57 protein-coding genes (2 of these 57 running past the window's edge) are annotated in these 54,328 nt (G+C 67.6%); 33 read left to right on the forward strand and 24 right to left on the reverse strand.

Features of this window, described 5'->3' with window-relative positions:
• The 8 genes from DFR39_RS09655 to DFR39_RS09690 form a co-directional block, all read right to left on the reverse strand.
• On the reverse strand, positions 1–104 hold the start of the coding sequence (locus DFR39_RS09655; RefSeq protein WP_133603340.1) for a PIN domain-containing protein. The gene continues 352 nt to the left of window position 1, outside the view; only the first 104 of its 456 coding nucleotides appear in the window; the start codon lies at positions 102–104; its stop codon lies off the left edge, out of view.
• Entirely contained in the window at positions 101–325 is a 225-nt protein-coding gene (locus DFR39_RS09660) for a CopG family transcriptional regulator (protein ID WP_133603341.1), read from the reverse strand. The genes DFR39_RS09655 and DFR39_RS09660 overlap by 4 nt, the downstream gene beginning before the upstream one ends.
• Positions 326–379: 54 nt before the next feature.
• Positions 380–1,447, reverse strand: coding sequence for a dipeptidase (locus DFR39_RS09665; RefSeq protein WP_133603342.1), 1,068 nt, complete (start codon positions 1,445–1,447; stop codon positions 380–382).
• A gap of 54 nt (positions 1,448–1,501) precedes the next feature.
• Complete coding sequence (gene hisD / locus DFR39_RS09670; RefSeq protein WP_133603343.1) at positions 1,502–2,821, reverse strand: histidinol dehydrogenase; 1,320 nt, start codon at positions 2,819–2,821, stop codon at positions 1,502–1,504.
• 7 nt (positions 2,822–2,828) lie between these two features.
• On the reverse strand, positions 2,829–3,467 hold the full coding sequence (gene hisG, locus DFR39_RS09675; RefSeq protein ID WP_133603344.1) for an ATP phosphoribosyltransferase: 639 nt from the start codon (positions 3,465–3,467) through the stop codon (positions 2,829–2,831).
• A gap of 96 nt (positions 3,468–3,563) precedes the next feature.
• Complete coding sequence (locus DFR39_RS09680) at positions 3,564–3,860, reverse strand: BolA family protein (RefSeq protein ID WP_133603345.1); 297 nt, start codon at positions 3,858–3,860, stop codon at positions 3,564–3,566.
• A gap of 27 nt (positions 3,861–3,887) precedes the next feature.
• Positions 3,888–4,658 (reverse strand): ABC transporter permease, encoded by a 771-nt coding sequence (locus DFR39_RS09685; protein WP_133603346.1) that lies wholly within the window; start codon positions 4,656–4,658, stop codon positions 3,888–3,890.
• Positions 4,655–5,569 carry an ABC transporter ATP-binding protein gene (locus DFR39_RS09690; protein ID WP_133603440.1) on the reverse strand — a complete coding sequence of 305 codons (915 nt, stop codon included), beginning with the start codon at positions 5,567–5,569 and terminating at the stop codon, positions 4,655–4,657. The genes DFR39_RS09685 and DFR39_RS09690 overlap by 4 nt, the downstream gene beginning before the upstream one ends.
• A gap of 223 nt (positions 5,570–5,792) precedes the next feature.
• On the opposite strand from DFR39_RS09690, the gene DFR39_RS09695 reads away from it, so the two are divergent.
• Together DFR39_RS09695 and DFR39_RS09700 are read left to right on the forward strand one after the other, a co-directional pair.
• A complete protein-coding gene (locus DFR39_RS09695; protein ID WP_133603347.1) occupies positions 5,793–6,446 on the forward strand; it encodes a TetR/AcrR family transcriptional regulator in 654 nt (217 codons plus the stop codon).
• 44 nt (positions 6,447–6,490) lie between these two features.
• Positions 6,491–7,264, forward strand: a complete 774-nt coding sequence (locus DFR39_RS09700) for a tetratricopeptide repeat protein (protein WP_133603348.1) — start codon at positions 6,491–6,493, stop codon at positions 7,262–7,264.
• Positions 7,265–7,378: 114 nt separating this feature from the next.
• Here the strand turns inward: DFR39_RS09700 and DFR39_RS09705 are convergent, their stop codons facing one another.
• Complete coding sequence (locus tag DFR39_RS09705; protein ID WP_246030767.1) at positions 7,379–8,821, reverse strand: wax ester/triacylglycerol synthase family O-acyltransferase; 1,443 nt, start codon at positions 8,819–8,821, stop codon at positions 7,379–7,381.
• 97 nt (positions 8,822–8,918) lie between these two features.
• Between DFR39_RS09705 and DFR39_RS09710 the strand changes: the two genes are divergently transcribed.
• A complete protein-coding gene (locus DFR39_RS09710) occupies positions 8,919–9,170 on the forward strand; it encodes an acyl-CoA-binding protein (RefSeq protein ID WP_133603349.1) in 252 nt (83 codons plus the stop codon).
• A 24-nt stretch (positions 9,171–9,194) separates the two neighbouring features.
• Here the strand turns inward: DFR39_RS09710 and DFR39_RS09715 are convergent, their stop codons facing one another.
• The 3 genes from DFR39_RS09715 to DFR39_RS09725 are packed head-to-tail and all read right to left on the reverse strand — an operon-like array spanning position 9,195 to position 12,645.
• The gene (locus DFR39_RS09715) at positions 9,195–9,530 is read right to left on the reverse strand and encodes a polyhydroxyalkanoic acid system family protein (RefSeq protein ID WP_133603350.1); all 336 of its coding nucleotides are present in this window, start codon (positions 9,528–9,530) and stop codon (positions 9,195–9,197) included.
• Entirely contained in the window at positions 9,530–10,591 is a 1,062-nt protein-coding gene (locus DFR39_RS09720) for an aminopeptidase (protein WP_133603351.1), read from the reverse strand. Before DFR39_RS09720 ends, DFR39_RS09715 begins: the two co-directional genes overlap by 1 nt.
• Positions 10,588–12,645, reverse strand: coding sequence for a molybdopterin-containing oxidoreductase family protein (locus DFR39_RS09725; protein ID WP_133603352.1), 2,058 nt, complete (start codon positions 12,643–12,645; stop codon positions 10,588–10,590). Before DFR39_RS09725 ends, DFR39_RS09720 begins: the two co-directional genes overlap by 4 nt.
• Before the next feature lie 119 nt (positions 12,646–12,764).
• Here DFR39_RS09725 and DFR39_RS09730 point away from each other — a divergent pair, with 119 nt between their 5' ends.
• The 3 genes from DFR39_RS09730 to DFR39_RS09740 all read left to right on the forward strand — a co-directional run bounded on the left by DFR39_RS09730 (position 12,765) and on the right by DFR39_RS09740 (position 16,292).
• Positions 12,765–13,886 carry an ABC transporter substrate-binding protein gene (locus DFR39_RS09730; protein ID WP_133603353.1) on the forward strand — a complete coding sequence of 374 codons (1,122 nt, stop codon included), beginning with the start codon at positions 12,765–12,767 and terminating at the stop codon, positions 13,884–13,886.
• Positions 13,887–13,996: 110 nt separating this feature from the next.
• Positions 13,997–15,193, forward strand: a complete 1,197-nt coding sequence (locus tag DFR39_RS09735) for a M20 aminoacylase family protein (protein WP_133603354.1) — start codon at positions 13,997–13,999, stop codon at positions 15,191–15,193.
• A 1-nt stretch (position 15,194) separates the two neighbouring features.
• Positions 15,195–16,292 (forward strand): M14 family metallopeptidase, encoded by a 1,098-nt coding sequence (locus tag DFR39_RS09740; protein ID WP_133603355.1) that lies wholly within the window; start codon positions 15,195–15,197, stop codon positions 16,290–16,292.
• Here DFR39_RS09740 and DFR39_RS19830 read toward each other — a convergent pair.
• A complete protein-coding gene (locus DFR39_RS19830; RefSeq protein WP_162849478.1) occupies positions 16,282–16,446 on the reverse strand; it encodes a hypothetical protein in 165 nt (54 codons plus the stop codon). The two genes, DFR39_RS09740 and DFR39_RS19830, sit on opposite strands and share 11 nt — an antisense overlap.
• 148 nt (positions 16,447–16,594) lie before the next feature.
• On the opposite strand from DFR39_RS19830, the gene DFR39_RS09745 reads away from it, so the two are divergent.
• From DFR39_RS09745 to DFR39_RS09775, 7 genes are all read left to right on the forward strand, one after another.
• Positions 16,595–17,167 (forward strand): DUF1415 domain-containing protein, encoded by a 573-nt coding sequence (locus tag DFR39_RS09745; protein WP_133603356.1) that lies wholly within the window; start codon positions 16,595–16,597, stop codon positions 17,165–17,167.
• 22 nt (positions 17,168–17,189) lie between these two features.
• Complete coding sequence (locus DFR39_RS09750; RefSeq protein WP_133603357.1) at positions 17,190–18,086, forward strand: LysR family transcriptional regulator; 897 nt, start codon at positions 17,190–17,192, stop codon at positions 18,084–18,086.
• A gap of 47 nt (positions 18,087–18,133) precedes the next feature.
• A complete protein-coding gene (locus DFR39_RS09755) occupies positions 18,134–19,039 on the forward strand; it encodes a J domain-containing protein (protein WP_133603358.1) in 906 nt (301 codons plus the stop codon).
• Positions 19,040–19,215: 176 nt separating this feature from the next.
• Positions 19,216–19,506, forward strand: coding sequence for a co-chaperone GroES (gene groES / locus DFR39_RS09760; RefSeq protein WP_133603442.1), 291 nt, complete (start codon positions 19,216–19,218; stop codon positions 19,504–19,506).
• Positions 19,507–19,560: 54 nt separating this feature from the next.
• Positions 19,561–21,198: a chaperonin GroEL gene (gene groL, locus DFR39_RS09765; protein WP_133603359.1), complete on the forward strand. Its 1,638-nt coding sequence runs from the start codon at positions 19,561–19,563 to the stop codon at positions 21,196–21,198.
• 115 nt (positions 21,199–21,313) lie between these two features.
• Complete coding sequence (locus tag DFR39_RS09770; RefSeq protein ID WP_133603360.1) at positions 21,314–23,320, forward strand: DUF1631 family protein; 2,007 nt, start codon at positions 21,314–21,316, stop codon at positions 23,318–23,320.
• Complete coding sequence (locus DFR39_RS09775) at positions 23,320–25,602, forward strand: patatin-like phospholipase family protein (RefSeq protein WP_133603361.1); 2,283 nt, start codon at positions 23,320–23,322, stop codon at positions 25,600–25,602. The genes DFR39_RS09770 and DFR39_RS09775 overlap by 1 nt, the downstream gene beginning before the upstream one ends.
• A gap of 64 nt (positions 25,603–25,666) precedes the next feature.
• On the opposite strand, the gene DFR39_RS09780 is transcribed toward DFR39_RS09775, so the two are convergent.
• Both DFR39_RS09780 and yihA read right to left on the reverse strand, forming a co-directional pair.
• Positions 25,667–26,569 carry an alpha/beta fold hydrolase gene (locus DFR39_RS09780; protein ID WP_133603362.1) on the reverse strand — a complete coding sequence of 301 codons (903 nt, stop codon included), beginning with the start codon at positions 26,567–26,569 and terminating at the stop codon, positions 25,667–25,669.
• Between the two features lie 54 nt (positions 26,570–26,623).
• A complete protein-coding gene (gene yihA / locus DFR39_RS09785) occupies positions 26,624–27,382 on the reverse strand; it encodes a ribosome biogenesis GTP-binding protein YihA/YsxC (RefSeq protein ID WP_133603363.1) in 759 nt (252 codons plus the stop codon).
• 66 nt (positions 27,383–27,448) lie between these two features.
• On the opposite strand from yihA, the gene DFR39_RS09790 reads away from it, so the two are divergent.
• From DFR39_RS09790 to DFR39_RS09845, 12 genes are all read left to right on the forward strand, one after another.
• Positions 27,449–28,066, forward strand: a complete 618-nt coding sequence (locus tag DFR39_RS09790; protein ID WP_133603364.1) for a c-type cytochrome — start codon at positions 27,449–27,451, stop codon at positions 28,064–28,066.
• Between the two features lie 96 nt (positions 28,067–28,162).
• Entirely contained in the window at positions 28,163–30,325 is a 2,163-nt protein-coding gene (locus DFR39_RS09795) for a cytochrome c biogenesis protein ResB (protein ID WP_409846365.1), read from the forward strand.
• On the forward strand, positions 30,322–31,680 hold the full coding sequence (ccsB, locus tag DFR39_RS09800) for a c-type cytochrome biogenesis protein CcsB (protein ID WP_133603365.1): 1,359 nt from the start codon (positions 30,322–30,324) through the stop codon (positions 31,678–31,680). The genes DFR39_RS09795 and ccsB overlap by 4 nt, the downstream gene beginning before the upstream one ends.
• Before the next feature lie 17 nt (positions 31,681–31,697).
• The gene (locus DFR39_RS09805; RefSeq protein ID WP_133603366.1) at positions 31,698–32,516 is read left to right on the forward strand and encodes a substrate-binding periplasmic protein; all 819 of its coding nucleotides are present in this window, start codon (positions 31,698–31,700) and stop codon (positions 32,514–32,516) included.
• A 61-nt stretch (positions 32,517–32,577) separates the two neighbouring features.
• The gene (gene msrP / locus DFR39_RS09810; protein ID WP_133603367.1) at positions 32,578–33,543 is read left to right on the forward strand and encodes a protein-methionine-sulfoxide reductase catalytic subunit MsrP; all 966 of its coding nucleotides are present in this window, start codon (positions 32,578–32,580) and stop codon (positions 33,541–33,543) included.
• Positions 33,544–33,550: 7 nt separating this feature from the next.
• Positions 33,551–34,147: a protein-methionine-sulfoxide reductase heme-binding subunit MsrQ gene (locus DFR39_RS09815; protein WP_133603368.1), complete on the forward strand. Its 597-nt coding sequence runs from the start codon at positions 33,551–33,553 to the stop codon at positions 34,145–34,147.
• A 172-nt stretch (positions 34,148–34,319) separates the two neighbouring features.
• Complete coding sequence (locus DFR39_RS09820) at positions 34,320–35,096, forward strand: SDR family oxidoreductase (RefSeq protein ID WP_133603369.1); 777 nt, start codon at positions 34,320–34,322, stop codon at positions 35,094–35,096.
• Positions 35,097–35,134: 38 nt separating this feature from the next.
• Positions 35,135–35,530, forward strand: coding sequence for a dihydroneopterin aldolase (locus DFR39_RS09825; RefSeq protein ID WP_133603370.1), 396 nt, complete (start codon positions 35,135–35,137; stop codon positions 35,528–35,530).
• A gap of 34 nt (positions 35,531–35,564) precedes the next feature.
• Positions 35,565–36,503: a tRNA 2-thiocytidine(32) synthetase TtcA gene (ttcA, locus tag DFR39_RS09830; protein ID WP_133603371.1), complete on the forward strand. Its 939-nt coding sequence runs from the start codon at positions 35,565–35,567 to the stop codon at positions 36,501–36,503.
• Between the two features lie 111 nt (positions 36,504–36,614).
• Positions 36,615–37,256, forward strand: coding sequence for a DUF4136 domain-containing protein (locus DFR39_RS09835; RefSeq protein ID WP_133603372.1), 642 nt, complete (start codon positions 36,615–36,617; stop codon positions 37,254–37,256).
• 62 nt (positions 37,257–37,318) lie between these two features.
• Complete coding sequence (gene glmU, locus DFR39_RS09840; protein WP_133603444.1) at positions 37,319–38,698, forward strand: bifunctional UDP-N-acetylglucosamine diphosphorylase/glucosamine-1-phosphate N-acetyltransferase GlmU; 1,380 nt, start codon at positions 37,319–37,321, stop codon at positions 38,696–38,698.
• Positions 38,699–38,871: 173 nt separating this feature from the next.
• On the forward strand, positions 38,872–39,288 hold the full coding sequence (locus DFR39_RS09845; RefSeq protein WP_133603373.1) for a hypothetical protein: 417 nt from the start codon (positions 38,872–38,874) through the stop codon (positions 39,286–39,288).
• An 18-nt stretch (positions 39,289–39,306) separates the two neighbouring features.
• On the opposite strand, the gene DFR39_RS09850 is transcribed toward DFR39_RS09845, so the two are convergent.
• Positions 39,307–40,188, reverse strand: a complete 882-nt coding sequence (locus DFR39_RS09850) for an N-formylglutamate amidohydrolase (protein WP_133603374.1) — start codon at positions 40,186–40,188, stop codon at positions 39,307–39,309.
• Positions 40,189–40,205: 17 nt separating this feature from the next.
• Positions 40,206–41,171: a tripartite tricarboxylate transporter substrate binding protein BugE gene (locus DFR39_RS09855; protein WP_133603375.1), complete on the reverse strand. Its 966-nt coding sequence runs from the start codon at positions 41,169–41,171 to the stop codon at positions 40,206–40,208.
• Positions 41,172–41,285: 114 nt separating this feature from the next.
• Here DFR39_RS09855 and DFR39_RS09860 point away from each other — a divergent pair, with 114 nt between their 5' ends.
• The 3 genes from DFR39_RS09860 to DFR39_RS09870 all read left to right on the forward strand — a co-directional run bounded on the left by DFR39_RS09860 (position 41,286) and on the right by DFR39_RS09870 (position 44,723).
• A complete protein-coding gene (locus DFR39_RS09860) occupies positions 41,286–42,173 on the forward strand; it encodes a LysR substrate-binding domain-containing protein (protein ID WP_133603376.1) in 888 nt (295 codons plus the stop codon).
• Positions 42,174–42,336: 163 nt separating this feature from the next.
• The gene (locus tag DFR39_RS09865; protein WP_133603377.1) at positions 42,337–43,131 is read left to right on the forward strand and encodes a DUF3047 domain-containing protein; all 795 of its coding nucleotides are present in this window, start codon (positions 42,337–42,339) and stop codon (positions 43,129–43,131) included.
• 68 nt (positions 43,132–43,199) lie between these two features.
• Complete coding sequence (locus DFR39_RS09870) at positions 43,200–44,723, forward strand: phospholipase D family protein (protein ID WP_133603378.1); 1,524 nt, start codon at positions 43,200–43,202, stop codon at positions 44,721–44,723.
• Here the strand turns inward: DFR39_RS09870 and DFR39_RS09875 are convergent.
• The 5 genes from DFR39_RS09875 to DFR39_RS09900 all read right to left on the reverse strand — a co-directional run bounded on the left by DFR39_RS09875 (position 44,698) and on the right by DFR39_RS09900 (position 48,323).
• Positions 44,698–45,939 carry an alpha/beta fold hydrolase gene (locus DFR39_RS09875; RefSeq protein WP_133603379.1) on the reverse strand — a complete coding sequence of 414 codons (1,242 nt, stop codon included), beginning with the start codon at positions 45,937–45,939 and terminating at the stop codon, positions 44,698–44,700. The genes DFR39_RS09870 and DFR39_RS09875 overlap by 26 nt on opposite strands.
• A 68-nt stretch (positions 45,940–46,007) precedes the next feature.
• The gene (locus DFR39_RS09885; RefSeq protein ID WP_211343836.1) at positions 46,008–46,244 is read right to left on the reverse strand and encodes a hypothetical protein; all 237 of its coding nucleotides are present in this window, start codon (positions 46,242–46,244) and stop codon (positions 46,008–46,010) included.
• Positions 46,241–46,432: a hypothetical protein gene (locus DFR39_RS09890; protein ID WP_133603380.1), complete on the reverse strand. Its 192-nt coding sequence runs from the start codon at positions 46,430–46,432 to the stop codon at positions 46,241–46,243. The genes DFR39_RS09885 and DFR39_RS09890 overlap by 4 nt, the downstream gene beginning before the upstream one ends.
• Positions 46,433–46,557: 125 nt before the next feature.
• Positions 46,558–47,451: an amidohydrolase family protein gene (locus DFR39_RS09895; RefSeq protein WP_133603447.1), complete on the reverse strand. Its 894-nt coding sequence runs from the start codon at positions 47,449–47,451 to the stop codon at positions 46,558–46,560.
• Positions 47,451–48,323, reverse strand: coding sequence for a transposase (locus tag DFR39_RS09900; protein WP_133603381.1), 873 nt, complete (start codon positions 48,321–48,323; stop codon positions 47,451–47,453). The genes DFR39_RS09895 and DFR39_RS09900 overlap by 1 nt, the downstream gene beginning before the upstream one ends.
• A 120-nt stretch (positions 48,324–48,443) precedes the next feature.
• Between DFR39_RS09900 and DFR39_RS09905 the strand changes: the two genes are divergently transcribed.
• Entirely contained in the window at positions 48,444–49,361 is a 918-nt protein-coding gene (locus tag DFR39_RS09905; RefSeq protein ID WP_133603382.1) for a DUF808 domain-containing protein, read from the forward strand.
• Here DFR39_RS09905 and DFR39_RS09910 read toward each other — a convergent pair.
• A complete protein-coding gene (locus DFR39_RS09910; protein ID WP_133603383.1) occupies positions 49,349–50,236 on the reverse strand; it encodes an ion transporter in 888 nt (295 codons plus the stop codon). The two genes, DFR39_RS09905 and DFR39_RS09910, sit on opposite strands and share 13 nt — an antisense overlap.
• Positions 50,237–50,283: 47 nt before the next feature.
• Between DFR39_RS09910 and DFR39_RS09915 the strand changes: the two genes are divergently transcribed.
• The 4 genes from DFR39_RS09915 (at position 50,284) to DFR39_RS09930 (ending at position 53,081) form a co-directional block, all read left to right on the forward strand.
• The gene (locus DFR39_RS09915; protein ID WP_133603384.1) at positions 50,284–50,523 is read left to right on the forward strand and encodes a hypothetical protein; all 240 of its coding nucleotides are present in this window, start codon (positions 50,284–50,286) and stop codon (positions 50,521–50,523) included.
• A gap of 23 nt (positions 50,524–50,546) precedes the next feature.
• Positions 50,547–51,185 carry a UPF0149 family protein gene (locus DFR39_RS09920; RefSeq protein ID WP_133603385.1) on the forward strand — a complete coding sequence of 213 codons (639 nt, stop codon included), beginning with the start codon at positions 50,547–50,549 and terminating at the stop codon, positions 51,183–51,185.
• Between the two features lie 19 nt (positions 51,186–51,204).
• Positions 51,205–52,731, forward strand: coding sequence for a M48 family metalloprotease (locus tag DFR39_RS09925; protein ID WP_133603386.1), 1,527 nt, complete (start codon positions 51,205–51,207; stop codon positions 52,729–52,731).
• A 62-nt stretch (positions 52,732–52,793) separates the two neighbouring features.
• Complete coding sequence (locus DFR39_RS09930) at positions 52,794–53,081, forward strand: hypothetical protein (protein WP_133603387.1); 288 nt, start codon at positions 52,794–52,796, stop codon at positions 53,079–53,081.
• A 6-nt stretch (positions 53,082–53,087) separates the two neighbouring features.
• Here the strand turns inward: DFR39_RS09930 and uvrA are convergent, their stop codons facing one another.
• Positions 53,088–54,328: the 3' portion of an excinuclease ABC subunit UvrA gene (gene uvrA, locus DFR39_RS09935; RefSeq protein WP_133603388.1), read on the reverse strand. It continues 4,510 nt past the right edge of the window; only the last 1,241 of its 5,751 coding nucleotides appear in the window; its start codon lies off the right edge, out of view — the gene reads right to left on this strand; it ends in the stop codon at positions 53,088–53,090.

A 54,328-nucleotide genomic window follows, 5' to 3' on the forward strand; every position in this document is an offset into this window, starting at 1 on the left:
CTCATCAGCCAGCCCAGGGCGCGGGCACGCTCGGCCGGGCGGGCACCATCCTCGCTGAGGATGAGCACCGAGGTGTCCACGAAGACGAGGCCGCTGCCGCTCACCGGGGCGCCTCGCTGCGGCTCGGGTAGGGCTGGCCGTCCGAAGCCCAGGTGCGCTCGCGGTGCAACCAGTCCTGCAGCGCCCGCTCGTAAGCGTCATCCGAGCGCATCTTCTCGGCCAGCATCTCGCCCACCAGGCGCGAGACGCTGGTATTGCGCCGCGCCGCTTCCAGCCGGGCCCATTCGGCCACGCTGTCTTCCATGGTCACGGTCACGTTCTTCATGATGGACCGCAATTTAACACGAAGTTCGTGTTGCACGAATTTCGTGTGACTTCATCAACTTGGCCAGACCTCGCCCAGCAGGCGCGCCCAGTTGCCACCCAGCACCTTGTCCACCGTGGCGGCGGCGTGACCGCGCTGGCGCAAGCGCTCCGCCAGGCGCTCGAATTGACTCGGGCCTGTGAGATCGGGCAGGAACAGGGCCACACCGGGTTCCTCACCGGGCGCGGCAATCCCCGCCGCCCGGCGCTGCTCGATGGCCTCGTTCACATAGTGCAGGTAGGTGGCCAGGTCGTCGACGGGCGTAATCGTTCCATCGGTGCCAATGCCGACATGGTCGGTGCCGGCCACATTCAAGGCGTGTTCGATGTGCCGCAGCCAGTCATCCGCATCCGGCTGACCGCCGGCACGGAGAAAGGGCATGGCATAGATACCAACCACGCCGCCACGGTCGGCCAGTCGACGCAGGTCCTCGTCCCACACATTGCGCGGGTTGTCGACCAGAGAACGACAGGCGCTGTGCGAGATGGCCAGCGGCTTGGCGCTGACCTCGAGCGCCGAGCGCAATGTGATCGCGCCGGCATGGCTCAGGTCAACCAGCACGCCACACTCGCTCATCACCCGTAGCGCCTCCCGACCAAAGGAGCTGAGCCCCACATCGTCCGCGCTGAGGCAGCCATGGCCCACGGCATTGGCGCCGTTGTAGGTCAGCTGCATGACACGCACGCCCAGCTGGGCGTAGCCCGAGATGGACGACAGATCGCCGGCCAGCATGTCCGTGTTCTGGAAGCCCAGAATCACACCCGGCCTACCATGGCTGCAGGCGGCCGTCAGATCGCTCGCCGACGCGAGCAGCTGGACGTCTTCGCTGTGCGCGGCCAGGAAAGCGGCCCAGTCCTGCAGCTCCAAGTGCGTCTTTGCCACCGGGTCGCCAGGCCCCGCGACATGTCCCACCGTGACGCAGACGGCCGACAGGCCCGAGCGAGCCAGATCCCCCAGCGCCCGCGTGTCGATGCGCCCGGTCGCCCCCGCGGGGATGCTTTTGAGATCGCCTCGCTTCGCCGCCTCAAGCGCCACATTCGGGTTGGCCAGGCTGGCCTGCATATTCACCATCAAGCGAGACATCGGTCGGTGTCCTTTCGTGCACTCATGGAGGCAGGCGATCCTGGCCACAGCCTTCTAGCGCCGCAGCCGCATCTCCGCCGCCCGCGCATGCCCCTGCAGCCCTTCGCCATAGGCCAGCTCGGCGGCGATGGGCCCCAGCACCTGGGCGCCGGCCTCGCTGACCTCGATCAGGCTGCTGCGCTTCTGGAAGTCGTAGACGCCCAGGGGCGAGGAGAAGCGCGCGGTGCCCGAGGTGGGCAGCACATGGTTGGGGCCGGCGCAGTAGTCGCCCAGGCTTTCGCTGGTGTAGGCGCCCAGGAAGATGGCGCCGGCATGGCGCAAGAGGGGCTCCCAGCGATGCGGCTCGCGGCTGGACACCTCCAGATGCTCGGGCGCGATGCGGTTTGATATCGAGCAAGCCTCGTCCATGGAGCGGGTCTGGATCAGGGCGCCACGGCCCTCCAGCGAGGCACGGATCACCGCGGCGCGCGGCATGGTGGGCAGCAGGCGCTCGATGGATTCGCGCACGCGGGCGATGTAGTCAGCATCGGGGCAAAGCAGGAGGCTCTGCGCCAGCTCGTCATGCTCGGCCTGGCTGAAGAGGTCCATGGCCACCCAGTCCGGCGGGGTCGTGCCATCGGCCAGCACCAGGATCTCGCTGGGGCCGGCAATCATGTCGATGCCCACCTGGCCGAACACATGCTTCTTGGCGCTGGCCACATAGGCATTGCCCGGGCCGGTGATCTTGTCCACGCGCGGCACGGTGGCCGTGCCATAAGCCAGGGCCGCGACGGCCTGGGCGCCACCGATGGTGAAGGCGCGGTGCACGCCCGCCACATAGGCGGCGGCCAGCACCAGGGGGTTTTTCTCGCCACGCGGGGTGGGAACGACCATCACGATCTCGGGCACGCCGGCCACCTGGGCCGGGATGGCGTTCATCAGCACGCTGCTGGGATAGGCTGCCTTGCCGCCCGGCACATAGATGCCCACGCGGTCCAGCGGGGTCACCTTTTGCCCCAGCAGGGTGCCGTCCTCGTCGCGGTAGCTCCAGCTCTGGCCGCAGGCAGCCTTCTGCTTCTCGTGGTAGCTGCGCACCCGGGCGGCGGCGGCCTCCAGGGCCTGGCGCTGGGCCAGGGTGATGGCCTCGAAGGCCGCATTGAGTTCCTCGCGGGTGAGCTCCAGCGCGCCCAGCTGCTCGGCCGACACGCCGTCGAAGCGGGCCGTGTACTCCAGCACCGCGGCATCGCCGCGGGCACGCACATCGGCCAGGATCTCGGCCACGCGGGTCTCGATGGCGGCATCGGTCTCGGCAGACCAGTGCAGCACGCGCTGGAACTCGGCTTCGAACTCGGGGCTGGCGGTGCTCAGCTGGCGCAGATTGAGAGGGGTCGTCATCGCGATCTCACTTCGGAATGGCGGTGGCAAAGGCGTCGATCAGCGCGCGCAGCGGCGCGCGCTTGAGCTTGAGCGAGGCCTGGTTGACCACCAGGCGGGAGGAGATGTCCATGATGCGCTCCACCTCCACCAGCTTGTTGGCGCGCAGGGTGCTGCCGGTGGAGACCAAGTCCACGATGGCATCGGCCAGGCCGGTCAGCGGCGCCAGCTCCATGGAGCCGTAGAGCTTGATCAGGTCCACGTGCACGCCCTTGTCGGCAAAGTGCTGGCGGGCAATCTGGGTGTACTTGGTGGCCACGCGCAGGCGCGAGCCCTGTTTGACGGCGCTCTCGTAGTCGAAGTCGGCGCGCACCGCCACGCTCATGCGGCATTTGGCGATGTTCAGGTCCAGGGGCTGGTACATGCCGGCCAGGCCATGCTCGATCAGCACATCACGGCCGGCCACGCCCAGGTCGGCACCGCCGTACTGCACATAGGTGGGCACGTCGGAGGCGCGCACCAGCACCACGCGCACATCCTCGCGGTTGGTGGGCAGGATGAGCTTGCGCGAGGTTTCGGGGTCTTCGAGCACCTCGATGCCGGCGGCCTTCAGCAGCGGCAGGGTTTCTTCGAAGATGCGGCCTTTGGACAGCGCCAGGGTGATCATGATTGCTTGTCGTCCTTCTGCTCGGGGGAGGAGGACGGCAGCGAGTCACCAGCAGGCGCGGCGCATCACCGCCATCCGCCTAGACGGATGGGGTGTTCAGGGATGGTGATGGGCCGCCGGCGCGGTCGCGGCTTCGGCGGGAGAAGGCTGAGAGGACACCGTCCATTCGGCCGGCGTCAGGGTCTTCATGGACAGCGCGTGGATCTGCTCACGCATGCGGTCGCCCAGGGCCTGGTAGACCCGTTGATGACGGCGCACCCGGTTCAGCCCCTCGAACTCGGTGGAGACGATGGTGGCGAAGAAGTGCCGGCCGTCGCCTTCCACCTGCAGCTGCTCGCAGCGCAGGCCATCGGCAATGTATTGCTGGACTTCGGCGGGGGTGGGATCGGCCATGATGGTCGGCATTCTAGCGGCAGGTGTTTAGCCGCGGATTTTGTAGCCCCTGCGCAGCAGCTCCAGCGCGATGGCCGAGACCACCACAAAGGCCGTGCCCACGATGGCCAGGCTGAGCCAGGGCGAGACATCGCTGATGCCGAAGAAGCCCCGGCGGAAGCCGTCGATCATGTAGAAGAAGGGGTTCAGATGGCTGATGCCCTGCCAGAAGGGCGGCAGCGACTTGATGGAATAGAACACGCCCGACAAAAAGGTCATGGGCATGATGATGAAGTTCTGGAAGGCCGCCATCTGGTCGAACTTCTCGGCCCAGAGGCCGGCGATCAGGCCCAGGGCGCCCAGCATGCCCGCGCCCAGGGCCGCGAACACCAGGATCCACCACGGCTCGGCAAAGCTGGGCGGCGCAAACCACACCGTCACCAGGAACACGCCCGTGCCCACGGCCAGGCCGCGCACCACCGAGGCGCCCACATAGGCCATGAACCAGGCCCAGTGCGAGAGCGGCGTGACCAGCAGAAAGACCAGATTGCCGGTGATCTTGCTCTGGATCAGGCTGGACGAGCTGTTGGCAAAGCTGTTCTGCAGCACGCTCATCATCACCAGGCCCGGGATCAGGAAGCTGGTGTAGCCCACCGCGTCATAGACCTTCACGTGGTCTTCCAGCACATGGCCGAAGATCAGCAGATAGAGCACGGCGGTGAGCACCGGTGCGGCCACGGTCTGGAAGCTCACCTTCCAGAAACGCAGCACTTCCTTGTAGAACAGCGTCCGAGCGCCCTGCAATTTGATGGCGCTCATGCACCCACTCCTTGTTCTGCGCCATTCATGATTTCCAGGAACACGTCTTCCAGATCGGCACGGCCAATCTCCAGGTCTTCCACCGGCACCTGGGCGGCGCGCAGGGTGGCCAGCATGGTCTCCACCTCGGCGGCGTCATGCGCCTTGATCTGCACGATGCGACCGGTCACGCGCGACTGCGCGGCCAGTGCCGGCGGCAGGGCCGCATCGGTCTTGAAGCGCAGCATGGTGGAGGCCCGGCCCGAGAGCAGGTCGCTGGTGCGGTCCAGCGCCACCACCCGGCCCAGCTTGAGCATGGCGATGCGGTGGCACAGGGCCTCGGCCTCTTCCAGATAGTGGGTGGTGAGCAGCACCGTGTGGCCCTCGCGGTTCAGGCGCGCGATAAAGGCCCACAGCGTCTGGCGCAGTTCCACATCCACGCCCGCGGTCGGTTCGTCCAGCACGATGACCGGCGGCCGGTGCACCAGGGCCTGGGCCACCAGCACGCGGCGCTTCATACCGCCCGAGAGCTGGCGCATATTGGCTTTCGCCTTGTCGGCCAGGCCCAGGTTCTCCAGCAGCTCATCGATCCAGGCGCCATTGCCCTTGACGCCGAAATAGCCGCTCTGGATCTCCAGGGCCTCGCGCACGCTGAAGAAGGGATCGAACACCAGCTCCTGGGGCACGATGCCCAGGGCGCGGCGGGCGGCGGCATAGTCGGCCACCACATCGTGGCCCATCACCTTGACGCTGCCGCCGCTGGCCTGGGACAGGCCGGCCAGGATGGAGATCAGGCTGGTCTTGCCCGCGCCATTGGGGCCCAGCAGACCGAAGAACTCGCCGGGCTGGATGTCGAAGGACACGCCGTCCAGGGCGCGCACCGAGCCGCCCCGGTAGGTCTTGCTGACGTTCTGGAAGGAGATGGCCGGCAGACCGGACGCAGGTGTTGGCATGGGCATGATGGCGGCGGATTGTAGGGAGGCCGACCACCGGCTGCCGAAGCAAGCCTTTTAGGCGCTGTTCGAGACGGCTCGCCATGATCTGCCTCTTTCTTGCGCCAACACGCTTGAGGATGAGCACAGATCACAACAAAAAGACGGCTTCCGGCCTCCGCAGGCTGGGAAGCCCCGGCGCTTGATGCCAGAATCGGCGCCCATGGTCGTCAAGAAACCGCGCCGTACCGCCGAGCGCATCCTCGAAGTCACGCTGGATCTGTTCAATCGCTTCGGCGAACCCAATGTCTCGACCACGCTGATCTCGGCCGAGCTGAACATCAGCCCGGGCAATCTCTACTATCACTACCCGGCCAAGGACGAGCTGATCAATGCCCTGTTCGGGGCCTATGAGCGCGAGCTCAACCAGCTGCTGGGTGCCTCGGACAATGTGCGGCATGTGGAGGACGCTTGGCTTTTTCTGCACATGCTGATCGAGCTGGTCTGGAAGCACCGCTTCCTCTACCGCGACCTCAACGATCTGCTCAGCAAGAACCGCAAGCTGGAAACCCACTTCAAGGAACTGCTGGAGCGCAAGGGGCAGGCCATGCGCGCCCTGCTCTCGGGCCTGCAGCTGGGCGGGGCCATCCCGCGCCTGGACCCGCGCGAGGCCGGCCCCCTGGCCGACTCCATGGTGGTCTTGCAGAGCTACTGGCTGAGCTATGAATATGTGCGCGACCCACGTCACGCCCTGGAACCCGACCGCGCCGGTGCTGCCCTGATGCGCGGTGCCTTCCATGTACTGAGCCTGCTGCTGCCCTATCTGGAGCCGGGTTCACGCGAGCATCTGCTGGGCCTGGCCGAGAAGTACCGCTAAGCCCAGATACCCCGCCCTCACGGCCCGACAAGGAGACTGACAGCATGGCCAAGTGGACCGCCTTCCCCTACGACAACAGCGCCTTCCGCTACGACGCCGCCTCGCTGAAGAAGCACTGGGCCCGCCTGCATGCCGGTGATGCCGAGCCCTGGCCCAAGGACACGGCGGTGCAGCAGGCCTGGATCCACTTTCATGCCGGCGAGTTCCAACAGGCGCACGAAGCCGGTCTGGCCGCCGGCTCGGCCGGCATCACCGTGGCCAACAAGGCCCAGGCCATCTACGCCAACTACCTGGAAAAGAAGGAAAAGACCAAGCTGGAGATGTTCCTGGCCGTGGCCGAGCGGGCCGAGGCCCAGCAGGCCGAGGAACCCAAGAACGCCAACGCCTGGTACTGGCAGGCCTATGCCATCGGCCGCTACGGTCAGGGCATCAGCGTGGCCAAGGCCCTGGCCCAGGGTCTGGGCAGCAAGGTCAAGACCGCGCTGGAAACCACCATCCAGCTGGCACCCAAGCATGCAGACGCCCATATCGCCCTGGGCGCCTTCCATGCCGAGGTGATCGACAAGGTGGGCAAGCTGCTGGGCAAGACCCAGGGCGCCGACACCGCCACCGGCCTCAAGATGTTCGAGCAGGCGCTCAAGCTCAACCCGGGCAGCGCCATCGCCATGATCGAGCGCGCCAACGGCCTGGTCATGCTGGAGGGCGACAAGCGCCTCAAGGAAGCCGAGGCCCTGTATGCCGATGCCGCGGCCTGCCAGCCCATGGATGCCATGGAATACCTGGACGTGGAGCTGGCGCGGGAAGAGCTGGAAGAATAAAACGTAGTCGCCCGGCCCACCGGGCCGGGCTCGGTCAGTCCTGCCCCGGCCGCCCCATGCAGGACATGGGTCGGCGCTCGGACCGCGTCGCCCGGCCCACCGGGCCGGGCTCGGTCAGTCCTCGCCCCAAGGCAGCATGAGGGTGAGGGTCAGCAGGGTGTTGAACTCGGGGGCAAAGCCACGCACCACGGCCGCCGGGTCGGGGCAGAGCTGGGCATCGGCAATCAGGCCGAACTGCACCTGGCCGGCATAGGTCAGCACCGAGACGCCCAGGCCGATATCGCCGGACTGGGGCACCCAGAACATCACCCGCTCCACGGTCGAGCCGCAGAACTTCAGCGGCTGGGCCGGACCCGGCACATTGGTCATCACCGCCGTGGCCTTGCGGGCAAAGACATTGAGCATGGCGTGCTGCACCGGCTTGATCAGCAGGCCGGCCACCGAGAGCAGGCCAAAGGCCAGCACCGGCTGGAAGCTGCCCTTGAGCTCCTGCATGCGCGCCTTGACCGCATAGAGCCGCTCCACCGGATTGGCAATGCCGATGGGCAGCACCAGAGGCACCAGACCGAACTGGTTGCCCAGCTGGTGCGCCTTCTCCTGCGAGCGCAGATTCACGGGCACCATGACCCGGATCTCCTTGCCCGCGGGGTCCTCGCCCCGCTCGCTCAGATAGCGCCCCAGGGCGCCGGCCACGCAGGACAGCAGCACATCATTGACCGAGGCGCCCAGGCCCTTGCCCACCGCCTTGACGGCATCCAGTGGCAGCAGCTCGGCCCAGGCCACCTGCTTGCGCTTGCCGGGCTTGCCCTTGAGCGAGGTGTGCGAGTCGTCGGGCATCAGGGCAAAGGCGGCGATATCGCTCACCGCCTGATAGCCCATGCGCGCCACCTCCAGGGATCCGTCCAGCGGGTCCGGCGGGTTCACCAGGGTCTGCAGTCCCAGGCCCGCGCCGGCGCCGGCCAGGCGTATGGCCTTGATGCTGGCATTGCTCAGGGGGCGCAGCAGGGCGTCGCTCAACCAGTCATGGTCGTCCTGGGGCTGCTGCTGGCGCCGCGGCGGCGCCTTGCCGCCGTCGGTGATGGACAACATCACCGAGATCAGGGCAATGCCATCGGCAATGCAGTGATGGATGCGCACGATCAGGGCGCTGGCGCCGTCCTCGTAGTCCTCCACCAGCTGGATCTGCCACAGGGGATGCGCCGTATCCAGAGGCGTGGCGGCCAGCTCGCCCACCCGGGCCTGCAGCGCCGACTCGGCCGACTGCCCGCGCAGCGGCAGCAGGATCTCGGCCTGCACATGGCGGCCGATGTCGAAGTCCTCGTCCTCCACCCATTGCGCGCCCAGGGCGTCTTCCACCACCTTCTGGCGAAAGCGGGTGTACTGCAGCAAGCGCGCTTCCACCCGCTCGCGCAAGGCGGCCAGCGACAGGCGCGGCCGCATGACCCAGACCCCGACGATCATCATCAGATTGGCTTCGGTGTCCATGCGCAGCCAGGCGGTGTCCACCCGTGACATGCGTTCGAGCTGTGCGGCCAAACCCGTCTCCTTGTTCTGCATCTCGCGTGGTCTTCTAGAGTACCGTCCCCAGACAATGCTGGGTAACATCGCCGCCGTCCATACCGATCAACACCAAGCCCATCCCCCGGGAGACATGATGAGCCTCAAGGACCAGTTCGAAGCCGCCGTTGCCGACTCCAAGAACCTGCCGGAGCGTCCGGACAATATGACCCTGCTGAAGATCTACGCGCTCTTCAAGCAGGCCAGCAGCGGCGATGTCGAGGGCTCGCGCCCGGGCTTCACCGATATGGTGGGCCGCGCCAAGTACGACGCCTGGGCCGGCCTCAAGGGCACCAGCAGCGAGGAGGCGATGCAGCAATACATCGACCTCATCGAGTCTCTGAAGTAATCAGCACCCCATCAAGGCGGGCGCTCAGCCCGCCTTGCTCTTCTTGCCAGCGCCTTTTTTCTTCGTCGGCTCGGCCGCCAGCAGCGCGTCCAGCGCGCCCTCGATCTCGCGCTCGATCTGGCCCTTGAAGGCGCCCAGCAGCAGGCCCAGCTTGGCCTCCAGCTCAAAGTGGTCGGGTGCCACGATCAGCTGGCCCTTCACGCCCGAGCGCACGAACTCCACGGTGTCGCTGGTCTTGCCCTCCAGCACGGTGCAGGACATGTCGAACTTGGACTCGGCCTGCTCGGCCCAGGCCCAGGCGATTTCGCGGGCGCGCGACAGGCCCAGATCATGCTCGCGGTGAATCTTGATATCGGCCATCAGGGGCTGCTCCTCGTGCTGAGTTGTTGGCGACGCTGCGCCTTGGGCAAGTCTGCCAGACGCCGGACCTCGGCGTAAAAACGCGGCCAGTCGCGCCCGCAGCGCTCGAACAAGGCCTCGAAGTCCGGCACCAGGCCCAGATAGGCCGCCTGGATGGCCAAGCTGGCATTGTTGGCGCCAGCCAGCCAGCCGGCATAGGCGGGCTGCAGCTCGGGCTCGGCCCGCAGCCGGGCAAAGAGCTCGGCCTTGGCCGCGCGCTTGGCGGCCTCGTCCAGCGGCCCCGCGTACAGGGTCTGAAGCTGGGCGCGGTAGTCCTGGGTCAAGGCGCGGAAGCGCTCGCGCCGCTCCTGGTGGCGGCGGTACTGCTCGCGCGCCGCGGCATCGCCCTCGGCCGCCAGCCAGGCCTGCACGCCCAGACGCTCCACGGCCGTGGCAAAGGCCTCGTTGAACTCGGTGTCGTCCGCCGCATAGGCCACCTGATGGGCCAGCTCGTGGAAGACCAGGCGCGCCAGCTCGCCCTCGGGATAGTGGATGAAGGTGTTGAGCAGGGGGTCGCCACCAAACAGCCAGCTCCAGCCCAGGGTGGAGTAGGCCGGCACGCCATAGACCAGCACGTCCAGGCCCTCCTCGCGCCGCAAGGCCGCCGCAAAGGCCTCGGCCTCGGCCCGTTCAAAGAAGCCGCGGTAGCCCGCGCAGCCCATCACCGGATAGCACCAGGTCTTGAGCTGTAGGCCCAGCTCCGGCGCGGCCACCACATTCCAGACCGCCGCGCCGCGCCCCAGGTCCGCATAGCGGCGGTAGCTGGCGTTGTCCGGCAGGGCCAGCTCGCGCGAGGCGAAGTCACGGATGCGCTGGCTCAGGCGCAGGCGCTCGCGCAGCTCGGGCGCCAGGGCCGGGTCCTGCAGCAGGCGCTCCACCGGCTGGGCCGCGCCCACCAGACGCAGATGGCCCGAGGCCGCCTGGCCCAGATAGCCGATCTGAGCGCAGCCCGAGAGCAGCAGGGCCGAGAGGCCTGCCAGCCCGGCCAGACCAACCCGCAAGGCCCGCGAGGCCCGCTTCATGCGCCCGCGGACTCCACCTCGACCAGGCAGTCGTAGAAGCTGGGCGCCTGGCCCAGATCGGTGAGGCGCTGGTGGGTCACTTCATTGACATTGCTGCCGCGCGGGCCGAGCTTGCGCCACCACACGCCCAGGCCGTTGACCACGCCGGGCCGCGCCCGCTCGCTGATGCGGGCCGTGCAGTGGTAGCTACCGCGCTCGTTGAACACGCGCACCAGGCTGCCATCGGCCAGACCGCGCGCCGCGGCATCGCTGGCGTGGATCTCCAGCAGGGGCTCGCCCTCGATATCGCGCAGGCTCTTGACGTTGACGAATGATGAATTGAGGAAGTTGCGCGCCGGCGGCGAGATCATGGCCAGCGGGAAGCGCCGTGCCAGCTCGGGCGTGGAGCGGGCGCTCTCGTAGTTGGGCACATAGTCGGCCCCGCCGGCCTGGGCCTTGCCGTTGGGCGTGAAGAAGCCGCCCTCGGCAAAGGGCGCTTCTTTCAGCGGCAGGCTCTGCCAGCCCTGCGCGGCCAGGGCCTCGAAATCGATCTCGGCCGTGAAGGCCTGGCGGGCCAGCTGCTCGTCGCTCTCGGCGAAGCAGGGCTCGGTAAAGCCCATGCGGGCGGCCAGCTCGCGGAAGATCTGGGTATTGGGCTTGGCCTCGCCCAGCGGGGCCACGGCCGGGTGGTTGATCAGCACATCGGTATGGCCGTAGCTGGTGTGCACATCCAGATGCTCCAGCTGGGTGGTGGCGGGCAGCACATAGTCGGCCAGATCGGCCGTGTCGGTCATGAAGTGCTCCAGCACCACGGTGAAGAGGTCGGCACGCTGGAAGCCCTTGACCACCTTGGGCGACTCCGGCGCCACCGCCACCGGGTTGCTGTTGTAGACGATCAGGGCCTCGATCCTGGGGCCGAAGTCCGCGCTGCTCTCGCGCAGCAGATCGTCGCCGATGGTGCTCATATTGATGCTGCGCGGCTGGCGCCCGGCCAGCAGCTCGGGCCGGTCCAGGGCGGCGGTGTTCTTGTAGGCCGCGAACCAGCCGGAGCTGGAGAGCAGCAGGCCGCCCGCGCGGTGGCGCCAGGCGCCGGTCAGGCAGGGCAGCAAGGCAATCAGGCGCACCGCATTGCCGCCGCCACGCACGCGCTGCATGCCGTAGTTCAGGCGGATGGCGGCGGGCGCCTCGAGCGCATGGCGCTGGCCGTAGTCGCGCGCCAGGCCGCGCACCTCGTCCGGGCTGATGCCGCAGACCTCGGCCACGCGTTCGGGCGGCCAGGCCAGGGCCTTGGCGCGCAGCTCCTCCCAGCCCTCCACATGGCGGCCGAGGTAGTCATGGTCCAGCCAGTCGTTGTGGATCAGCTCGTGCATCAGGCCCAGGGCCAGGGCGCCGTCGGTGCCGGGCAGCAGGGCGATGTGCTGATGGCATTTGTCCGCGGTCTCGGTCTTGCGCGGGTCGATGCAGATCAGCTTGGCGCCCTCGCGCTTGGCCTTGTTGGCATAGGTCCAGAAATGCAGATTGGAGGCAATCGAGTTGCTGCCCCAGATCAGGATGAGCCGGCTCTCCGCGAAGAAGGGCAGGTGCATGCCCACGCGGTTGCCATAGGTGGCGTTCAGGGCCGCGGCGCCGGCCGAGGCGCAGATGGTGCGCTCCAGGCGCGAGGCACCCAGCTTGTTGAAAAAGCGCGCTGCCATGCCCTCGCCCTGCAGCAGGCCCATGGTGCCTGCATAGCTGTAGGGCAGGATGGCCTCGGGGTCACGCGCCGCAATCGCCTTCAGGCGCGCGGCGATATCGTCCAGGGCCTCATCCCAGCTCACCGGCACGAAGCGCGGCGCCTCGGTCTTGGCGCTGATGCGCTTCAGGGGCTGGAGCAGGCGCTCGGGGTGGTAGGTGCGCTCCGGGTAGCGCGAGACCTTGGTGCACAGCGCACCATGCGTGCTGGGGTGATCGGCCTGGCCCTGGACCTTGATCACCCGCCCCTCCTCCACCGTGATGCGCAGGGCGCAGGTATCCGGGCAATCGTGTGGACAAGCACCTTTGACGATGCGGGTGGCGACGGTAACAGCAGGATTCATGCGTGAACTATTGCATAGGGTGCCCGACGCAGAGCCGGCTTGCCGACCCTGCGGCAACGCGAAACACGGGGTGGCGAGCACAATTCAAGCCATTATTGCTTGCCATCCGGAGAGTTCACTTGCGTCGTCGACAAAGCCTCAGCGCCCTTGCCAGCCTGGCCCTGGCCCCCTTGTGGGCACGGGCCCAGGAGCGGCGGCGCATCGTGCTGGGCCAGTCCTGCCCGCTGACCGGGCCGGCCGCCCAACTGGGCCTGCAGATGCAGGCGGGCGCCAAGCTCTTCTTTGACGGGGTCAATGCCGCCGGCGGCATCAACGGCCTGCCCATCGAGCTGCAGACCCTGGACGACGGCTACGAGCCCGATCGCTGCAAGGCCAATACCGAGAAGTTCATCGCCGAGGATGTGCTGGCCCTGTTCGGCTATGTGGGCACGCCCACCGCCCTGGCCGCCCTGCCCCTGGTCAACCAGCACAGGCTGCCCTTCTTCGCACCGCTCACGGGTGCCGAGGCCCTGCGCGAGCCGGTCAATCGCTGGGTCTTCCATCTGCGCGCCTCTTACGGCGACGAGACTGCCCTGATCGTCAAGCAGATGACCCAGCTGGGGCTGAACAAGATTGCCGTTTTCCATCAGAACGATGCCTATGGCCGTGCCGGCCTGGACGGCGTGCAGAAGGCCTTGCTGGCCCGCAAGCTGGCCCCCCAGGGTGTGGCCACCGTGGAGCGCAACAGCGTGAACGTGGCGGCCGCGGTCAAGACCCTGGTCGCGGCCCAGCCTGATGGCATCGTCCTGGTCAGTGCCTACAAGAGCTGCGCCGCCTTCATCCGCGAGGCCCGCAAGGCCGGCTATGGCGGCGTGTTCTACAACGTCTCCTTCGTCGGTACGCAGGCCCTGTTGGACGAGCTGGGCAAGGAAGCCTCGGGCGTGGTGGTCAGCCAGGTCATGCCCTACCCCTTCGGCACCGCCACCGGCGTGGTGGCCGAGTACCAGGCCGCCCTGCAGCGTGCGGGCGGCACGCTCAAGCCCAACTACACCAGCATCGAGGGCTATCTGGCCGCCAAGGTACTGTGCGAGGGCTTGCGCCGCATGGCCAAGCCCAGCCGGGACGGTTTGGTCAACGCCCTGGAGTCCATGGGCAACTACAACGCGGGCGGCTTCAGCGTGCGATTTGCGCCCGGCCGTCGCGAGGCGTCCAGCTTTGTCGAGCTGTCGATGCTGACGGGCGACGGCAAGGTCCGGCGCTAAGGCGCTGCGGCCCCGCGGCGGCGCCTGCAGCGCCACAACCCCACGGGTAAACTCAAGACGAACGGCGGCCCGCTGCCCTGCGCGGGCCGCTCTTTTTACGGAGTGCCGCCATGAAGTTGATCGATTCCATCCTGGCCGATGCCCCCAGCATCGCCACCCTGCGACGCGACATCCACGCCCATCCGGAGCTGTGTTTCGAGGAAGAACGCACCGCTGATCTGATCGCCCGTGCGCTCACCGAATGGGGTATTCCCGTGCATCGCGGTCTGGGCAAGACCGGGGTGGTGGGCATCGTCAAGAACGGTACGTCGGATCGCGCCGTGGGTCTGCGCGCCGACATCGACGCCCTGCCCATGACCGAGCACAACCACTTCGCCCACGCCAGCAAGCACCCGGGCAAGATGCACGCCTGCGGTCATGACGGCCACACCGCCATGCTGCTGGCCGCGGCCAAGCATCTGGCCAAGCACCGCAACTTCGACGGCACCGTCTACCTGGTCTTCCAGCCCGCCGAGGAAGGCGGCGGTGGCGCCCGCGAGATGATCAAGGACGGCCTCTTTGAGAAGTTCCCCATGGAAGCCATGTTCGGCGCCCACAACTGGCCCGGCATGGCGGCCGGCCAGTTCGCCGTGAAGAGCGGCCCCGTCTTCGCGTCCAGCAACGAGTTCAAGATCACCATCCGCGGCAAGGGCTCGCACGCCGCCCTGCCACACAACGGCATCGACCCGGTGCCGGTGGCCTGCCAGATGGTGCAGGCCTTCCAGACCATCATCACCCGCAACAAGCGCCCCATCGATGCCGGCGTGATCTCGGTGACCATGATCCACACCGGCGAGGCCACCAATGTGGTGCCCGACAGCTGCGAGATCCAGGGCACGGTGCGCACCTTCACGATCGAAGTGCTGGACCTGATCGAGCGCCGCATGCGGCAAATCGCCGAGGCCACGGCCCAGGCCTTCGAGGCCACGGTGGAGTTCGAGTTCAGCCGTAACTACCCGCCCACCACCAACCATCCCAAGGAGACCGAGTTCGTGCGCTCGGTGCTCGGCGATATGGTGGGTGCGCACAACGTGCATGAGTTCGAGCCCACCATGGGCGCCGAGGACTTCAGCTACTACCTGCTGGAAAAGCCCGGCTGCTACTTCCTGATCGGCAATGGCGATGGCAGCCACCGCGAGGGCGGTCACGGCATGGGCCCCTGCATGCTGCACAACCCCAGCTACGACTTCAATGACGAGCTGATCCCCCTGGGCGGCTCCATGTGGGTGCGCATGGCCGAGACCTGGCTCAACTCGCCCAAGCCCTGAGATGAGCGCCGCCGCCCATTTCGCGCAGAGCTATGCCGAGGCGCGCCAGAAGTTCCTGGCCGCGGCCGAGGCCGCCCACCTGGATGTCGAGCCGCACTGGCATCCGCTGCTGGGGCGGGATGGCGAGCGCCTGGCCATGGATGTGCTGCGTCAGGGACCGCGCGATGCCCGGCGTCTGCTCATCATCAGCAGCGCCTGTCATGGCGTGGAGGGCTTTTGCGGCTCGGGCATCCAGACGGCCCTGCTGCGCGACCCGAGGTGGCACGAAACGCTGCAAGCCCAGCGCGATCTGGCCGTGCTCTACATCCACGCGCTCAACCCGCATGGCTTTTCCTTCTGGCGCCGTGTCACCCAGGAGGGGGTGGATCTCAACCGCAACTTCCATGATTTCGCCCACCACGCCGCCTTGCCGGCCAACCCGGGCTACGAGGAAATCGCGTCCGCGCTGCTGCCGACCCACTGGCCACCCAGCTCGGCCGACGAGGCCGTGCTGCGCGACTATGCCGACCGTCACGGCGAGCGTGGGCTCCAGACCGCCGTGAGCAGCGGTCAGTACACGCATGAGCTGGGCTTGTTCTACGGTGGCCATGCCCCGACCTGGAGCAATGTGACCCTGCGCCATGTGCTGGCCGAACAGGGCCAGGGTGCGCAGCACATCGCCTGGATCGACCTGCACACGGGCCTGGGCCCCTGCGGTCATGGCGAGCGCATCTGGGCCGGCCGCGACGACGCCACCGCGATTGCCCGCGCCCGCCAGTGGTGGGGACCGGAGGTGACCTCCATTTACGACGGCAGCTCCAGCTCCGCCCCGCTGCAAGGGCTGATGTGGAATGCCATCCACGAGGCCTGTCCCTCGGCCACCTACACGGGCATTGCCCTGGAGTACGGCACCGTGCCCTGGTCCCAGGTGGTCGATGCGTTGCGTGCCGACCATTGGCTGGAGGCCCATCCGGAGGCGCCGGCCGAGCTGGCGGCCACGATCAAACGCCAGATTCGCGATGCCTTCTATGTGGATCGCGAGGACTGGAAGCAGCAGCTGGTGGAACAGGCCGCCGTCGCGGCCCGTCAGGCCCTGATCGGCCTGGCGTCTAGTCGCTGATCACGGCCTCGTTCGCGGCCGGCGGACCGGAGGGCGGCAGGGGCTGGCCGTCCATGGGCGAGGCGGCCGACTTGCGCTGGGCCTTCTCGTCCTTCTTCTTCTTCTTGGCGAGCTCTCGCTGTCGCTTCTCGAACTGGTAGTTCGGCTTGGCCATAAAGAGCTTTCTCGGTTTGACAATCCCCGACCATACCCCAGTTGAGCACCGTCTCGGCGCCAGAACTCAAGATATTGTGCTGCGCAGCATAGACCTGCACACACCGCCCGGCCGCAAACACGCGCGGGCGGCCTGCTAGGCTTGGCATATGAGCGAACACCCATCCAACCTCCCAACGGCCGACCAGGTGCAGGCCGAAACCCAGCTGTGGCTGGAGAAGGCCGTGATCGGTCTGAACCTCTGCCCCTTCGCCAAGAGCGTGCATGTGAACCAGCGCCTGCGCTATGTGGTGAGCGAGGCCGCCACGCCCGAGGCCCTGCTCAAGGAGCTGGCGCACGAGCTGCTGTTGCTGCGCCGCAGCGACCCCGAGGAGATCGAGACCACGCTGCTGATCCACCCGCAGGTGCTGAACGACTTCCTGGACTTCAATGACTTCCTCGGCGCCGCCGACGCCCTGGTGGAAGACCTGGAGCTGGACGGTCTGCTGCAGGTGGCCTCCTTCCATCCGGACTACCAGTTCGAGGGCACCGAGGTCGAGGACATCAGCAACTACAGCAACCGCTCCCCCTACCCCACCCTGCATCTGCTGCGCGAGTCCAGCATCGAGCGGGCGGTGGAGACCATGGAGGACACCGACAGCATCTACGAGGCCAATATCCAGACCCTGGAGAAGCTGGGGCTGGAGGGTTGGCAGGCCCTGGGCCTCAAGACCAGAAGCTGACCCTCTCCCGCACCGGCACCGCATGCTGAACTACCGCCATCTCTACTACTTCTGGGTCGTGGCCAAGGAGGGGGGCTTTGCCCGCGCCGCCGAGCGCCTGGACATGGCCATCCAGACCATCAGTGCCCAGGTCAAGGCGCTGGAGCAGGACCTGGGCCACCAGCTGCTCAAGCCGGTGGGCCGCGGCGTGGGCGTGACCGAGGCCGGGCAGGCCGTGCTGGCCCGGGCGGAGGAAATTTTCCAGCTGGGCGCCCTGATACCCGAAGAGGCGGCAGCAGCGGCCTCGGGTCAGTTTGTGCGTCTGGCGGTGGGCATGTCGGATGGCCTGTCCAAGCTGGCCGCGCATCGCCTGCTGCAGCCCGTGCTGAACACGCCGTCGCTGCGCCTGGTCTGCCATGAAGGCGAGGTGGAGCAACTGCTCAGCGAGCTGGCGATGCACCGGCTGGATGTGGTGCTGGCCTGCCAAGCGCCCACACCGAACTCCAATCTGCGGCTGAGCAGCGAGCGACTGATGGTCTCGCGTGTGGACTGGTACGGCCCCACGGCCCTGATCAACCGCGCCCATATCGAGGACTTCCCGGCCTGCCTGGGTCGCCTGCCCCTGCTGCTGCCCACCTCGCATGCCGCGCTGCGCGCGCGCATCGACCGCTGGTTTGAAGCCCGCGGCATACAACCCTGCATCGTGGGCGAGTTCGAGGACAGCGCCCTGCTGAGCCTGTTTGCTGCCCAGGGCATGGGGGTGTTCCCGGTGACGGCCCTGGGGGCCGCGGACCTGGCCAGCATGCGCGGCCTCAAGCTGCTGGGGTGCAGCGACGGTCTGCATGAAGAGATCCACGCCCTCCGCTCGCGGCGTGGCATGCACCACCCGCTCGTGGTTCGGATGCTGGAAGCGGCCCGCCATGAGGCCGCGCAGGAATAGCCCCACCGGCCCCTTGGCCCCGCGGGATTGCGGGCAGAATCCGCAGCATGAACGGCCCGCTCATCACCCGCCATGATTTGGAGCGCCGCCATGCGGCGCTTCAGGATCTGCGGCGCTATCTGGCGGAGCAAGAGCGAGACTTCGAGCGGCAGCGCCTGGGCCTGCAGGCGTTTGCCCAGCGCTACCAGGCGGCCGTGGGCGCGCTCTACCAGGAGCTGGATGCGCTGGAGGCGCAGTTGCAGCGCAGCACCGAGGCCCTGCTGGGATCCCTGCTGCGCCAGGGCATAGAGCTCGGGCTGCCTGAAGCCGGGCCCCTCACGGCCGGTCGGCTGCCCGAGGCCCAGCGGCCCCGCATGGCTCAGCTGGCGCGCCTGGAGGGCCTGCCGCCAGCCACCGCCCTGCCCCCCGTGCCGGTGGGCGTGGACATCGCGCAATGGGCCCCACCCACGCTCAAGATGCTGTACCGACGGGCCGCCATGCGCATACACCCCGACCGCGCAGCCAACGACGCCGAGCGGCGGGAGCGCGAACAGCTGATGATGGCCGTGAACGCCGCCTACGCGGCCGGCGAGCGCTGGCGCCTAGAAGCCATGCTGGTGGCGGCGGGCGAGGATGTACTCAAGGTCTGCGGCGGTCAGGCCCAGGCCCTGCGCAACTGGCTGGCTCATTGCGAGAACCTGGTGCAACAGCGTCTGCGCCTGGTCAACGACTATCTGGAGGCCCTCAGCGGCACCGGCATGTACCGGCTCTGGCGCAGCGTGGAGCAGGCCGAAGCCCGCGGCCTGGATCCGCTGGCCACCATGGTCATGCAGCTGCGCGCCCAGGTGGTCGAGCGCCGCAAGGAGCTCTACATCAGCGCCCGCCTCAAGCCGGACTCCAGCCTGGCGCGCGCCTTTCTGCACCAGCGGGTGGGCCGCCAGAGCGGCGCCCCCAGCCGAACCGGCAGCTGCTGACCCCCTCTTGAAAGCCGCGGGCTCGCCCCTATAATCCTCTTGCTAGCACTCACCAAAGCCGAGTGCTAACGAATGAGCCAAGGCCTGTCAGCAGGCTGCGGACGGTATTCATGGCGAGCCGCACCGGTGCGAATCCGGGCCGGTCCGCCAGCCCCGAGAAATCTCAAGGAGATGTGATGAAACTGCGTCCTCTGCACGATCGCGTGATCGTTAAGCGCCTGGAAAACGAAACCAAGACCGCTTCCGGCATCGTCATCCCCGACAACGCCGCCGAAAAGCCCGACCAGGGCGAAGTGCTGGCAGTGGGCCCCGGCAAGCGCAATGACAAGGGCGATTTCGTGGCCCTGAACGTGGCTGTGGGCGACCGCGTCCTGTTCGGCAAGTACAGCGGCCAGTCCGTCAAGGTTGACGGCGAAGAGCTGCTGGTGATGCGCGAAGAGGATCTGTTCGCCGTCGTCGCCAAGTAAGCGACACAACGCACAGAACCCACTCATCTAGATACAGATTTCGGAGAAATAGACATGGCAGCAAAAGACGTTGTCTTCGGCGGCGAAGCTCGTGCTCGCATGGTCGAGGGTGTGAACATCCTGGCCAACGCCGTCAAGGTCACCCTGGGCCCCAAGGGCCGCAATGTGGTGCTGGAGCGCTCCTTCGGCGCCCCCACCGTCACCAAGGACGGTGTCTCGGTCGCCAAGGAGATCGAGCTCAAGGACAAGCTGCAGAACATGGGCGCCCAGATGGTCAAGGAAGTTGCTTCCAAGACCAGCGACAACGCCGGTGACGGCACCACCACCGCCACCGTGCTGGCCCAGGCCATCGTGCGCGAAGGCATGAAGTACGTGGCCGCCGGCATGAACCCGATGGACCTGAAGCGCGGCATCGACAAGGCTGTGCAAGCCCTGGTCGCCGAGCTGAAGAAGGCCTCCAAGGCCACCACCACCTCCAAGGAAATCGCCCAGGTTGGCACCATCTCGGCCAACAGCGATGCCGACGTCGGCCAGATCATCGCCAACGCGATGGACAAGGTCGGCAAGGAAGGCGTGATCACCGTTGAAGACGGCAAGAGCCTGAACAACGAGCTGGATGTCGTGGAAGGCATGCAGTTCGACCGCGGCTACCTGTCGCCCTACTTCATCAACAACCCGGAAAAGCAAGCCGCGATCCTGGACAACCCCTTCGTGCTGCTGTACGACAAGAAGGTGTCCAACATCCGTGACCTGCTGCCCACGCTGGAAGCCGTGGCCAAGGCCGGCCGTCCGCTGCTGATCATTGCCGAGGAAGTCGAGGGCGAAGCCCTGGCAACCCTGGTGGTCAACACCATCCGCGGCATCCTGAAGGTAGTGGCCGTCAAGGCTCCGGGCTTCGGCGACCGTCGCAAGGCCATGCTGGAAGACATCGCCATCCTGACCGGCGGCAAGGTCATCGCTGAAGAAGTGGGCCTGAGCCTGGAGAAGGTGACCCTGGCCGACCTGGGCCAGGCCAAGCGCGTCGAAGTGGGCAAGGAAAACACCACCATCATCGACGGCAACGGCGCTGCTGGCGACATCGAAGCCCGCGTCAAGCAGATCCGCATCCAGATCGAGGAAGCCACCAGCGACTACGACCGCGAGAAGCTGCAAGAGCGCGTGGCCAAGCTGGCCGGCGGCGTGGCCGTCATCAAGGTCGGTGCTGCCACCGAAGTCGAGATGAAGGAAAAGAAGGCCCGCGTGGAAGACGCGCTGCACGCCACCCGTGCCGCCGTTGAAGAGGGCATCGTGGCCGGTGGTGGCGTGGCTCTGCTGCGCGCCAAGCAAGCGGCTGGCGAAATCAAGGGCGACAACGCTGACCAAGACGCCGGCATCAAGCTGGTGCTGAAGGCCATCGAAGCCCCGCTGCGCGAGATCGTCTACAACGCCGGCGGCGAAGCCTCCGTCGTCGTGAACGCTGTGCTGGCTGGTTCGGGCAACTACGGCTTCAATGCCGCCAACGACACCTACGGCGACATGATCGAAATGGGCATCCTGGATCCCACCAAGGTCACCCGCACCGCCCTGCAGAACGCCGCCTCCGTCGCGTCGCTGATGCTGACCACCGAGTGCATGGTTGCCGAGGCCCCGAAGGATGAGGCCGCTGCACCCGCCATGCCCGGCGGCATGGGCGGCATGGGCATGGACATGTAAGTCCTGCCCGAGCGACACCTCAAGACGCTCGAATGAAGGGGCCGCGCAAGCGGCCCCTTTTCATTTTTGACGTGGGGCAGGACCATAATTCGCCATCCCCTGCACTGCCGCGTTCATGTCCTCGCCAGCCGCCCTCACTCAGACCTCCCTGATCGCCGACGCCCTGGCTCACCTGCCCATGCTCACCCGCCAGGTGCAAGACGGTATCCATGAGGCCATCAACGGCAACACTCAGCACCGCCAGTTGCTGGAGCCGTGGCAGCGTCATCGCCTTCGCTTCGTCGAGCATTTCGAGCAAGCCCTGACCCCGCTGCTGGCCGCCGGTGCACGCGGCGAGGATCCCCTGCCACGCCGCACACCCCGAGGCGTGGACGAGCTAAGCTTGGTGGATGAGCGTCAGGCCCTGCATGATGTTTCCCTGGCCCAGGTGATTCAGGCCGTGGAAGACGGCAGCCGCAACGAGCTCTACCAGTTGGGCAATTTCTTCGCCGCCTTGCGTGGCACAGCGCGCGCCCGCAAGGACGACAACCCCCTGCGCCCCGGTGTCTTTGCTCACGCTCTGCAGCAAGCGTTGAGTTGGCCCGAACTGGATGCCGAGGGTCACTACGCCCTGATGCGCGTCGCCGCCCAGCCCCTGTCCAAGGCCATACAGCCGCTCTACACCACCCTGTGTGCTCAGCTGCGCGCCGCCGATCTGGCGCCGCTGATCGCCAGCCGCGGCCTGTCTCAACAAAGCGCTGACCAGGACCGTCTGCGCCGCATCAGCAGGGCCTACGAAAACCTGCCAGGTGTACATACGGAGCCGGCCACACTGGACGGCCTGGCCCGTCGCGTCGACGCCTACAACTCGCGTCCCCAATTGCTGGGCGCCCTCAGCGAGGGCAAGGGGCGCGATCTGCTGACCCGGCTCTATGACCAGATCCTGGCCGATCCGCGCCTGCTGCCGCCGGTCAAGGCCTTGCTGGCCCGGCTTCAGGTGGTTGTCGTCCGCCTGGCCGCCAGCGACCCCAGCCTGCTGCGTCGCCAGGATCATCCGACCTGGAAGCTGCTGAACCGGGTGGGCAGCCATGGGGCGGCCTTCGAGCGCGCCGACGAGCCACGCCTGCAAGACTTTCTGCGCTTCATGAACGCGTGCATTGACGAAGTCGCAGCCCAGCCCCGGCCCGGCGCGGCACAGTTCCAGGAGTTGCTGGACCGCGTCGAGGCCTTCATCAGCCATCAGGCCCGCCAGGGCGGGGAGCGCAGCTCGATCAAGCTGGCCAGCCTAGAGCGGGAGCGCCAGCGCGAAGGCTGGCTGCGCGTGCTGGCGGAGCAGATCCGTGACCAGTTGGCGGAATCCCCCGAGGCTCGCACCAGTGCCTTGCTGCGCGACTTCCTACGCAAGGACTGGACCCGGGTGATTGTCCAGGCCATGGTGGAACACGGACGCGATGCACCGCAGGCCCAGGCCCGCATCGAGCTGGTCGATGCCCTGCTGGCGAGCCTGCGACCCTTGCGCAACGAGGCGGAGCGCCAGGCCCTGCGGGCGCGGCTGCCGGCGCTGGTGCAGGCACTGAACCAGGGCTGCGAGTCCATTGCCCTGCCGGCAGCGCGCTGCAAGGCCCTGATGGACGAGCTCATGCATCTGCATGGCCGCCTGCTGCTGGGCCCGACTGGGCAGCCAGTGGCGCCGGAGCCGCAGCATGTGCCCCCCCTGGACCCCGAGGCCCAGCTGCAGGCCCTGCTGAGCGAGCGGGAATCACTGCAGGGGTCGCGCTGGGCGCATGACGAGGTGGATCGCAGCCGCCTGCCCACGGTGCCGGTGGGGCTCTATTCCTCGGCCGATGCCGCAGCCTCGCGCCAGGCCCTCAACCAATGGATCGCCGGCCTGAGCATAGGCCGCTGGTACCACCTCTTCGTGCAGAGCCAATGGACCACGGCGCAGCTGGCCTGGGTCAGCGACAGCCGGCAGTACTTCCTGTTTGTGGGCCAGGACGGCGAGGAGCGGCACTCCCTGACCCGCGGCGCGCTCGAACACCTGCTCAGCCACGGACTGATCACCGGCCTGGAGGACGAGGGCGATATGGTGCAGCGCGCCATGAGCACCCTGATGCAGGACCTGGACAGCTCAAACACCCCCTGATGCCTCGCTTGCTTTCCCTGACCCTCTGCTGCGCGATCGCCTGGCTGGCACCGAACGCCGGACTGCAGGCGCAGACGCCATCCGGCGCCGCCACAGCGGCGGTGGCAGCCTCGCAACCGGCCGAGCGCCCGCGCCTGGGCCTGGTGCTCTCGGGCGGCGGCGCTCGCGGCCTGGCTCATGTGGGCGTGCTCAAGGTGCTGGAGCGAGAGCGCATCCCCGTGGATGTGATCACGGGCACCTCCATGGGCGCCATCATCGGCGGCCTCTACGCCAGCGGCATGAGCGCCAGTGCCATGGAGCGCGAACTCCTGCCCCTGGCCTGGGACCGTGTGTTTGCCAGCCGCGTGGAGCGACAGCATCTGTCCCAGCGCCGCAAGGAGGAAGACTTCGAATTCTCCGCCGTGCTGGAGATGGGCATGCGCGACGGCGAGGTCCGCGTACCCCAGGGCACCTTTTCCAGCCGCGGCCTGGAAATTCTGCTGCGCCGCTACACCCTGCCGGTGCGCCAGGTCCAGGACTTCGACCGCCTGCCCACCCCCTTCCGCGCCGTGGCCACCGATATGGAAACCGGGCGGCAGGTGGTGCTGGCCGAGGGTGATCTCGCCCTGGCCCTGCGCTCGAGCATGAGCGTTCCCGGCCTGTTCTCCCCGGTGGAGTGGAAGGAGCGCATCCTCGGTGACGGCGGGCTGGTGAACAACCTGCCTGTGGATGTGGCCCGCAGCCTGGGAGCCCAGCGTCTGATTGCGGTCAATGTGGGAACCCCGCTCTCCGGGCGCGCCAGCCTGGGCACCCTGGTCGGCGTGACCACACAGATGATCAACATCCTGACCGAGCAGAATGTGCAGCGCTCGCTGGCCAGCCTGTGGGAAGACGATGTGCTCATCACCCCCGAGCTGGGGCAGCTGGGCTCGGCCGACTTTGACAAGAGCCGCGAGCTGATCGAGCAGGGCGAGCGCGCCGCACAGGCCTTGCTGGAGCGTCTGCGCCCGATGGCGCTCAGCCCCGAAGACTATGCCCAGTGGCAGGCACAGCGCCGCGGCTCCAAGCCCCCGGCGTTCAAGCCTCGCATCGAGGCCCTGGCGTTCGAGGGGAGCGAGCAGACTCGCCCGGAGCGCCTGGCGGCCCAGCTGGAGAGCCGCCCCGGCCAGGACTTCGACCCGGCCCGTGCCGAGCGCGACGCCCGCCTGCTGGCCTCGTCCGGCGACTATGTGCGCGTGGACTACCACCTGGAAGAACGCCCCGGCGGCGAGACCCTGGTCTTTGGCATGGAAGACAAGCCCTGGGGCCCCAACTACTTCCGCATTGGCCTGGACCTGAGCACCGACTTCTCGGGCGAGAGCAGCTTCAATCTGCGTGTCAGCCACAACCGCCACTGGTTGACGCCGACCGGCACGGAATGGCGCAATCAGCTCAATCTGGGCCAGACCCCCAGGCTCTACAGCGAGCTCTATCAACCCCTGACCCTGCGGGTGGGCAAGACCGCCGACTGGTTTCTCTCGGGCTGGGGCACGCTGGAGCGACGGAACATCAGCATCTACGAGCCCGACAGCGGAGAAAATCTAGCCCGGGTCTCACGTTCCGCGGGCACCCTGGGTCTGGATCTGGGCCAGCCTTGGGGCCAGTGGGGCGAGGTGCGGCTGGGCGTGTTCAGCGAGGCCTGGCGTTTCAAGCCCGAGATGGTGCCGATCGACCCCATCCCTGGCCAGCTGGGAACCACGTGGCGTGAGACCGCTTGGCGCCTCAAGGCCGTGGTGGACCAGCTGGACTATGCGGACTTTCCGCAGCGCGGCTATCGCCTGACCCTGGATGCGGTCAACGGCCATGTTCAGGGGCGAGGCCAGGAACGGGAGCGCTCCCGCCGCGTGGAATTGCAGGCCAGCGGCGCCTACAGCCTCGGGCGCAACACCTTCAACGCCCATCTGCGGCTGTTTGACTCCAAGCAGTCCGAGAACTCCACCCAGGGGCCCTACACCCTGGGTGGCTTCCAGCAGCTCTCCGGCTACAAGCCGGGCCAGTTGCTGGGCAACACCCTGGTGTTCGCACGTGCGGGCTACTACCGGCGCCTGAGCGAGACGCCGCTGCTGACGCGCGGACTCTTCATCGGAGGCTCCCTGGAGGCGGGCAATGCCTGGAACAGCCGCCGCGATGCCCGCGGCAGCGATCTGCGTCACGCCATGAGCCTGTTCATCGGGGCCGACACCGGCCTGGGCCCGCTTTACCTGGGCCTGGGCCATGCGCCTGAGGCCGGCACGGCACTCTACCTCTTCATCGGCCGGCCCTGAGTCTGCAGGGCCGCAGAGCCCGCACACACGGCCCGCACACACGGCCCGCGCGGCCGGAGCGCGTTCAGCCCGGCGGGGGCAGGAAAGCCTGGATCAGGCGCAGCAGCAGCTCAGGCCGCTCATGCAGGATCCAGTGCCCCTCCCCCTCTACCCGGTGCAACTGAAGCCGGGGCACGAACTGCTCCAGCCCGTCCAGCAAGCCGGGCAGCAGGGCCACATCGTCCAGGCCCCAGATCACCTGGGTAGGCAGCTCCACCCGCAGCAGCTCGGGCGGCAGGCTCAGGGCCTGGGCCGCAGGATCTTCGGCCGTGGCCGGCCGCATCGGCGAGGCCCGGTAGTAGTTGAGGGGCCCTCGCAGACCCTGGGCCCAAAGTTCGCGATAGCGCTGGCGCTGCGCCTGGTCCAACCAGGCAGGCGCCTGCCCCTGCCGGTAGAAGAAGGGCCATAGCCGCGCGTAGTCGTTCTCGGCCAGCAGGGCCTCGGCATCGGGCCGGCACAGGAAGTTCATATAGGCGCTGGCCGCGCGCTGTGCCGGCTTGTGCTGCAACTCGCGCAGAAAGGTCCCCGGATGCGGCGAGTTGATGATCACCAGGCGGCGCATCAGCGCGGGCCGCTGGGCCGCCAGATTCCAGGCCACGGCACCGCCCCAGTCATGGGCGATCAGGGCCTCCAGTGGCCCCTCGCCCGTGGCCTCGATCAGCTGGGCCACATCGCTCATCAGGGATTTGGCCCGGTAGGCCTGCACCGCCTCGGGGGCGCTGCTGCGCTCATAGCCCCGCAGATTGGGGGCGATGCAGCGCCAGCGCGTCGCGAGTTGCTGCATCAGCGTGTCCCAGACGAAGGCGCCCTCGGGAAAGCCGTGCAGCAACAGCAGACGCGGCGCATCGCGCGGGCCGCAGGCGCGGCAGGACAGACTGATGGGGCCGCTGCCACTATCGGGCAGCTCCAGCACGAAGGTCTCGATCATCCGGCTCCTCCCTGGGGTGGCGGCCAGTATCGGCCGCCCGCCGGAGCCGCCCTGTCAAGCCGGCGACAGGGGGCCGTCCGGTGCCTGCGCCGCATCGGCGGCCTCAAGGGCCGCCGCCGCGCGCGGCGCATGGGCCCACTGGTGCAGGATGTGGGCCACATCGGCCACGCCCTGCTTCTTCAGCGCTGAGAACAGGGTGATGGACACATCGGATTCCTCGGTGGCCATGGCTGCGAGCCGCTCCTGGGTCTGGCGCAGGGCGGCATCGGCCTCCTTGCGGTTGAGCTTGTCGGCCTTGGTCAGCACCACCAGCAGCTTGACCTCGCCGGTCGCGACGCGCCGCTGCACGAAGTCCAGCAGCTGCTGGTCCAGATCGGTCAGGCCCAGGCGCGAGTCCACCATCAGCACCACGCCGGAGAGACTGCGGCGGACCTCCAGATAGTCGGCCATCACCTTCTGCCAGCGCTGCTTGGCGTCGCGATTCACCGCGGCATAGCCATAGCCCGGCAGGTCGGCAAAAAGCGCATCGGCCGCATCCTTGGGGCCCAGCTCAAACAAATTGATGTGCTGTGTTCGCCCAGGCGTTTTCGATGCGAACGCCAAGCGCTTTTGCTGCGCCAGCGTATTGATCGCCGTCGACTTCCCTGCATTTGAGCGCCCGACAAAGGCAATCTCGGGCAGCTCGGTGGGCGGTAGGTGGACCAACTGGCTGGCCGTGGTCAGGAAACGGGCCGTGTGGGTCCAACCCAACACCGTCTTGTCATCGGGCTCGGCGGGGGCGCTCTGGGGCGCGATGCGGGTGTCGGGGTTCATCTCGGGGGGCCTTGTTAATTCGCCATTGTAAAATCTCCGAGTTGCGCTTACCCAACCCGAGAACACATGAAGACTGCTGCTATCTTGTTGTCTGGCTTCACTTTCGCTGCTGCAGCCCTGGCTAGCGGCGCGCCGGCGGCGGCCAAGCCGGATCTGGCCAAGGGCCAGGCCACGGCCACCCAACTGTGTGCAGCTTGCCACACTGTGGATGGTTCCCGGGGCAGCCCGGCCAACCCCATTCTGCAGGGCCAGCACCCGGAATACCTGGCCAAGCAGCTGCACGAGTTCAAGGACGGCAAGCGCAAGAACGCGGTGATGCAGGGCATGGCCGCGACGCTGTCGGATGAAGACATCCGCAATGTCTCCGCCTTCTACGCCAGCAAGACCGCCAAACCGGGCTTCGCCAAGAACAAGGAACTGGTGACCCTGGGCGAGAAGATCTACCGCGGCGGCATTGCCGATCGCCAGATCCCGGCCTGCGCCAGCTGCCACACCCCCACCGGGGCCGGCATGCCCGCCCAGTACCCGCGCATTGGCGGCCAGCACAGCGACTACACCGAGGCCCAGCTGAATGCCTTCCGCGCCGGCACCCGGGGCAACAATGCCCAGATGCTGGCCATCGCGGCCAAGATGAACGACCGCGAGATCAAGGCAGTGTCCGACTACATCGCCGGCCTGCGCTGAGCCACCAGCCCGATGTCCCGGGTCTGATCCGTACTTTCCAGCTGTTGTAAAAAGGCCGGCGCAACTCTGCCCGGCCTTTTTTGTTTGCCCGCACGAATGTCCGCTGCCGCCTCCGACACCCCCGCCGCCCCTGCGCCGCCCGCCGCCCCATCAGGCACCAGTGCTCCGCGCGGACGCCCATGGCAAGACGCCTACGAGCTGCTGTCCTCGATGCGCTTTGCCATCGCGCTGCTCACCGTGATCTGCATTGCCTCGGTGATCGGCACCGTGGTCAAGCAGCGCGAGCCGCTGAACAACTATGTCAACCAGTTCGGCCCCTTCTGGGCGGAGCTCTACGGCAAGCTGGACCTCTACACGGTCTACAGCGCCTGGTGGTTCTTGCTGATCCTGGGCTTTCTGGTGCTGTCCACCAGCCTGTGCATCGCGCGCAACACGCCCAAGATCCTGGTCGATCTCAAGAGCTACAAGGAAGGGATACGCGAGAGCGCGCTGCAAGCCTTTCATCACAAGGCCATCGGCCATCTGCCTCAGCCTGCCGAGCAGGCATTGAGCGACGTCTCGGCCCTGCTGGAGGCCGAGGGCTGGAAGGCCAGGGCCCAAATCCGCGACAAGGGCACCATGGTGGCCGCGCGCAAGGGCGCGGCCAACAAGATCGGCTATCTGGCGGCCCATGGCGCCATCGTGCTCATCTGCCTGGGCGGTTTGCTAGACGGTGATCTGTTCGTGCGCGCCCTGATGTGGGCCCAGGGCAAGTCGGCCTACCAGGGCGGCGGCCTGGTCAGCGAGGTCAAGCCCGAGCATCGCCTGGCCGCCGACAACCCGAGCTTTCGCGGCAATCTGATGGTGCCCGAGGGCGGCCGGGCCGCCACCGCCATCCTCTCCATGCCCGATGGCGTGGTGCTGCAGGAGCTGCCCTTCGATGTGGAACTCAAGAAGTTCATCGTCGAGTATTACGCCACGGGCATGCCCAAGCTCTTCGCCAGCGAGATCGAGATCCGCGACCACGAGACCGGCAAGACCCATGCCGCCACGGTCAAGGTCAATGAGCCCGCCCATCACCGTGGTGTGGCCATCTACCAGAGCAGCTTCGACGACGGCGGCTCCCAGCTGCGCGTGCGCGCGGTGCCCCTGAGCGGCTCGGCCGCACCCTTCGAGATCGAAGGCGTGGTGGGCGGCGCCACCACCCTGTCCAACGGCGACGAGAAGCTGAATCTCGAATTCAGCGGACTGCGGGTGATCAATGTGGAGAACATGGCCGCCCCCACGCCCAGCGGCACCGATGTGCGCAAGGTGGACCTGGTTGCCTCGGTCCAGGCCCATCTGGGCAGCGGGGCCAAGCCGCGCGGCGACAAGACGCTGCAGAACCTGGGGCCGTCCTTCAGCTACAAGCTGCGCGACGCGGCCGGCCAGGCCCGCGAGTTCAACAACTACATGGTCCCGGTTGAGCTCGATGGCCAGCGGGTCTTCCTGGCCGGTGTGCGCGACACGCCGGCCGAGGCCTTCCGCTATCTGCGCATCCCCGTGGACGAGCAGGGCGGCATGGACGGCTGGCTGCAGCTGCGCCAGGGTCTGGCGGACGCCGGCCTGCGCGAGCGCGCCGCACGCCGCTATGCCCAGCTGGCCACGCCGGACGACAAGCCGCGGATGGGCCCCCAGCTGCAGGCCACGGCCCTGCGCGCGCTGACCCTGTTTGCCGCCGCCGAACCGTCCGCGACCGGGACTTCTGGCCCGGATGGCAAACCCCTGGGCGGCTTGCCGGCCCTGTCGCAGTTCATCGAACGCGAGGTCCCCGAGGCCGAACGCAGCCGCGTGTCCGAGGTGCTGCTGCGCATTCTCAATGGCAGCCTGTTCGAGCTCTACAAGCTGGTGCGCCAGCAGGCCGGCCAAGCGGTACCCGAGGCGGGCAGCACCACGCAGGGCTTCATGACCCAGGCCGTCCTGTCGCTTTCGGACAGCATGTTCTACCCGGCGCCGGTGCTGCTGCAGCTGTCGGAGTTCAAGCAGGTTCAGGCCAGCGTGTTCCAAGTGGCCCGGGCCCCCGGCCAGAGCCTGGTCTATCTCGGCGCCGTGTTGTTGACGATCGGGGTGTTCGCGATGCTATACATCAAGGAACGCCGGCTGTGGATCTGGCTGGAGCCGGTCCACAATGGCGGCACCCGTGTGCGCATGGCTCTGTCCTGCACCCGGGCCTCGCCCGACACTGATACCGAGTTCGAGAACCTGAGCAAGGCCTTGTTGAAGGACGCCCGAGCATCATGAACACCGCCACCGCAAGCATCACCCTGGGTCGCCAAGGCTATTTCGCCCAGCGCGACTGGCAAGACTGGGCCTTTGCCCTGCTGGTCCTGGCCAGCGGCCTCTTCGCCTTCTGGCACTACCGCGGCTCCATGAATGGCTATGAAGAGGTCATACTGGCCTGCTCCATGCCCTCCCTGGTCTTGCTGGGCTGGTTCTGGAAGCCGCTGCGCCTGCTCAGCGTGCTGGTCGGCGCCACCAGCATCCTGGCCATCCAGCTCTACCTGGGCAAGACCGACGACTTCGGTGCCGACCTGGCGGCCGCCGAGCAGGTCTTCCTGCTCAAGTACCTGCTGTCCAGCCAGAGCGCCATCCTCTGGATGAGCCTGCTCTTCTTCATGAGCACCCTGTTCTACTGGGGCGGTTTCTTCAAGGGTGAAGGCCAGGACAGCGCGGCCGAGGCCATTGGCTCGCGCCTGGCCTGGGGCGCGGTCTTCATGGCCCTGGTGGGCACCATGGTGCGCTGGTTCGAGAGCCACCAGATCGCCGCCGACATCGGTCATATCCCGGTCAGCAATCTCTACGAAGTCTTTGTGATGTTCGCCTGGCTGACGGCGCTGATGTACCTGTACTACGAGCAGCGCTTCAAGACGCGCGCGCTGGGCGCCTATGTGATGCTGATCATCAGCGCCTCGGTGGCCTTCCTGCTCTGGTACACCGTGGCCCGCGGCGCCCACGAGATCCAGCCCCTGGTGCCGGCCCTGCAGAGCTGGTGGATGAAGATCCATGTGCCGGCCAACTTCGTGGGCTACGGCACTTTTGCCATGGCCGCCATGGTGGCTCTGGCCTATCTGCTCAAGACCGCCTCGCAGCGCGCCCTGTTGGTGGGCCTGATCGGCATTCCTGCGGCACTGATCCTGATGATCCTGGCCGTGCGCTTCGGCGCCAGCGGGCTGTCGGCCGAGACGGTATCCGGCCTGGACGGCTGGGCGCGCAAGATGGGTGGGGTGCTGATCTTCTTCGCCCTGTGCGTGGCCCTGCGCACCAGGCTGACCGCCCGGCTGCCGGCCCTGACCCTGCTCGATGACCTGATGTACAAGGCCATCGCCCTGGGCTTTGCCTTCTTTACCATCGCCACCATCCTGGGCGCCTTCTGGGCGGCCGAGGCCTGGGGCGGCTACTGGAGCTGGGACCCCAAGGAAACCTGGGCCCTCATCGTCTGGCTCAACTATGCGGCCTGGCTGCATATGCGGCTGATGAAGGGGCTGCGCGGTCAGGTGGCCTCCTGGTGGGCCTTGGTGGGCCTGCTGGTCACCACCTTTGCCTTCCTGGGCGTCAATATGTTCCTCTCGGGCCTGCATTCCTACGGCGAGCTCTGATCGCGGCGATACGGCTGATGCGCCACTGCCTGCCGTTCCTGCTGCTTGTCCTCGCGCTGCTGCGCCCGGACGTGGCTGCGGCACGGGTGGTGCAGATCGCCACCGGCGAGCTGCCGCCCTATGCCACCGAAAGCCGCGCCGACAAGGGGGTGGCGCTGCAGATCGTGCGGCGCGCCTTTGCCCTGGCGGGGCATGAGGTTCGCTTTCACTTCATGCCCTGGTCGCGGGCCCAGCTGGAGACCAAGGCCGGGCTCTGGGATGCCTCGGCCTACTGGGGCGCCAGCGAGGAACGTCGTCGCGACTTTCTGCTCAGCGACACCGTGCTGGTGGAACAGTGGCAGCTGGTCTCGCTGCGCACGCTCAAGTTGGAGTGGCAACGGTTGGAGGACCTCGGTGCCTGGCGCATCGGCGTGATCCGCGACTACACCTACACGCCCGAGTTCTGGCGCCTGGTACAAGCGGGGCGCTTACAGACCGACAACACCACCGATGATCTGGCCGGCCTGCGCAAGCTGCTGCTGCGCCGCATCGATGTGCTGCCCATCGAGCGCAATGTGGCCTGTGATCTGCTGGCGCGCCACTTCAGCCAGGCCGAGGCCGCGCAGCTGGCCATCCATCCACGCCTGCTGACCGAGAGCTTTACGACCCACCTGCTGCTGCCGCCCCAGCTGCCACGCAGCCAGACCCTGCTGCAAGACTTCAACCGCGGTCTGCGCCAGCTGATCAGCTCCGGCGAGCACGCCCGCATCATGACCAGCGTCAGCTGCCCCCTAGGCTGGGCCCCGCGCCCCGCCTCGCAAGACCCTGCCGCCACAGGTACACGCCAGACACCGTAAGCTTTTGGCCGCTGGCGCGACTGATGAGTTGCATCAGCCACCCGCCCCAGGAGCTCTCGAAATGTCCTTCCTCATCCGCAGCCACGATCCCACGCAGCCCAGCCCCAGCGAGATCACCCCGCAGCCGATCTACCGGGGGCGGCGTGAGTGGCTGCAGGGCCTGGCCGCGGGAGCCGCCCTGGCCGCCTGGCCGGCGCGCGAGGCCCTGGCCCAGACGCGGCTCGCGGCCACACGCAGCGCCCTGCCCGGCGCCCTGACCATGGAGAAGCAGACCTCGCGTCAGGACGCCACCAGCTACAACAACTTCTACGAATTCGGCACCGACAAGGCCGACCCCGCCCAGCGCGCCCACACCCTCAGGACCAGCCCCTGGAGCGTGGCCGTGGAAGGCGAGATCGCCAAACCCGGCGTCTACGATCTGGACAGCCTGCTCAGGCTCGCCCCCATGGAAGAGCGCATCTATCGCCTGCGCTGCGTGGAGGGCTGGTCCATGGTCATCCCCTGGATCGGCTACTCCCTGGCCGAGCTGATCCGCAAGGTGGAGCCCAACTCCCGCGCCAAGTATGTGGAGTTCACCACCCTGGCCGACAAGGCGCAGATGCCGGGCCTGCGCTCGGGCGTGCTGGACTGGCCCTATGTGGAAGGGCTGCGCTTGGATGAAGCCATGCATCCGCTGACCTTGCTGAGCTTCGGCATGTATGGCGAGGTCATGCCCAAGCAGAACGGCGCGCCGCTGCGTCTGGTCGTGCCTTGGAAGTACGGTTTCAAGTCCGCCAAGTCCCTGGTGCGAATCCGCTTTGTCGAAAAGCAGCCCATCTCCAGCTGGACCCGCGCCGCGCCCCAGGAGTACGGCTTCTTCTCCAATGTGAACCCGCAGGTGGATCACCCCCGCTGGAGTCAGGCCACCGAGCGCCGCATCGGTGAGGACGGCTTGTTCGCCAAAAAGCGCCCCACCCTGATGTTCAACGGCTACGAGGCCCAGGTGGGTCAGCTCTATGCCGGCATGGACCTGAAAAAGCTGTATTGAGGTGCGATTGTCCCCGCTGCTGCGGCACCCGGCCGCCAAGCCCCTGCTCTTTGCGCTCTGCGCCCTGCCCCTGGCCCAGCTGGTCTGGGGCGCCGCCAACAACAGCCTGGGGGCCAATCCGGCCGAGGCCCTGATACGCGGGCTGGGTGACTGGACCCTGAGGCTGCTCTGCCTGAGCCTGGCCATCACCCCGCTGCGCCAGGCCCTGAATCAGCCGCTGCTGGCACGTTTTCGCCGCATGCTGGGCCTCTGGGCCTTTGCCTACGCCAGCCTGCACCTGCTGGCCTACGCCTGGCTGGACATGGGGCTGGTGCCGGGCGACATCGTCCGGGACATCGCCAAGAGACCCTTCATCCTGATGGGCTTCCTGGCATGGGCCCTGATGCTGCCCCTGGCGGCCACCAGCTTCAACCGAGCCATCCGGGCCCTGGGCGGCGCGCGCTGGCAGGCCCTGCACCGCCTGGTCTATGGGCTGGCCCTGGTCGGCTTGGCCCACTTCATCTGGATGCGCGCCGGCAAGAACGACTTTGCCGAACCCGCGGTCTATGGTCTGCTGCTCGCCCTGCTGCTGGGCTGGCGTCTGCTCAGGGCCATGCGCCGCTGAGGGGAAAACCGGCGTCACCCGGGCCGCAAGCCAGGGTCTTTGCGCCAGCTGAGATAATTGCGCCCTCGCGCTTGTCGGCCCGCCGCGTCGATTCCAGCTCGGCCCGGCGTGTCTAGACCGCGGGGCCCCGGCTTCGCACCCCCTTACGCCCTCTGCTACCCCAGCCACGCCCATGAACCGCAGCCTCCCTGTTGCCCTGATCACCGGTAGCGCGCGCCGGCTCGGCCGCGAGATCGCCCTGCACCTGGCCGAGACCGGGGGCTGGACGCTGGCCCTGCACTGCCACCGCTCCCAGGCCGAGGCCCAGGCCCTGGCCGAGGAACTGGCCGGGCGCGGCGTGCAGGCCGCGGTCTTTGCCGCCGACCTGGCGGACGAGGCCGCCTGCGAGGCCCTGCTGCCCGCCGTCCAGGCCCGCTTCGGCCGGGTGGATGCGGTGGTGAACAATGCCTCGCTGTTCGAGTACGACGATGTGGCAGGCTTCAGCCACGCGAATCTGGAGCGCCACTGGCGTGCCAACACCGCGCCGGCCATCCTGCTGGCGCGCGCCCTGCACCGCCATCTGGAAGCCGCCGGCCGCCAGGGCTGCGTGGTGAACCTGCTGGACCAGAAGCTCTGGAACCCCAACCCGGACTACCTGTCCTACACCCTGTCCAAGGCCGCGCTGGAGTCGGCCCAGACCCTGCTGGCCCAGGCCCTGGCGCCGCGCCTGCGCGTGTGCGGCGTGGCCCCGGGCGTGACCCTGGCCTCCGGGCCCATGAACGACAGCGAGTTCCAGGCCGCCCACAAGCTCACGCCGCTGCAGCGCTCCTCCACCCCGCAGGACATCGCGCGCGCCGTGCGCTTCCTGCTGGAGGCCCCGGCCATCACCGGCACCACCTTGCTGGTGGACGGTGGCCAGCATCTGGCCGCGCAGGCGCGCGACGTGATGTTCCTCACCGGCACGCCCTGAACCGCGCTGCCGCCCCGCCCTCAAGACCTGCCCCTGCCATGCAAAGCTCCCTCGCCCATCCGGCCCTGCTCGCCTGCCGCCGCCTCTTCCTGCGCAACTACGAGGTCTGGATCAATATCGGCGTGCACGATTTCGAGAAACGCGGCGAGCAGCGCGTGCTGATCAATGTGGACCTCTACATCCCCCTGGCCGAGTCCACGCCCACGCAGGACGAGCTCAGCGAGGTGGTGGACTATGACTTCATGCGCCGCTCCATCTCCGAGCGCGTGAGCCAGGGCCATATCCATCTGCAGGAGACCCTCTGCGATGACGTGCTCAAGCTGATGCTGGCCCACCCGCGGGTCAAGGCCGCCCGCGTCTCCACCGAAAAGCCCGATGTCTACCCCGACTGTGAATCCGTCGGGGTCGAGGTCTTTGGCATCAAGGATCTCTGAGCCCCCCGCCCCACACACTAGCCGATTGCCCCGCATGGATACCGCCGACACCTCCCTCCTGGACGCCGAGCGCGCCGCCGCCGAAAAGAAGCAGGCCCACGAGACCAACAAGCTCTCCAAGCGTCTGCACCGCCTGGTGGGCCAGGCCATCACCGACTTCAACATGATCGAAGACGGCGACAAGGTCATGGTCTGCCTGTCCGGCGGCAAGGACAGCTACTCCCTGCTCGACATCCTGATCAATCTGCGCCAGCGCGCGCCGATCAAGTTCGACATCGTCGCGGTCAACCTCGATCAGAAGCAGCCCGGCTTCCCGGCCGAGGTGCTGCCCACCTATCTGAAGAGCATCGGGGTGGACTTCCATATCGAGACCCAGGACACCTACAGCATCGTCAAAAAGCTGGTGCCCGAGGGCAAAACCACCTGCAGCCTGTGCTCGCGTCTGCGCCGCGGCATCCTCTACCGCGTGGCGCAGGAACTGGGCGCCACCAAGATTGCTCTGGGCCACCACCGCGACGACATCGTGACCACCCTGCTGCTGAACATGTTCTTCGGCAGCCGCATGAAGGGCATGCCGCCCAAGCTGGTCAGCGATGACGGCAAGAACGTGGTGATCCGCCCCCTGGCCTATGTGCGCGAGTCCGACCTGGTGAAGTGGGCCGAGCACCGTCAGTTCCCCATCATTCCCTGCAATCTCTGCGGCAGCCAGGAGAACCTGCAGCGCGCCAACGTCAAGGCCATGCTGCAGGACTGGGACAAGAAGTTCCCGGGCCGGGTCGACAATATGTTCACCGCCATGGGCAATATCGTCACCTCGCACATGATGGACCGCCAACTCTTCCCCTTCGAGACCATCAAGGCCACGGGCACCCCCGATCCGGACGGCGACATCGCCTTCGACGAGGAAGAGCACTGCGGTCCCGCCGAGCCGGCCACCGGCTCGGTGATCAGGCTGATGCGCGAAGAGGACTGAAGTCCGCCCCAGCCTCCGCAGGGACTTGCAAGGCCGCCAGGCCCGGTCAACGCGGGCCTCGCAAAATCGTTGCGTGGTATACCTGCAGCAGTGAGCAAGGAGGCACCCCATATGATCAGCATCTCTCGTCGGCTGGCCCTCACCGGCCTGAGCGCCCTGGCCCTTCTGGGGCTGTCGGGCTGCGCCGCCCTGAACACCATCACGGCGGACGCACAGAGCTTCGGCAGCTGGCCGGCTGGCCGCCAGGCCGGCAGCTTTGCCTTTGAGCGCCTGCCCTCGCAGCAGCTCAATGAGCAGCAACAAAGCGAGCTGGAGAGCGCGGCACGCAGCGCCCTGGAAAAGGCCGGCTTCACCGTCGCGGCCGATCCCAAGACGGCCGATGTGCTGGTCTCCATCGGTGTGCGCGTCAGCCGCAGCGACAACGCGCCCTGGGATGACCCACTGTGGTGGCGCTGGAACGGCAATTACTTCGCCTGGCGCTACGGTCCGGCGTGGCGCCCGCACTTCAGCCGCTTCGGCTACCCCTATCCCATCGATCCCATGATGGAGCGGCGCTACGACCGTGCGGTCGCCCTGCTGCTGCGTGATCGCAAGAGCAACGAGCCGCTGTACGAAGCTCGCGCCAGCAATGACGGCGCCACGGTCGGCAGCCTCAGCCTGTTCGGCGCCCTGTTCGAGGCCGCCATGGCCGACTTTCCCCAAACCCAGCCCCAGCCCCATCCGGTGAGCGTGCAACTGGGGGGTGGGCAGTAAGAAAAGCGCCGCTATCCAGCACTGATAATCGCGGCTTCGCAACAAGCCGCGATTTGTCTTTTATGGCGCTCAATATCGTGATCATGGCCGCGGGCAAGGGTACCCGCATGAAGTCCGCCCTGCCCAAGGTGCTGCACAAGCTGGCCGGCAAGTCCCTGCTGCGCCATGTGCTGGACACCACGGCTGGCCTGGGCGCCGCCCAGCGCCTCGTGATCACGGGCCATGGTGCCGACCAGGTGGAGAACGCCGTGGCCGGCCCAGGCATCGCCTTCGTGCGCCAGATGCCCCAGCTGGGCACGGGCCATGCGATCCAGCAGGTCGTGCCCCACCTGCCCGACAGCGGCAGCACCCTGATCCTCAACGGCGACGTGCCCCTGATCCAGGCCGAGACCGCGCGCCGTCTGGCCCAGGCCTGCGGCGGCGACAAGCTGGCCCTGCTGACCATCGAGCTGGCCGACCCCACGGGCTATGGCCGCATCGTGCGCGATGAGCAGGGCGGCGTGCGCGCCATCGTCGAGCACAAGGACGCCAGCGCCGAGCAGCGCGCCATCCGCGAGGGCTATACCGGCATGATGGCCGCGCCCACCGCGGCGCTCAAACGCTGGGTCTCAGCACTGAAGAACGAGAACGCCCAGGGCGAGTACTACCTGACCGATATCGTGGCCATGGCCGTGGCCGAGGGCGTGCCGGTGCTGGGTATCGCCGCCCCCAACGAGACCGAGGTGCTGGGCGTGAACAGCCCGCTGCAGCTGGCCGATCTGGAGCGCCGCTTCCAGCGCCGCCAGGCCGAGACCCTGATGGAGCAGCACGGCCTGCGCCTGGCCGACCCGGCCCGCTTCGATCTGCGCGGCGAGCTCATCTGCGGTCAGGATGTGGAAGTCGATGTGGGCTGCGTCTTCGAGGGCCGCGTGGAGCTGGGTGAGGGTGTCCGCATCGGCGCCTACAGCGTGATCCGCAATGCCCGCATCGCGGCCGGCGCGCGCATCCACGAATTCACCCATATCGACGGCGAGGCCGCCGGCGCCAGCGTCGGCGAGGGCGCCCTGGTAGGCCCCTTTGCCCGCCTGCGCCCCGGGGCCGAACTGGGTGCCGAAGTGCATATCGGCAACTTCGTCGAGGTCAAGAACTCCAGCCTGGCACGCGGCGCCAAGGCCAATCACTTGGCCTATCTGGGCGACGCCACGGTGGGCGAGCGCGTCAATTACGGGGCCGGCTCCATCACCGCCAACTACGACGGCGCCAACAAGCACCGCACCACCATCGGTGCCGACGTGCATGTGGGCAGCAACTGCGTGCTGGTCGCGCCGGTGGAAATCGGCAGCGGCGCCACCATTGGCGGTGGGTCGACCATCACCAAGGCCGTGGCCCCGGGCGAGCTCGCCGTGGCACGTGGCAAGCAGGTGGGCATCCAGGGTTGGATTCGCCCCACGAAGAAGCGCTGAGGCGGCGCATTTTTGTGCGGTATTGCACACAAGCCTCCCTGCCGCCCCGACAATAGCCCTATATGCCCCCGAACCGGGGACATGCTCGCTGCATCAGCCGGCCTAGTATTGCGCTAGACAATTGCTGAGCAGTACCCATGTCGAAACAAGCGCCGACCTCCAAACAGCCGTCGATGAGCCAACCCGATTCAGCCTGGCAGGCCCTGGCCGACATCAGCAACGGCCCCAGCGAAGCCGAGGACGATGCCGAGCGCGCCGCCGCTCTGGAACGCTTGGCGCTGGAGCACGCGCGCTGCGATGACGCCGCCAGCGCCTGCTACTACCTGTGCCGCAGCCTGGGTGCCGCGCGTCAGATGGAGCCCAGCGAACCCGGGCTGGAATTGCTGTTCGAGCTCCTGGGCGCGCTGGCTGATCTGCCGCTGGGAACCGTGGAGCCGCCCCCCGAACCCGCGGTCCAGGGTGAGGCCGATGGTCTGGGTGTCTACGAGCTGTGCCAGCAGCTGCAGGCCGCACGGGAGCAGTCGCACCAGGCCTGGCGCGAGCTGGCCGAGGGCGATGCCGATGAAGGCACGCCCCTGCGCATCCACTGAGGCACTGACCCGCTCCGCTCAGAGCGAGCGGCGGATATGGGCAGCCACCGCTGCCAGGGTCTTGTCCAGGGCCTGCCTCAGCGTTTCAAAACCGGCATTGCGCTCGCGACTGAGCTCGTCCATGTAGAGCGGCCGACGGATCTCGATCTGCAGGCTGTGACGGCGCTCGGCCGGGCGGCCGATGCGGCCGATCAGGGCCACGCCCTTGTAGGGATCGTTGCGCGCCACGGTATAGCCCTGTGCGCGCAGGCTGTCCTCGATCAGATCCAGCAGGGCTGGCTCGCAGGTGCTGCCGTCGCGGTCGCCCAGCACAAAGTCGGCCAGGGGCTCGCTGCGCTTGAGGCCCAGACGCTCGAAAGCATTGTTGGGCATGGAGTGCAGATTGAGATGCCAGACCGCGCCAAAGCGGGCATGGGCCGCCTCAACGGCCTCGTTCAGGGCCGCGTGATAGGGGCGCCAGCAGCCCGCTATCCGCGCCTGCACCTCCTGCACCGAGAGCCGACGCCCATAGATGGGCTGGCCCTTGCCGACCTGGCGCCAGATCAAGCCATAGCCCAGGCGGGTCTTCTCGCCCGGGGCCAAGGGCTCGGGCCAGGGCCCGTCCAGCAGTTCGGGGTCCAGATCGCTGAGCTCGCGGTTGGGGTCGATATAGCTGCGTGGAAAGCGGGCGGCCAGCAGGGTGGCGCCGTGGCGCGGCGCGTCCTGCCAGAGCGCGTCCACATGGGTGTCCTCGCTGCAGCGCAGCTGGGCCAGGGGCAGGCAGCTGCCAAAGTCGGCGGGATAGTCCACGCCGCTGTGCGGCGAGTCACAGACCAAGGGCAGGGCCTCGCCCTCGGCCAGCTGCAGGCGATAGGCGGGGTGCTCCAGGGGGCCCTGGAGGCTCGCAGGCTTCAGCGTCATGCTCGGGCTAGGGGGTTTCAGTCCAGCTTGATCTGGGCCTTGGTGACGATGCGCTGGTACTTGTCCAGGGCGGCGCGGATCTGGGCGGCGAACTGCTCGGGGCTATTGGCCATGGGGATGCCGGCGATGGAGGCCGCCTTCTCCTTGAACTCCGGCGTGGCCATGGCCTTGTGGGCGGCCTCATGCAGCTTCTTCAGCACCGCCGGCGGCGTGCCGGCCGGGGCCACCAAGCCGAACCAGCCGCCCTCAGCCATCTCGGCAAAACCCAGCTCCTTGTAGGTGGGCACATCGGGCAGCACGGCGGCGCGCTGCGGCGCCAGCACGGCCAGGGCGCGCAGCTTGCCGGCCTTGATGTGCGGCAGGGTGGAGGGCAGGTTGTCGGTCATGGCGTTCACCACACCGGCCAGCGCATCGGTGGAGGCCTGGCCCGCGCCCTTGTAGGGGATGTGCAGCAACTCGATGCCGGCCAAGTCCATGAAGTGCTCGATGTTCACATGGCCCAGGGAGCCGTTGCCCGGCGAGGCAAAGCTGTACTTGCCCGGCGCGGCCTTGGCCAGGGCAATGAATTCCTTCATGGTCTTGGCGGGCACACTGGGGTGCACCACGAACACGCTGGGCACGGCCAGCACATTGGTGATGGGCGCAAAGTCCTTGACCGCGTTGTAGGGCAGCTTGGCGTAGACGGCCGGGTTGGCCCCATGCGTGCTCTGGGTGGCCATGCCGATGGTGTAGCCATCCGGTGCAGACTTGGCCACCGCCTCGGTGCCCAGGCTACCGCCGCCGCCGCCGCGGTTCTCCACCACCACGGTCTTGCCCAGGAAGGGGCCCATCTTCTCGGCCAGCAGACGGGCCACCATATCGGTGGAACCGCCGGGTGCGAAGGGCACGATGAGCTTGATGGGCTTGTCCGGATACTCGGCCAGCGCGCTCAGGGGCAGCAGGGTGGCCAGGGCAAGCAGGGTGCGGCGTGCGATGGGATGCATGGGGCTGGAGTCTCTGGAGCCAAAAGTGCCGCGATTCTGTCCCTCGCTCTACAAGCATGGAGAGACAATTCCGCACGCACGCATGCCTGCTTGTCATAGCAAAATCCACGCATCATGCGCATCCGATCACCCTCCCTGCACGAGCTGCACGCCTTTGCCGCCACGGCGCGGCTGGGCAGTTTCTCCAAGGCCGCCGATCTGCTCTGCGTCACCCAGGGGGCGGTCAGCCGAGCCGTGGCGCGGCTCGAGGCCCATCTGGGCCAGAGCCTGCTGGTGCGGCTGCCCCGCGGCAATGAGCTGACCGCCACGGGCCGTGACTATCTGGAGCTGATCGAGCCCGCCCTGCAGACCCTGGAAGCCGCCGCCGTGGCCCAGCGTGCGCCCGAGGCCACCACCCGGCTGCGCATCTCCGTGGCGCCCACCCTGGCCACCAAATGGCTGATCCCACGGCTGCCCGACTGGCAGGCCCTCTATCCCCATATTGCCCTGAGCCTCGCCCCCTACCGCCGGGAGGAAGACTTTTCGGACGCGGGCGTGGACGCCTGGCTGCGCCCCGGCGAAGGCCAGTGGCCGACGGGCATCATGGCGGAGTACATCGTGGGCCGCGAGATCGTGCCCATCTGCCACCCGCAGGAGCTGCGCGGCCGCCAGCCCCTGCGCCAAGCGGCCGATCTGCTGAGCCGCCCCCTGCTGTTCCATAGCAACTACCCGGAGAACTGGCGGCTCTGGCTGGCCGCCGCCGGCCTGCCCGAGGCGCAGCCTCGACCCAGCGCCGACTTTGAGCAGGTGGCCATGCTGGTCCAGGCCGTCATGGCCGGCCTGGGCGTGGCCGTGGTGCAGCGCTGTCTGATCGACGAGGAGCTGGAGAGCGGGCGCATCGCGATTCCCTTCGCGCAGCCCGTCTTGCTGGAACGCGGCTATATGCTGTGCACCCGGCGCAGCAGCCAGCCACAACGGGCACTGACCCAGCTGCGCCAGTGGCTGCTGGCGCAGGCCGGCTAGGCCATCGCCATCGGCCGCGCTGCGCCACGAAGCCCGCTGACTGCGCGCTCGTCCCTCTGCAGGCGGCCCGAAGCGGAGCGGGCCGGCGAACATTCGATACTCTGGGACCACGCCCAAAGGCGGCGATTCCACCCACATTTCAAGACCCATCGGGAGCCACGCCATGTTTCTTCAGGGCCGTCCATCGACGCGACTGGTCTGGATGATTGCCGGCATGGCGCTCAGCGCCGCCAGCAGTTCCGGAGCCTCTCCAGCAAGCCCCCCGCCGGCCCCAGCCGCCAGCGCCCCCTTTTCCGCTGGACAAGCTGCGGGCGCCCTGCCCGAGGGCTGGCAACACATCCCCTTCAACAAGCGAAAAGCGCCGACGCAGTGGCGCCTGGTCCAGGACGAGGGGCGCACCGTGCTGGAAGCCTCCGCGAACAACTCGGTGAGCTTGGTGATGCGCACAACATCGCTGGATCCGAAAGCGCCGACCATCGTCCAGTGGCGCTGGAAGATTGACTCGCATCCGGCCGGCGCCGACAACTCGGTGGCCGGCAAGGAAGACTCGGCAGCGCGCCTTGTCTTCGTGTTCGAGGGCGACAAGTCGTCCCTGCCCTGGAATGACAGAGTGGTCATGCGCATGGCCAAGACCCTGTCGGGTCAAGACATGCCCTACGCCACCTTGATGTACGTGATCTCCGGCGTGGCCGATGTGAACACCGTGATCGAGAACCCGCACACCCGGCGCGTGCAAATGATCGTGGCCTCAACCGCCCGTCAGTCGCTGGGGCATTGGGTGGAGATGCGGCGCGATCTCAGCGCCGACTTTCGCAAAGCCTTCGGCGAGGCACCGGGGCGCCTGATCGCCTATGGCGTGATGAGTGACACCGACAACACCGCCAGCAAGGCCAGGGCCTGGTACGGGGACATTGAAATCAACCCCAGCTCCGAGATCGCCGCGGGGAGCCCGCAGTGAGGCCGCAGCGATCCGCCGGCCTGGCCCTGCTACTGCTCTGCGTGTGCGCACTGCTGGGATGCAAGAGCATGGATTTCGCAGCGATCGAGAAGACGCCCTCGAGCGCGTTGCAGGATCCGAGCGGAACGCGCTTGGGCGAGCAGATCGCCCCCCAGTTGATCCAGCGGCCCGGACAGTCGGGCTTTGTTTCCCTGGAGCGGGGACTGGACGCCTTCGTGGCTCGGGCCGCGCTTGCCGAGGCCGCGCAGCGCACGCTCGACCTGCAGTACTACATCGTGCGGGGCGACACATCGGGTCGCTTGCTGCTGAGCCAGGTATTCGCCGCGGCGGAGCGTGGCGTGCGGGTTCGACTGCTTCTCGACGACTGGACCCTGGCCGACGCCGATGAAGCACTGGCGCAGCTAGACGCCCACCCCCAGATCGAGATCCGCCTCTTCAACCCCACCGCCAACCGCGGCTGGCTGAGTCTCTCGCGCTGGTTCGAGATCATCGGTGACTTCGCGCGCATCAACCGCCGCATGCACAACAAGGCCTGGATCGCCGACAACTCGGCCGGCATCATTGGCGGGCGCAACCTCGGGGATGAATACTTCGAGGCCAGTCCCGACCTTGAGTTTGCCGATCTCGACCTGCTGTTCATCGGCCCCGCGGTGAAGGAAGCCTCCGCCAGTTTTGATCGCTACTGGAACAGCGAGTTTGCCGTACCGCTTTCGGCATTTCAGCGCGTGGCGCCGGGTGTCCAGCAACGCCTGGCCCTCCAAGAGCAGTTTGCACAGGAGCGCCAACGCGCGGCCGGCACGCCCTTTGTCAAGAGTCTGGAGCGCTCGCCCCTGGCCATGGCCGTGCGCCAGGGCAGCCTGCCCTTCGTCTGGGCGCCGGCAAGAGTCCTGGCGGACGACCCGGCGAAGCTGGCGCTTCCCGAGGACGATCCCGCCCTGAAGCAAGCCAAGCGTGGCCTGCTGCTGACGGGGCAGCTGGACGCCATTGCGCCCAAGGTCATGCATGAGCTGCTGGTGGTGTCGCCCTACTTCGTGCCGGGCGAATCCGGCGTCGCCTCCCTGGCCGCGCTGAGCGCCGCCGGCGTGCGGGTGCGCGTGCTGACCAATTCGCTGGCCTCGAATGATGTGGTGCCCACACAGGCTGGCTATGCGCGCTACCGCCGGGAGCTGCTGGAAAAAGGCATCGAGCTTTATGAACTCAAGCCCAGTGCCGGCAAGCGCACCCAGCGCCACTCCGTGCGCGAGACGCTGGGGGGTAGTTCTCGGGCCGCGCTCCACGAGAAGTCATTCGTGGTGGACCGCAAATGGGTCTTTGTGGGCTCGCTCAATCTGGACCCACGATCGATACGCCTCAATGCTGAAATCGGCGTGCTGGTCCATAGCGCTGAACTGGCTCAACAAATCGCGGACGCTTTCGAACAGAACACCTCGGCACAACGATCCTGGCGCATGGAACTCCGCGAGGACGAGGTGGTGTGGGTTGATGCGGCAGGGCCGCAGGCCCTGGTCCACACCCGCGACCCGGACGCCTCGGTGTGGCGCCGACTCTCACAGGCCCTCTACCGACTCATCGCGCCCGAGTCTCTGCTTTGAGCATGTCGGCAGCCCGCGCCTGCGCCAGAAAATCCATGACGGCCTCCAGCGTGGCAGTCCGCAGTGCATCACTCTCCACCAACAGGGCGTGGCGCCCTTCGGGCAGACGCAGGCCCTTGCAATGCCCGCCCTCTGGGCGGGCGTTGGCATGGGCGCAGAACTCTTCCTGAGCGCGCGGCTCCACCACGGTGTCCTCCCCGCCCTGGATCAGAAGGACGGGAATCGCAATACCGGCCGCCCCCGGGCCACGGGCCGCGCGGGCCGCATCGCAGGCCTGCGTCACCCAGCGCAAGGTCGGGCCCGCGACCCGCGCGTCCGTGTGACCGCAATGCTCCCCCTCGCAGCGCGCCTGGCGATCCGACCAGCGGCGCTTCAAGCGCTCGATGCTGTGCGACATGCCCAGCGCGCCCGCGACCGGGTCGGCCTCGAAAGCCGCCAGCTCCGCGTCGAAACCCGGTCCCTGCACCTGCATGCTGGACAACCAGGGCAGGGAAAAGGGCAGGCGTGTCACGATGCGCTCGCACCAGCGGCGCAAGCCCTCGGACTCACCGGGCGCCGCGACACGCGGCTCATGCATGGGCGTCACCAGGGCGGCGCGCGAGAACGGTGTGGACGGGCCACGCCGGGCCAGATGCAGCGAGACCACCGCCCCGCCCATGGAATGCGCCAGCACCGACAGCGGCGCAGCCGGCTTGGCCGCCCGCCAGGTCTGCACTTGCGCGACAAAGGCCTCCAGATCGGAGACCAGATGATCGAAGTTGTCCAGATGCCCCTTGCTGGCATCCTGCGGTGCGCTCAGCAGCCGGGAGGAGAAGCCCTGCCCTCTATGGTCATGAACATAGACGGACCATCCGTTGCGCACCAGGTCGTGAATGAGCTCCTGGTACATGGTCAGGCCTTCGGTGAAGCCGGGCACCAGCACCACCCCACCCCGGCGCTCCTCCCGGTGGACATAGGCCCGGTAGTGAATGCGCACCGGGCGCTGCCACCAGCCCGTGGGCTGCCCCCAGAAGGAACCCACATGCCGATCCGCCAGACGCAGGGTGCGCGCCTCGATGTCCTCCCAGCTCAGCCCCGCAAAGTCCTGCTCGCCACTGAGTGCGAAGGACGAGGCCGACAGGGGCTGGAGCGTCTCAAAGGCCGAGGGCTCCGCCTGCGCGCAAGCCACGGTGCCGGCCATCAGCAAAGCCAGGGTCGCCCGTGCCGCCACGCGCATCGGGATGCTCGGTTTCGGCCGGGCTGGACGCACGCAGGCATCGCTTGCACGGCCCGGATCCTGCACCGTCAATTGGGCCTGCGCAGGATGATCTGCCGCAATTCCTCGAATTCCCGCTCGGTCACCGCCCCTTGGGCCTTGGCCTTCTGCAGATCGATCAACTCCTGACCCTTGGTGATGCGGGTGGAGCCCTGCACCGTGACTTCGGTACGCGTGCTCCCGCAGCCGACGAGGACCGCGGCGCCGAAAAGCGCCAGCGCCAGGGCCGCCAAGCGCGGCATGGAAGGGGTGGAAGTGGTCATCATTGCACCGACTCGATCAGCAAACGCTTTTGTTTCTGGTAGTCGCGCTCCGAGAGCGCACCGCTCTGGTAGGCCTTGTGCAGGTCCATCAGCTGCTGACCCACGGTCGCCTCGATGGGCACACGACTGACCTCGGTGGACGAGCATCCCAGCAAGGCGCAGCTGGCTGCCAACATGATCATGATCTTCACATCCGGGTCCTCCTGTCTGCCCAGCGTAGCGGCAGCCATCCGTACACGTCAAGCCGGCTTGGCAAGCGCTGGGTTTAGGCCGGGTCTCGGCTGTCCGCGCCGGGCTGGCGCGTCGGAAGCCGGTGTCAATCCAAGCCGAACAGGGCCGCCCCATTACCCCAGGCAATCTGCCGCGCCGCTGCAGGCGGCAAGTCACCCAACCAGACGCGGGCCTGCGTCATCAGCGCCTCGTAGTACTGCCAGCGCGCATTGATCCAGGTGTCCGAGCCCAGCAGAAAGCGCCCGGGCTGCTCGCTCAGCAAGCTGCGCCAGGCCGCAGTCAGGCGCCCGTCCTCAAGCAGGCCAGGCCGGTAGGACAGCTCGCCCATCAGGCTTGGATAGCGTGCCAGCAACTCGCGCACGCGCTCAAGGGGCACGCCGCCTATGCCGGTGTGGGCCCAGATCATGCGCGCGCTGGGCGCGTGGGCCATGAGCTTCTCGATCGCCACATCGTCCACATGGGCCAGCACCAGCAAGCCGCGCTCGGCCGCCAGCTGCATCAGCTGCCGGGCCACCGGACCATCGGCATGAGCACTGTCGTAGAGATGGAACTCACCCAGGCCGCGATAGGGGCCGGCCGGCGTGCCACGCGCCAGCTCGTCCAGCACCATCTGGTAGATGCTGGCGTCGGCAAACCAGGTGTCGTAATCGGCACGGTTGCGATACAGGCGCACAAAGGGCACGAGCCGGAGTCCGGCCGCCGCCGTGGCCTCCCGCGCCGCCGCCAGACTCAAGGTGCCGGCATTGGGCCGGCTGTTGACCAGCGCCGCCCTCACGCCGCTGCGCTGCAGCCGCGCCAGCACATCCGGCAGGGGATGAGGCTGCTGCGCCTCGTAGTTGTAATGAAGATGCGCATCAAACAGCGGGCCGGCATAGGGCAAGGCCGGCGCATGCGCGCTCGGCGTCTGCGCCCAGGCCGCGCCCGCACTCAGCAGACAAAGAGCCAGACACCATGGGCCAGCGCCGCCGGCCCCTCGCATCAAGCTGCCGCTCCGTCGGCCTGCAAGGCGCGCTCATGGACCGCGATCAGGCGGCTGATGCGCGAGACCGAAAGCCCCAACTCCGCGGCCAGTGCAGTCATGGAGAAGCCGCCCTCGGTATGCGCGCGATACAGGGCCTGCTCCCGGCTGTCGCTGTCGCGCAACCACTGCGCCCAGGTCCGGGCGGACCGCCGCCCACGTGCGGCGCTGACAAGGGCGGGCCCCTGAAGCGCCCGCATGCGCCGAGCAAAGTCCGCATCACCCAGAAAAATCTGCTGACGCAGATGCGGCCAGATGTCCAGATCCGGCGCGGCCGCCAGCAGATCGGCATAGCGCTCGCCGGCCCGCCGCCGGTCGGCTGCGTTGCGCGGCATCCGGCCCAGCACATGGCCAAACAGCCCTTGCACATCCAGCCACTCGGGCGCCGGCTCCAGCCCGGTATGCGCACCAAGACTGTGCCAGGGCCAGTCCTTGCCCCGCCGCACGAGTCCGAGACGCTGCGCGCTCAGGTCCACATAGCGGCACACATCGAGCAGCAGCCGCTCGCGATCCACCAGCACGGCCTTGAAACGCCCCCTGAACAGCGCCCCTTCCCCGCCATGCCGGCGGTTGTAGCCCTGGGTGTAGACCCCGTTGAGATGGCGCATGAGGCGCGAAAGGTTGGCGCGGCGGGTGTAGAGCAGCAGCTGGTAATGGTCCGGCGCGAGGCTATAAGCCAGCAGCTGGGCATCAAAGCGCTGCAGCGCCTGCACCAGGATCGACAGGAGGCTGGTACGGTCTTCATCGTCCGCGAAGACAAGGCCACCCGCCCCTGCCAGCGTGGTGACATGGTAGACGGCGCCTGCGAACTCTATGCGTGGGGGTCTGGCCATGATGCAACTTAGGTCAGGCCGGATCGATTAGCAAGCCCTGACCCCGAGACACATCAACAAGTGGCAAAACCGCAGCGGGTTTGAGGTACAAGTATGGCCACTCCAAGACGAACGATACCCATGGCCTCCAGCCTGCTTGCCCTGCTTGACGACATCACGACCGTGCTGGATGACGTGGCCCTGCTGTCCAAGCTGGCCGCCAAGAAAACCAGCGGTGTTCTCGGTGATGACCTGGCCCTGAATGCGCAGCAGGTGTCAGGTGTTGCGGCCGAGCGGGAACTGCCGGTGGTCTGGGCGGTGGCCAAGGGTTCGCTGATCAACAAGGCGATCCTGGTGCCGGCGGCCCTGCTGATCAGCGCCTTCGCACCCTGGGCCGTGACCCCGCTGCTGATGCTGGGCGGTGCCTTCCTCTGCTTTGAGGGCTTTGAGAAACTGGCCCACAAGTTTCTGCACGCCGCGAGCGAGACCGCTCAGGAGCAGGACGCGCTGCGCCACGCCCTGGCCGATCCGCAAGTGGATCTGGTGGCCTTTGAGCGCGACAAGATCCGCGGCGCCGTGCGTACCGATTTCATCCTTTCGGCCGAGATCATTGCCATCACCCTGGGCACGGTCGCCGGCGCCGACTTCATGACCCGGCTGCTGGTGCTCTCGGGCATCGCGCTCTTGATGACCGTGGGGGTTTACGGGCTGGTGGCTGGCATCGTGAAACTGGACGACGCCGGCTTGGCCCTGAGCCGCCGTCCGGCCACGGCCGGTCTGGGCCGGTCCATCCTGATCGCGGCGCCGTGGTTGATGAAGGCACTGTCGGTGGCGGGTACCGCCGCCATGTTCCTGGTGGGCGGCGGCATCCTGACCCATGGTCTGCCCGGCGCGCATGAGCTGATCCAGTATGCGGTGGAGGCGCTCGGTGTCAGCGGCGGGCTGCAGAGCCTGGTGGAACTGCTGGCCGATGCCCTGACCGGCGTTCTGGCCGGCGCCCTGATCGTGGGCGCGCTGAGCCTGATCCAGCGCCTGCGCGCTCGGCCTCACTCCCGCTGATAGGGCGGCAGCGCGGCGCCGCAGTCGCGGCAAAAGCGCGCCTCGGGCAGATGCCCCTCGCTCAGGCAGGCATGGCAGCTGCGGGTGGTGGCCGGCCGATCACGGCGCGCCGCCGTCATCTCGGCCGTGACGATACCGGTGGGCACGGCCAGAACGCCCCAACCCAGCAGCATCATGCAGGAGGCAATCGCGCGCCCGAGATCGGTCTTGGGCGTGATGTCCCCGAAGCCCACCGTGGTCATGGTGGTGATGGCCCAGTAGATGCTGGCCGGGATGCTGGTGAAGCCGTTGGCCGGCCCCTCGACCACATACATCACGGTGCCCATGATCACCACCACCATCAGCACCACGGAGATGAAGACCTGGATCTTGCGGGCACTGGCGCGCAGGGCCTGTGCCAGCATGGCGTACTCCGCCACATAGGCGCTGAGCTTGAGCACCCGGAACACCCTCAGCAGACGCAGCACCCGCACATCCACCAGGGCGTAAAGCTCCGGAACCAGCAAGGCCAGATAGGTCGGCAGCACCGCCAGCAGATCCACCACGCCGTAGAAGCTGCGGGCATAGCGCCAGGGGTGGCGCACACAAGCCAGGCGCAACAGGTATTCGAGGGTGAAGATGGCCGTAAGCAGATACTCCACCACATTGAAAAGCTCGCCGAAGCGGGCGTCGATGGCGGCCACGCTCTCCAGCATCACCACCAGCACGCTGAACAGCACCAGGGCGATCAGGCCGAGATCGAAAGCACGCCCGGCACGCGTATCCGCCTCGAAGATGATGGTGTAGGCCTTCAAGCGCCAGCCCGAGAGGGGGCGGCCCAGGCGCTGCGCCTCGGGGCTGGCGGACGCGGGCGGGGTGTCGGTATTCTTGGGCATGGCGCCGCACTGTAGCGGCTGCGCCCGCCATCGCCGAGAATCACGCCATGAAGACGCACCAGATCGAGATCCAGAAGTTCAAGGCCGCCTCCAACACCAACAACGGCCTGGTGATGTTCAAGGTGGATGCCCTGGTGAGCCCCAAGCAGGCGCTGGACGGCATCGAACCCAGCAGCATCATCAGCCTGACCGAGGCCAACGCCCGGGTGCTGATGGCCCTGCTCAAGACCCAGATCGCCGAGTTCGACGCCAAGAAGCCCAAGAGCCGCCACGGCCGCCACGGCTGATTTCACCCCCCAATCGCACAGCCATGGAATATCCGCGCTACAACCCCGCCTCCGACAATCTGCCCCTGTCGGACGACGAACTCAATCTGCTGGACGATATGCTCGCGGCCCTGCCCAGCGATGCCGCCCTCAATATCGAAGCCCTGGATGGCTACCTCTCGGCCCTGCTGCTGAGCCCGCGGCCCCTGCCCGAATTGCCGGGCGCGGCCTGGCTGCCCACGGTCTGGGGGGGTGACGGGGCCGATGGCCTGGCCCCCTTCGCCAGCGGCAAGCAGCGCAAAAAGCTCAGCCTGCTGGTCTTGCGTCATCTGCACGGCATCGCCTGCCAGCTGACCCAGCGGCCGGAGGCCTGGGAGCCCATCTTCAGCGTTGCCGAGCAAGAAGACGGCGCGGAGCTGGTCGATGCCGAAGACTGGTGCACCGGCTTTATGATCGCCGTGGACCAGGACGCCACAGCCTGGGAGCCTCTGTTCGAGCGGACCAAGACCGCTGCGGCCCTGGCACCCATCGCCCTGCTGGGTGGCGACGAGTCCCAGCTCAGCCCCGAGGAGCGCTCGCGCCTGCAGGATCTGAACTGGCGCGACGCGCTCAGCCGCGAGGTGCCCGAGAGCGTGCTGACGCTGTGGACTCAGCGCCAGGCTCCCCAGGACGGGGCCGCCTGAGCCGAAAGGGCGCCAAGGCATGATCGAGTCTGTGGCGGCGCGCCCTGCACGGGCGCTGGGTTTGGCGCTGGCCGTGCTGCTCGCCGGTTGCGGCAGCACCGTGGTCAACCCTGTCAGCGGCCGGGCCGAGCGCACGGTCATGAACCTGAGCCAGGAGCTGGAGCAGGGGCGGCGCGCCCACCAGTCGGTGCTCAAGGAGTACGGCACACTCCAGAACCCGGCCCTGCAGGCCTATGTGAACACGCTGGGCCAGAAGCTGGCCGCCCAGTCGCACCGGGCGGAGCTGGAGTGGCACTTCACGGTGCTGGACAGCCCCGAGGTCAATGCCTTTGCCCTGCCCGGCGGCTATGTCTACGTGACCCGCGGCCTCATGGCCTATATGGAGAGCGAGGCCGATCTGGCAGGGGTCATCGGGCATGAGATCGGCCATGTCACGGCACGCCACGGCGCCCAGCGCGCCACCCGCCAGCAAAACGCCGGCCTGGGCGTGCTGGCAGCGACCGTGCTGGGCGCGGTGCTGGAGTCGCGGGGCGTGGGCGGCGCCACCGATCTGGCCGGCCAGGTCTCACAGGGCGTGGCGGCCGGCTATGTGGCGGCCTACAGCCGCGAGCAGGAGCTGCAGGCCGATCAGCTAGGGGCCGAATACCTCTCGCGCAGCCATTACGACCCGAGGCATATGATCGATGTGATCCAGGTGCTCAAGGACCAGGAGCGCTTTGCGGCCGACCAGGCCCGGGCCCAAGGTCGGCCAGCCCCCAGCGGCGGCGGCTGGCTGGCCAGCCACCCCAGCAATGAGGAGCGCCTGCAGCGCATCCGGGACGAGGCGGCCACACTGGCCGGGAACTCCGGCACCAAGCCGCTGGACGAAGGACGTAGCGCCTTTCTCAAGGCCATCGAGGGCATGCCCTATGGCGACAGCCCGGCCCAGGGCCTGGTGCGCGGGCGCCAGTTCCTGCACCCGGAGCTGGATATCGCCCTGACGGCGCCTGAGGGCTGGCAGATCCAGAATGGCACCGAGACCTTGACCCTGATGGCCCCGGGCCGCGACGCCGCCCTGCAGCTCCAGGCCCTGCCGCCCCGGGCCACCGGCTCGCACGAGGCCATCCTGCGTCAATGGGGGGCCGAGCAGGGCCGCACCGAGAGCCGCCGCATCAACGGCCTGGCCGCCACCCAGTTCAGCGGCTGGCGCCGCAACGCCCAGGGACAGCGCAGCATGGCCGAGCTGACCCTGATCACCAGCAGCAAGGGTCAGGTCTATGCCCTGAGTCCGCTGGCCCGCGACGCCCAGGCCCTTCAACAGCAGCGCATGGCACTGCGCCAGAGCGTGGAGAGCTTCCGCTCGCTCAGCGCCGAGGACCGCCAGCTGGCCCGCCCCTGGCGGATTGCGCTCAAGCCCTTCCCCGCCGGTGGTTTTGCCGAGCTGGCCAAGGGCTCGGTCCTCAGTGAGGCCCGGCTGCGCCTGCTCAACGGGCGCTACGGCGATGCACGCACGCCGCCGGCCACCGGTCGCCTCGTCAAGGTGGTGGTAGCGGGCCCCGCCCCTTAACCCCCCCAAGAAAGCGTCAACAGGGCGGGGCTTCTGGGCTAGCATGCCAAGACATCGCCGCCATGACCATGCCACTGCTCCACACGATTCTCGCCAGCCTGGGCCTGCTGATCTGTCTGGCCCTGGCCCTGCACATGATGCTGGGTCCGGCTCAGCGCCAGCGCCTGGCCAGGCTGGGCGATCGTCTGGTGCAGGCGCTGCAGCGGCCCTTTGACAAACGCGAACGCCGCCGCCAGGCGCACCGCGAGGCCCAGGCCGCCATCGAGCGTGCCCGCCGCGGCAGCGCGCGCGAGGGCGAGTGGGACGGCAATGTCTACCGTCCCAAGCAGTTCGACAAGCGCAAGGACTGAGGCCTCTCAGCCCAAGACCTGGCCGCGACTCAGCACCGGCTTGAGCGCCTGCCCGGTGTGGCTGCCCGAGGCCACCACGGCCTCCGGCGTGCCGGCCACCACCACCGAGCCACCGGCGCTGCCGCCCTCGGGGCCCATGTCAATGACCCAGTCGGCCTCGGCGATCACATCCAGGTCGTGCTCGATCACCACCACCGAGTGGCCGCCCGCCACCAGGCGGTGCAGCACGCGGATCAGCTTCTCCACATCGGCCATGTGCAGGCCCACGGTGGGTTCGTCCAGCACATAGAGGGTGTGGGGCGCCTTCTGGCCGCGGCGCGTGACGTCGTCGCGCACCTTGACCAGCTCGGATACCAGCTTGATGCGCTGCGCCTCGCCGCCCGAGAGCGTGGGGCTGGGCTGGCCCAGGGTGAGGTAGCCCAGGCCCACATCCTTGAGCAGCTGCAGCGGGTGGGCAATGTTCGGCATGGAGGCGAAGAACTCCACCGCCTCGTCCACCTCCATGGCCAGCACATCGCCGATGCTCTTGCCGCGCCAGCTCACGCCCAGGGTCTCGGGGTTGAAGCGCTGGCCGTGGCACTGGTCGCAGAGCACCTTCACATCGGGCAGGAAGCTCATCTCGATGGTCTTCATGCCCTGGCCCTCGCAGCCGGGGCAGCGGCCCTCACCGGTGTTGAAGCTGAAACGGCCCGGTGCATAGCCGCGCGCCTTGGCCTCCAGGGTCTCGGCGAAGAGCTTGCGGATCGCGTCCCAGAAGCCGATATAGGTGGCCGGGCAGCTGCGCGGGGTCTTGCCGATGGGGGTCTGGTCCACCTCCAGCACCCGGTCCACCTGCTGGTGACCCACGATGCCGGCGCAGCCGCTCCACTGGGCCGGGTCCTTGCGCAGGGGCACGGCCACGGCCATATTGGCCAGCAGCACATCGCGCGCCAGGGTGCTCTTGCCCGAGCCCGAGACGCCGGTGATGGCCACCAGGCGGTGCAGGGGCACGTCCACCGTCACCTGGCGCAGATTGTGCAGATCGGCGGCCAGCACGCTGAGCTTCGGGCCCTCGGCCTCGATGGGGCGGCGCTCCTGCAGCGGGTGCAGCAGGGGCTTCGCCAGGAAGCGGCCTGTGAGCGAGTCGGCATGGGCGGCCAGCTCGGCCGCCGTGCCCTGGGCAATGACCTGGCCGCCGCGCTTGCCGGCGCCGGGGCCGATGTCGATGATGTGGTCGGCACGGCGTATGGTGTCCTCGTCATGCTCCA

The organism is Roseateles asaccharophilus, assembly GCF_004362405.1.
GTDB classification, from domain to species: Bacteria; Pseudomonadota; Gammaproteobacteria; order Burkholderiales; family Burkholderiaceae_C; genus Kinneretia; species Kinneretia asaccharophila.

What these genes read in the sequence shown, in the direction of transcription:
- DFR39_RS09725 (WP_133603352.1), bottom strand. Translation starts at nt 12,645, where the DNA reads ATGAATCCTGCTGTTACCGTCGCCACCCGCATCGTCAAAGGTGCTTGT.
- DFR39_RS09805 (WP_133603366.1), top strand. Translation starts at nt 31,698, where the DNA reads ATGCGCCACTGCCTGCCGTTCCTGCTGCTTGTCCTCGCGCTGCTGCGC.
- hisD (WP_133603343.1), bottom strand. Translation starts at nt 2,821, where the DNA reads ATGACGACCCCTCTCAATCTGCGCCAGCTGAGCACCGCCAGCCCCGAG.
- DFR39_RS09885 (WP_211343836.1), bottom strand. Translation starts at nt 46,244, where the DNA reads ATGATGACCACTTCCACCCCTTCCATGCCGCGCTTGGCGGCCCTGGCG.
- DFR39_RS09820 (WP_133603369.1), top strand. Translation starts at nt 34,320, where the DNA reads ATGAACCGCAGCCTCCCTGTTGCCCTGATCACCGGTAGCGCGCGCCGG.
- DFR39_RS09735 (WP_133603354.1), top strand. Translation starts at nt 13,997, where the DNA reads ATGAAGTTGATCGATTCCATCCTGGCCGATGCCCCCAGCATCGCCACC.
- DFR39_RS09920 (WP_133603385.1), top strand. Translation starts at nt 50,547, where the DNA reads ATGGAATATCCGCGCTACAACCCCGCCTCCGACAATCTGCCCCTGTCG.
- DFR39_RS09790 (WP_133603364.1), top strand. Translation starts at nt 27,449, where the DNA reads ATGAAGACTGCTGCTATCTTGTTGTCTGGCTTCACTTTCGCTGCTGCA.
- DFR39_RS09770 (WP_133603360.1), top strand. Translation starts at nt 21,314, where the DNA reads ATGTCCTCGCCAGCCGCCCTCACTCAGACCTCCCTGATCGCCGACGCC.
- DFR39_RS09700 (WP_133603348.1), top strand. Translation starts at nt 6,491, where the DNA reads ATGGCCAAGTGGACCGCCTTCCCCTACGACAACAGCGCCTTCCGCTAC.
- msrP (WP_133603367.1), top strand. Translation starts at nt 32,578, where the DNA reads ATGTCCTTCCTCATCCGCAGCCACGATCCCACGCAGCCCAGCCCCAGC.
- DFR39_RS09720 (WP_133603351.1), bottom strand. Translation starts at nt 10,591, where the DNA reads ATGAAGCGGGCCTCGCGGGCCTTGCGGGTTGGTCTGGCCGGGCTGGCA.
- DFR39_RS09925 (WP_133603386.1), top strand. Translation starts at nt 51,205, where the DNA reads ATGATCGAGTCTGTGGCGGCGCGCCCTGCACGGGCGCTGGGTTTGGCG.
- DFR39_RS09755 (WP_133603358.1), top strand. Translation starts at nt 18,134, where the DNA reads ATGAACGGCCCGCTCATCACCCGCCATGATTTGGAGCGCCGCCATGCG.
- DFR39_RS09795 (WP_409846365.1), top strand. Translation starts at nt 28,163, where the DNA reads ATGTCCGCTGCCGCCTCCGACACCCCCGCCGCCCCTGCGCCGCCCGCC.
- DFR39_RS09850 (WP_133603374.1), bottom strand. Translation starts at nt 40,188, where the DNA reads ATGACGCTGAAGCCTGCGAGCCTCCAGGGCCCCCTGGAGCACCCCGCC.
- DFR39_RS09680 (WP_133603345.1), bottom strand. Translation starts at nt 3,860, where the DNA reads ATGGCCGATCCCACCCCCGCCGAAGTCCAGCAATACATTGCCGATGGC.
- ccsB (WP_133603365.1), top strand. Translation starts at nt 30,322, where the DNA reads ATGAACACCGCCACCGCAAGCATCACCCTGGGTCGCCAAGGCTATTTC.
- DFR39_RS09915 (WP_133603384.1), top strand. Translation starts at nt 50,284, where the DNA reads ATGAAGACGCACCAGATCGAGATCCAGAAGTTCAAGGCCGCCTCCAAC.
- DFR39_RS09825 (WP_133603370.1), top strand. Translation starts at nt 35,135, where the DNA reads ATGCAAAGCTCCCTCGCCCATCCGGCCCTGCTCGCCTGCCGCCGCCTC.
- DFR39_RS09685 (WP_133603346.1), bottom strand. Translation starts at nt 4,658, where the DNA reads ATGAGCGCCATCAAATTGCAGGGCGCTCGGACGCTGTTCTACAAGGAA.
- hisG (WP_133603344.1), bottom strand. Translation starts at nt 3,467, where the DNA reads ATGATCACCCTGGCGCTGTCCAAAGGCCGCATCTTCGAAGAAACCCTG.
- DFR39_RS09695 (WP_133603347.1), top strand. Translation starts at nt 5,793, where the DNA reads ATGGTCGTCAAGAAACCGCGCCGTACCGCCGAGCGCATCCTCGAAGTC.
- groES (WP_133603442.1), top strand. Translation starts at nt 19,216, where the DNA reads ATGAAACTGCGTCCTCTGCACGATCGCGTGATCGTTAAGCGCCTGGAA.
- groL (WP_133603359.1), top strand. Translation starts at nt 19,561, where the DNA reads ATGGCAGCAAAAGACGTTGTCTTCGGCGGCGAAGCTCGTGCTCGCATG.
- glmU (WP_133603444.1), top strand. Translation starts at nt 37,319, where the DNA reads ATGGCGCTCAATATCGTGATCATGGCCGCGGGCAAGGGTACCCGCATG.
- DFR39_RS09910 (WP_133603383.1), bottom strand. Translation starts at nt 50,236, where the DNA reads ATGCCCAAGAATACCGACACCCCGCCCGCGTCCGCCAGCCCCGAGGCG.
- DFR39_RS09895 (WP_133603447.1), bottom strand. Translation starts at nt 47,451, where the DNA reads ATGCGAGGGGCCGGCGGCGCTGGCCCATGGTGTCTGGCTCTTTGTCTG.
- DFR39_RS09930 (WP_133603387.1), top strand. Translation starts at nt 52,794, where the DNA reads ATGACCATGCCACTGCTCCACACGATTCTCGCCAGCCTGGGCCTGCTG.
- DFR39_RS09715 (WP_133603350.1), bottom strand. Translation starts at nt 9,530, where the DNA reads ATGGCCGATATCAAGATTCACCGCGAGCATGATCTGGGCCTGTCGCGC.
- DFR39_RS09870 (WP_133603378.1), top strand. Translation starts at nt 43,200, where the DNA reads ATGGATTTCGCAGCGATCGAGAAGACGCCCTCGAGCGCGTTGCAGGAT.
- DFR39_RS09855 (WP_133603375.1), bottom strand. Translation starts at nt 41,171, where the DNA reads ATGCATCCCATCGCACGCCGCACCCTGCTTGCCCTGGCCACCCTGCTG.
- DFR39_RS09900 (WP_133603381.1), bottom strand. Translation starts at nt 48,323, where the DNA reads ATGGCCAGACCCCCACGCATAGAGTTCGCAGGCGCCGTCTACCATGTC.
- DFR39_RS09745 (WP_133603356.1), top strand. Translation starts at nt 16,595, where the DNA reads ATGAGCGAACACCCATCCAACCTCCCAACGGCCGACCAGGTGCAGGCC.
- DFR39_RS09705 (WP_246030767.1), bottom strand. Translation starts at nt 8,821, where the DNA reads ATGCAGAACAAGGAGACGGGTTTGGCCGCACAGCTCGAACGCATGTCA.
- DFR39_RS09875 (WP_133603379.1), bottom strand. Translation starts at nt 45,939, where the DNA reads ATGCGCGTGGCGGCACGGGCGACCCTGGCTTTGCTGATGGCCGGCACC.
- DFR39_RS19830 (WP_162849478.1), bottom strand. Translation starts at nt 16,446, where the DNA reads ATGGCCAAGCCGAACTACCAGTTCGAGAAGCGACAGCGAGAGCTCGCC.
- ttcA (WP_133603371.1), top strand. Translation starts at nt 35,565, where the DNA reads ATGGATACCGCCGACACCTCCCTCCTGGACGCCGAGCGCGCCGCCGCC.
- DFR39_RS09865 (WP_133603377.1), top strand. Translation starts at nt 42,337, where the DNA reads ATGTTTCTTCAGGGCCGTCCATCGACGCGACTGGTCTGGATGATTGCC.
- DFR39_RS09710 (WP_133603349.1), top strand. Translation starts at nt 8,919, where the DNA reads ATGAGCCTCAAGGACCAGTTCGAAGCCGCCGTTGCCGACTCCAAGAAC.
- DFR39_RS09750 (WP_133603357.1), top strand. Translation starts at nt 17,190, where the DNA reads ATGCTGAACTACCGCCATCTCTACTACTTCTGGGTCGTGGCCAAGGAG.
- DFR39_RS09775 (WP_133603361.1), top strand. Translation starts at nt 23,320, where the DNA reads ATGCCTCGCTTGCTTTCCCTGACCCTCTGCTGCGCGATCGCCTGGCTG.
- DFR39_RS09780 (WP_133603362.1), bottom strand. Translation starts at nt 26,569, where the DNA reads ATGATCGAGACCTTCGTGCTGGAGCTGCCCGATAGTGGCAGCGGCCCC.
- DFR39_RS09665 (WP_133603342.1), bottom strand. Translation starts at nt 1,447, where the DNA reads ATGTCTCGCTTGATGGTGAATATGCAGGCCAGCCTGGCCAACCCGAAT.
- DFR39_RS09905 (WP_133603382.1), top strand. Translation starts at nt 48,444, where the DNA reads ATGGCCTCCAGCCTGCTTGCCCTGCTTGACGACATCACGACCGTGCTG.
- DFR39_RS09860 (WP_133603376.1), top strand. Translation starts at nt 41,286, where the DNA reads ATGCGCATCCGATCACCCTCCCTGCACGAGCTGCACGCCTTTGCCGCC.
- DFR39_RS09835 (WP_133603372.1), top strand. Translation starts at nt 36,615, where the DNA reads ATGATCAGCATCTCTCGTCGGCTGGCCCTCACCGGCCTGAGCGCCCTG.
- DFR39_RS09845 (WP_133603373.1), top strand. Translation starts at nt 38,872, where the DNA reads ATGAGCCAACCCGATTCAGCCTGGCAGGCCCTGGCCGACATCAGCAAC.
- DFR39_RS09740 (WP_133603355.1), top strand. Translation starts at nt 15,195, where the DNA reads ATGAGCGCCGCCGCCCATTTCGCGCAGAGCTATGCCGAGGCGCGCCAG.
- yihA (WP_133603363.1), bottom strand. Translation starts at nt 27,382, where the DNA reads ATGAACCCCGACACCCGCATCGCGCCCCAGAGCGCCCCCGCCGAGCCC.
- DFR39_RS09660 (WP_133603341.1), bottom strand. Translation starts at nt 325, where the DNA reads ATGAAGAACGTGACCGTGACCATGGAAGACAGCGTGGCCGAATGGGCC.